Annotated in this window: 59 protein-coding genes and 1 pseudogene (2 of these 60 running past the window's edge); 25 read left to right on the forward strand and 35 right to left on the reverse strand. The window is 66.0% G+C overall.

Annotated features, from left to right (window positions below):
* Positions 1–28 (reverse strand): annotated as a pseudogene (locus tag ACZY0B_RS12970) (citrate/2-methylcitrate synthase) (its annotated part extends 470 nt beyond the left edge of the window); the annotation flags it as partial.
* A 199-nt stretch (positions 29–227) separates the two neighbouring features.
* On the opposite strand from ACZY0B_RS12970, the gene ACZY0B_RS12975 reads away from it, so the two are divergent.
* Entirely contained in the window at positions 228–1,592 is a 1,365-nt protein-coding gene (locus tag ACZY0B_RS12975; protein WP_463764517.1) for a flavin monoamine oxidase family protein, read from the forward strand.
* Between the two features lie 106 nt (positions 1,593–1,698).
* Positions 1,699–2,757, forward strand: coding sequence for a GGDEF domain-containing protein (locus ACZY0B_RS12980; protein ID WP_463764518.1), 1,059 nt, complete (start codon positions 1,699–1,701; stop codon positions 2,755–2,757).
* Here the strand turns inward: ACZY0B_RS12980 and ACZY0B_RS12985 are convergent.
* Positions 2,754–3,266: a DoxX family protein gene (locus tag ACZY0B_RS12985; RefSeq protein WP_463764519.1), complete on the reverse strand. Its 513-nt coding sequence runs from the start codon at positions 3,264–3,266 to the stop codon at positions 2,754–2,756. The two genes, ACZY0B_RS12980 and ACZY0B_RS12985, sit on opposite strands and share 4 nt — an antisense overlap.
* A 176-nt stretch (positions 3,267–3,442) precedes the next feature.
* Between ACZY0B_RS12985 and ACZY0B_RS12990 the strand changes: the two genes are divergently transcribed.
* Both ACZY0B_RS12990 and ACZY0B_RS12995 read left to right on the forward strand, forming a co-directional pair.
* The gene (locus tag ACZY0B_RS12990) at positions 3,443–5,047 is read left to right on the forward strand and encodes a pyruvate, phosphate dikinase (RefSeq protein WP_463764606.1); all 1,605 of its coding nucleotides are present in this window, start codon (positions 3,443–3,445) and stop codon (positions 5,045–5,047) included.
* Positions 5,044–5,649 (forward strand): MarR family transcriptional regulator, encoded by a 606-nt coding sequence (locus ACZY0B_RS12995; protein ID WP_463764520.1) that lies wholly within the window; start codon positions 5,044–5,046, stop codon positions 5,647–5,649. Before ACZY0B_RS12990 ends, ACZY0B_RS12995 begins: the two co-directional genes overlap by 4 nt.
* 6 nt (positions 5,650–5,655) lie before the next feature.
* On the opposite strand, the gene ACZY0B_RS13000 is transcribed toward ACZY0B_RS12995, so the two are convergent.
* The 3 genes from ACZY0B_RS13000 to ACZY0B_RS13010 form a co-directional block, all read right to left on the reverse strand.
* On the reverse strand, positions 5,656–6,897 hold the full coding sequence (locus tag ACZY0B_RS13000; protein WP_463764521.1) for a WS/DGAT/MGAT family O-acyltransferase: 1,242 nt from the start codon (positions 6,895–6,897) through the stop codon (positions 5,656–5,658).
* A gap of 4 nt (positions 6,898–6,901) precedes the next feature.
* Positions 6,902–7,804, reverse strand: a complete 903-nt coding sequence (locus tag ACZY0B_RS13005; protein WP_463764522.1) for an alpha/beta fold hydrolase — start codon at positions 7,802–7,804, stop codon at positions 6,902–6,904.
* Between the two features lie 114 nt (positions 7,805–7,918).
* The gene (locus ACZY0B_RS13010) at positions 7,919–8,404 is read right to left on the reverse strand and encodes a VOC family protein (protein ID WP_463764523.1); all 486 of its coding nucleotides are present in this window, start codon (positions 8,402–8,404) and stop codon (positions 7,919–7,921) included.
* A 133-nt stretch (positions 8,405–8,537) separates the two neighbouring features.
* Here ACZY0B_RS13010 and ACZY0B_RS13015 point away from each other — a divergent pair, with 133 nt between their 5' ends.
* On the forward strand, positions 8,538–9,407 hold the full coding sequence (locus tag ACZY0B_RS13015; protein ID WP_463764524.1) for an alpha/beta fold hydrolase: 870 nt from the start codon (positions 8,538–8,540) through the stop codon (positions 9,405–9,407).
* On the opposite strand, the gene gnd is transcribed toward ACZY0B_RS13015, so the two are convergent.
* Together gnd and ACZY0B_RS13025 are read right to left on the reverse strand one after the other, a co-directional pair.
* Positions 9,408–10,484 carry a phosphogluconate dehydrogenase (NAD(+)-dependent, decarboxylating) gene (gnd, locus tag ACZY0B_RS13020; protein ID WP_463764525.1) on the reverse strand — a complete coding sequence of 359 codons (1,077 nt, stop codon included), beginning with the start codon at positions 10,482–10,484 and terminating at the stop codon, positions 9,408–9,410. It lies immediately after the preceding gene.
* Positions 10,451–11,860 carry a glucose-6-phosphate dehydrogenase gene (locus tag ACZY0B_RS13025; RefSeq protein ID WP_463764526.1) on the reverse strand — a complete coding sequence of 470 codons (1,410 nt, stop codon included), beginning with the start codon at positions 11,858–11,860 and terminating at the stop codon, positions 10,451–10,453. The genes gnd and ACZY0B_RS13025 overlap by 34 nt, the downstream gene beginning before the upstream one ends.
* 123 nt (positions 11,861–11,983) lie before the next feature.
* On the opposite strand from ACZY0B_RS13025, the gene ACZY0B_RS13030 reads away from it, so the two are divergent.
* On the forward strand, positions 11,984–12,835 hold the full coding sequence (locus ACZY0B_RS13030; protein ID WP_463764528.1) for an adenylate/guanylate cyclase domain-containing protein: 852 nt from the start codon (positions 11,984–11,986) through the stop codon (positions 12,833–12,835).
* On the opposite strand, the gene ACZY0B_RS13035 is transcribed toward ACZY0B_RS13030, so the two are convergent.
* Positions 12,769–12,963, reverse strand: coding sequence for a hypothetical protein (locus tag ACZY0B_RS13035; RefSeq protein WP_463764529.1), 195 nt, complete (start codon positions 12,961–12,963; stop codon positions 12,769–12,771). The genes ACZY0B_RS13030 and ACZY0B_RS13035 overlap by 67 nt on opposite strands.
* 21 nt (positions 12,964–12,984) lie before the next feature.
* On the opposite strand from ACZY0B_RS13035, the gene ACZY0B_RS13040 reads away from it, so the two are divergent.
* Genes ACZY0B_RS13040 through ACZY0B_RS13050 form a run of 3 tightly spaced genes read left to right on the forward strand, consistent with a single transcriptional unit; the run spans position 12,985 to position 14,854 of the window.
* Complete coding sequence (locus ACZY0B_RS13040; protein ID WP_463764530.1) at positions 12,985–13,785, forward strand: SDR family oxidoreductase; 801 nt, start codon at positions 12,985–12,987, stop codon at positions 13,783–13,785.
* A 13-nt stretch (positions 13,786–13,798) separates the two neighbouring features.
* Positions 13,799–14,170 carry a carboxymuconolactone decarboxylase family protein gene (locus tag ACZY0B_RS13045; protein ID WP_463764531.1) on the forward strand — a complete coding sequence of 124 codons (372 nt, stop codon included), beginning with the start codon at positions 13,799–13,801 and terminating at the stop codon, positions 14,168–14,170.
* 3 nt (positions 14,171–14,173) lie between these two features.
* Positions 14,174–14,854, forward strand: a complete 681-nt coding sequence (locus tag ACZY0B_RS13050; RefSeq protein WP_463764532.1) for a guanylate cyclase — start codon at positions 14,174–14,176, stop codon at positions 14,852–14,854.
* On the opposite strand, the gene ACZY0B_RS13055 is transcribed toward ACZY0B_RS13050, so the two are convergent.
* From ACZY0B_RS13055 to ACZY0B_RS13075, 5 genes are all read right to left on the reverse strand, one after another.
* Positions 14,851–15,174, reverse strand: coding sequence for a putative quinol monooxygenase (locus ACZY0B_RS13055; RefSeq protein ID WP_463764533.1), 324 nt, complete (start codon positions 15,172–15,174; stop codon positions 14,851–14,853). The two genes, ACZY0B_RS13050 and ACZY0B_RS13055, sit on opposite strands and share 4 nt — an antisense overlap.
* 378 nt (positions 15,175–15,552) lie before the next feature.
* Positions 15,553–16,152, reverse strand: coding sequence for a peptidoglycan endopeptidase (locus ACZY0B_RS13060; RefSeq protein ID WP_463764534.1), 600 nt, complete (start codon positions 16,150–16,152; stop codon positions 15,553–15,555).
* Between the two features lie 98 nt (positions 16,153–16,250).
* A complete protein-coding gene (locus ACZY0B_RS13065; protein ID WP_463764535.1) occupies positions 16,251–16,760 on the reverse strand; it encodes a nitroreductase/quinone reductase family protein in 510 nt (169 codons plus the stop codon).
* An 87-nt stretch (positions 16,761–16,847) separates the two neighbouring features.
* A complete protein-coding gene (locus tag ACZY0B_RS13070; protein ID WP_463764536.1) occupies positions 16,848–17,210 on the reverse strand; it encodes a hypothetical protein in 363 nt (120 codons plus the stop codon).
* Between the two features lie 32 nt (positions 17,211–17,242).
* Positions 17,243–17,617: a nuclear transport factor 2 family protein gene (locus tag ACZY0B_RS13075; protein WP_463764537.1), complete on the reverse strand. Its 375-nt coding sequence runs from the start codon at positions 17,615–17,617 to the stop codon at positions 17,243–17,245.
* Between the two features lie 190 nt (positions 17,618–17,807).
* Between ACZY0B_RS13075 and ACZY0B_RS13080 the strand changes: the two genes are divergently transcribed.
* Complete coding sequence (locus ACZY0B_RS13080) at positions 17,808–18,308, forward strand: nitroreductase/quinone reductase family protein (RefSeq protein WP_463764538.1); 501 nt, start codon at positions 17,808–17,810, stop codon at positions 18,306–18,308.
* A 3-nt stretch (positions 18,309–18,311) separates the two neighbouring features.
* On the opposite strand, the gene ACZY0B_RS13085 is transcribed toward ACZY0B_RS13080, so the two are convergent.
* Entirely contained in the window at positions 18,312–18,710 is a 399-nt protein-coding gene (locus tag ACZY0B_RS13085; protein ID WP_463764539.1) for a VOC family protein, read from the reverse strand.
* Between the two features lie 157 nt (positions 18,711–18,867).
* Here ACZY0B_RS13085 and ACZY0B_RS13090 point away from each other — a divergent pair, with 157 nt between their 5' ends.
* Positions 18,868–19,287 carry a VOC family protein gene (locus ACZY0B_RS13090; protein WP_463764540.1) on the forward strand — a complete coding sequence of 140 codons (420 nt, stop codon included), beginning with the start codon at positions 18,868–18,870 and terminating at the stop codon, positions 19,285–19,287.
* Positions 19,288–19,574: 287 nt separating this feature from the next.
* On the opposite strand, the gene ACZY0B_RS13095 is transcribed toward ACZY0B_RS13090, so the two are convergent.
* Together ACZY0B_RS13095 and ychF are read right to left on the reverse strand one after the other, a co-directional pair.
* On the reverse strand, positions 19,575–19,748 hold the full coding sequence (locus ACZY0B_RS13095; protein ID WP_463764542.1) for a hypothetical protein: 174 nt from the start codon (positions 19,746–19,748) through the stop codon (positions 19,575–19,577).
* Between the two features lie 1,673 nt (positions 19,749–21,421).
* Complete coding sequence (gene ychF / locus ACZY0B_RS13100; RefSeq protein WP_463764543.1) at positions 21,422–22,495, reverse strand: redox-regulated ATPase YchF; 1,074 nt, start codon at positions 22,493–22,495, stop codon at positions 21,422–21,424.
* Between the two features lie 132 nt (positions 22,496–22,627).
* Between ychF and ACZY0B_RS13105 the strand changes: the two genes are divergently transcribed.
* The gene (locus ACZY0B_RS13105) at positions 22,628–23,842 is read left to right on the forward strand and encodes a DUF6542 domain-containing protein (protein WP_463764544.1); all 1,215 of its coding nucleotides are present in this window, start codon (positions 22,628–22,630) and stop codon (positions 23,840–23,842) included.
* Positions 23,843–23,871: 29 nt separating this feature from the next.
* Here ACZY0B_RS13105 and ACZY0B_RS13110 read toward each other — a convergent pair whose 3' ends face one another.
* Positions 23,872–24,870: a 4-hydroxy-3-methylbut-2-enyl diphosphate reductase gene (locus tag ACZY0B_RS13110; RefSeq protein WP_463764545.1), complete on the reverse strand. Its 999-nt coding sequence runs from the start codon at positions 24,868–24,870 to the stop codon at positions 23,872–23,874.
* Between the two features lie 89 nt (positions 24,871–24,959).
* On the opposite strand from ACZY0B_RS13110, the gene ACZY0B_RS13115 reads away from it, so the two are divergent.
* From ACZY0B_RS13115 to ACZY0B_RS13135, 5 genes are all read left to right on the forward strand, one after another.
* Positions 24,960–25,544: a lipid droplet-associated protein gene (locus ACZY0B_RS13115; RefSeq protein WP_463764546.1), complete on the forward strand. Its 585-nt coding sequence runs from the start codon at positions 24,960–24,962 to the stop codon at positions 25,542–25,544.
* Positions 25,541–26,800 carry an exodeoxyribonuclease VII large subunit gene (gene xseA / locus ACZY0B_RS13120; RefSeq protein WP_463764547.1) on the forward strand — a complete coding sequence of 420 codons (1,260 nt, stop codon included), beginning with the start codon at positions 25,541–25,543 and terminating at the stop codon, positions 26,798–26,800. The genes ACZY0B_RS13115 and xseA overlap by 4 nt, the downstream gene beginning before the upstream one ends.
* On the forward strand, positions 26,790–27,035 hold the full coding sequence (locus tag ACZY0B_RS13125; protein ID WP_463764548.1) for an exodeoxyribonuclease VII small subunit: 246 nt from the start codon (positions 26,790–26,792) through the stop codon (positions 27,033–27,035). Before xseA ends, ACZY0B_RS13125 begins: the two co-directional genes overlap by 11 nt.
* A gap of 61 nt (positions 27,036–27,096) precedes the next feature.
* Positions 27,097–28,191: a 3-beta-hydroxysteroid dehydrogenase gene (locus ACZY0B_RS13130; RefSeq protein WP_463764549.1), complete on the forward strand. Its 1,095-nt coding sequence runs from the start codon at positions 27,097–27,099 to the stop codon at positions 28,189–28,191.
* A gap of 75 nt (positions 28,192–28,266) precedes the next feature.
* Positions 28,267–29,415, forward strand: a complete 1,149-nt coding sequence (locus tag ACZY0B_RS13135; protein WP_463764550.1) for an AI-2E family transporter — start codon at positions 28,267–28,269, stop codon at positions 29,413–29,415.
* Here the strand turns inward: ACZY0B_RS13135 and ACZY0B_RS13140 are convergent.
* Both ACZY0B_RS13140 and ACZY0B_RS13145 read right to left on the reverse strand, forming a co-directional pair.
* Positions 29,396–30,193: a dienelactone hydrolase family protein gene (locus ACZY0B_RS13140; protein WP_463764551.1), complete on the reverse strand. Its 798-nt coding sequence runs from the start codon at positions 30,191–30,193 to the stop codon at positions 29,396–29,398. The genes ACZY0B_RS13135 and ACZY0B_RS13140 overlap by 20 nt on opposite strands.
* 11 nt (positions 30,194–30,204) lie before the next feature.
* A complete protein-coding gene (locus ACZY0B_RS13145) occupies positions 30,205–30,876 on the reverse strand; it encodes a DUF4245 domain-containing protein (protein ID WP_463764552.1) in 672 nt (223 codons plus the stop codon).
* Between the two features lie 80 nt (positions 30,877–30,956).
* On the opposite strand from ACZY0B_RS13145, the gene glpX reads away from it, so the two are divergent.
* From glpX to ACZY0B_RS13160, 3 genes are read left to right on the forward strand one after another with little or no spacing between them, the layout of a single operon-like run.
* Positions 30,957–32,042 carry a class II fructose-bisphosphatase gene (gene glpX / locus ACZY0B_RS13150; protein ID WP_463764553.1) on the forward strand — a complete coding sequence of 362 codons (1,086 nt, stop codon included), beginning with the start codon at positions 30,957–30,959 and terminating at the stop codon, positions 32,040–32,042.
* A 35-nt stretch (positions 32,043–32,077) separates the two neighbouring features.
* On the forward strand, positions 32,078–33,481 hold the full coding sequence (locus ACZY0B_RS13155; protein WP_463764554.1) for a class II fumarate hydratase: 1,404 nt from the start codon (positions 32,078–32,080) through the stop codon (positions 33,479–33,481).
* 17 nt (positions 33,482–33,498) lie between these two features.
* Entirely contained in the window at positions 33,499–34,536 is a 1,038-nt protein-coding gene (locus tag ACZY0B_RS13160) for a hypothetical protein (protein WP_463764555.1), read from the forward strand.
* A 10-nt stretch (positions 34,537–34,546) separates the two neighbouring features.
* Here the strand turns inward: ACZY0B_RS13160 and ACZY0B_RS13165 are convergent, their stop codons facing one another.
* From ACZY0B_RS13165 to ACZY0B_RS13175, 3 genes are all read right to left on the reverse strand, one after another.
* The gene (locus tag ACZY0B_RS13165) at positions 34,547–36,013 is read right to left on the reverse strand and encodes an adenylate/guanylate cyclase domain-containing protein (protein WP_463764607.1); all 1,467 of its coding nucleotides are present in this window, start codon (positions 36,011–36,013) and stop codon (positions 34,547–34,549) included.
* Positions 36,014–36,115: 102 nt separating this feature from the next.
* On the reverse strand, positions 36,116–36,991 hold the full coding sequence (locus ACZY0B_RS13170; RefSeq protein WP_463764556.1) for a polysaccharide deacetylase family protein: 876 nt from the start codon (positions 36,989–36,991) through the stop codon (positions 36,116–36,118).
* Between the two features lie 105 nt (positions 36,992–37,096).
* On the reverse strand, positions 37,097–38,398 hold the full coding sequence (locus ACZY0B_RS13175) for a PhoH family protein (RefSeq protein WP_463764557.1): 1,302 nt from the start codon (positions 38,396–38,398) through the stop codon (positions 37,097–37,099).
* A gap of 126 nt (positions 38,399–38,524) precedes the next feature.
* On the opposite strand from ACZY0B_RS13175, the gene ACZY0B_RS13180 reads away from it, so the two are divergent.
* Positions 38,525–38,653, forward strand: a complete 129-nt coding sequence (locus ACZY0B_RS13180) for a hypothetical protein (RefSeq protein WP_463764558.1) — start codon at positions 38,525–38,527, stop codon at positions 38,651–38,653.
* Here ACZY0B_RS13180 and ACZY0B_RS13185 read toward each other — a convergent pair.
* Positions 38,650–39,477, reverse strand: a complete 828-nt coding sequence (locus ACZY0B_RS13185; protein ID WP_463764559.1) for an acyl-ACP desaturase — start codon at positions 39,475–39,477, stop codon at positions 38,650–38,652. The genes ACZY0B_RS13180 and ACZY0B_RS13185 overlap by 4 nt on opposite strands.
* Before the next feature lie 69 nt (positions 39,478–39,546).
* The gene (gene glyA, locus ACZY0B_RS13190) at positions 39,547–40,827 is read right to left on the reverse strand and encodes a serine hydroxymethyltransferase (RefSeq protein ID WP_463764608.1); all 1,281 of its coding nucleotides are present in this window, start codon (positions 40,825–40,827) and stop codon (positions 39,547–39,549) included.
* A gap of 115 nt (positions 40,828–40,942) precedes the next feature.
* Between glyA and coaA the strand changes: the two genes are divergently transcribed.
* Complete coding sequence (coaA, locus tag ACZY0B_RS13195; RefSeq protein ID WP_463764560.1) at positions 40,943–41,881, forward strand: type I pantothenate kinase; 939 nt, start codon at positions 40,943–40,945, stop codon at positions 41,879–41,881.
* Positions 41,882–41,905: 24 nt separating this feature from the next.
* Here coaA and ACZY0B_RS13200 read toward each other — a convergent pair whose 3' ends face one another.
* The 4 genes from ACZY0B_RS13200 to ACZY0B_RS13215 form a co-directional block, all read right to left on the reverse strand.
* Positions 41,906–42,322: a hypothetical protein gene (locus ACZY0B_RS13200; RefSeq protein ID WP_463764561.1), complete on the reverse strand. Its 417-nt coding sequence runs from the start codon at positions 42,320–42,322 to the stop codon at positions 41,906–41,908.
* A 150-nt stretch (positions 42,323–42,472) separates the two neighbouring features.
* Positions 42,473–43,561 carry a methyltransferase gene (locus ACZY0B_RS13205; protein WP_463764562.1) on the reverse strand — a complete coding sequence of 363 codons (1,089 nt, stop codon included), beginning with the start codon at positions 43,559–43,561 and terminating at the stop codon, positions 42,473–42,475.
* A 186-nt stretch (positions 43,562–43,747) separates the two neighbouring features.
* Positions 43,748–45,124, reverse strand: coding sequence for a hypothetical protein (locus ACZY0B_RS13210; protein WP_463764563.1), 1,377 nt, complete (start codon positions 45,122–45,124; stop codon positions 43,748–43,750).
* Positions 45,125–45,227: 103 nt separating this feature from the next.
* Positions 45,228–46,016, reverse strand: a complete 789-nt coding sequence (locus ACZY0B_RS13215) for a (2Z,6E)-farnesyl diphosphate synthase (protein ID WP_463764564.1) — start codon at positions 46,014–46,016, stop codon at positions 45,228–45,230.
* Between the two features lie 158 nt (positions 46,017–46,174).
* Here ACZY0B_RS13215 and trhA point away from each other — a divergent pair, with 158 nt between their 5' ends.
* A complete protein-coding gene (gene trhA / locus ACZY0B_RS13220) occupies positions 46,175–46,912 on the forward strand; it encodes a PAQR family membrane homeostasis protein TrhA (protein ID WP_463764565.1) in 738 nt (245 codons plus the stop codon).
* Between the two features lie 7 nt (positions 46,913–46,919).
* Here trhA and ACZY0B_RS13225 read toward each other — a convergent pair whose 3' ends face one another.
* From ACZY0B_RS13225 to mca, 3 genes are read right to left on the reverse strand one after another with little or no spacing between them, the layout of a single operon-like run.
* Positions 46,920–48,944, reverse strand: a complete 2,025-nt coding sequence (locus ACZY0B_RS13225) for a thioredoxin domain-containing protein (protein ID WP_463764566.1) — start codon at positions 48,942–48,944, stop codon at positions 46,920–46,922.
* The gene (locus ACZY0B_RS13230) at positions 48,931–49,233 is read right to left on the reverse strand and encodes a hypothetical protein (RefSeq protein ID WP_463764567.1); all 303 of its coding nucleotides are present in this window, start codon (positions 49,231–49,233) and stop codon (positions 48,931–48,933) included. Before ACZY0B_RS13230 ends, ACZY0B_RS13225 begins: the two co-directional genes overlap by 14 nt.
* A complete protein-coding gene (mca, locus tag ACZY0B_RS13235; protein WP_463764568.1) occupies positions 49,230–50,102 on the reverse strand; it encodes a mycothiol conjugate amidase Mca in 873 nt (290 codons plus the stop codon). Before mca ends, ACZY0B_RS13230 begins: the two co-directional genes overlap by 4 nt.
* 122 nt (positions 50,103–50,224) lie before the next feature.
* Between mca and ACZY0B_RS13240 the strand changes: the two genes are divergently transcribed.
* Entirely contained in the window at positions 50,225–50,659 is a 435-nt protein-coding gene (locus tag ACZY0B_RS13240) for a DUF4307 domain-containing protein (protein ID WP_463764569.1), read from the forward strand.
* 214 nt (positions 50,660–50,873) lie between these two features.
* Positions 50,874–51,368, forward strand: coding sequence for a transcription elongation factor GreA (gene greA, locus ACZY0B_RS13245; RefSeq protein ID WP_463764570.1), 495 nt, complete (start codon positions 50,874–50,876; stop codon positions 51,366–51,368).
* A 13-nt stretch (positions 51,369–51,381) separates the two neighbouring features.
* Here the strand turns inward: greA and ACZY0B_RS13250 are convergent, their stop codons facing one another.
* From ACZY0B_RS13250 to ACZY0B_RS13265, 4 genes are all read right to left on the reverse strand, one after another.
* Positions 51,382–52,548 (reverse strand): cystathionine gamma-synthase, encoded by a 1,167-nt coding sequence (locus tag ACZY0B_RS13250; protein ID WP_463764571.1) that lies wholly within the window; start codon positions 52,546–52,548, stop codon positions 51,382–51,384.
* A 53-nt stretch (positions 52,549–52,601) separates the two neighbouring features.
* Complete coding sequence (locus tag ACZY0B_RS13255; RefSeq protein WP_463764572.1) at positions 52,602–53,282, reverse strand: RDD family protein; 681 nt, start codon at positions 53,280–53,282, stop codon at positions 52,602–52,604.
* 97 nt (positions 53,283–53,379) lie between these two features.
* On the reverse strand, positions 53,380–54,786 hold the full coding sequence (locus ACZY0B_RS13260; protein ID WP_463764573.1) for a cystathionine beta-synthase: 1,407 nt from the start codon (positions 54,784–54,786) through the stop codon (positions 53,380–53,382).
* 87 nt (positions 54,787–54,873) lie between these two features.
* On the reverse strand, positions 54,874–55,218 hold the end of the coding sequence (locus ACZY0B_RS13265) for an alpha/beta hydrolase (protein ID WP_463764574.1). It continues 723 nt past the right edge of the window; 345 of the gene's 1,068 nt are visible here — the last part of the coding sequence; its start codon lies off the right edge, out of view; its stop codon occupies positions 54,874–54,876.

Here is a 55,218-nt window from a genome sequence, read left to right on the forward strand (position 1 = left end):
GCGCACCGATGGCCCCGGTGACCGCGCTCCTGCGAGACCGTCAAAACACCGGTCAGCCAACACTTTTAACAATTTGCGTCAGCGTCAAGCATCCAGGGCGCCCGGCCGGTTGGCTCGGCACGAGCAATCGGCCTGAACTCCGCGTGAAATCCGCGCGAACCCACTATTGCCACGCCGCGATCGGTGTAGTTTGCTGCTAGCACCCAACTGCAACCGAGGAGCCGATCGTGGCAGACGTCGATTATTGCGTTGTCGGAGCGGGTTTCGCGGGTCTGACAGCCGCGTTCCGGCTGAAGCAAGCGGGGCACTCGGTGGCCTTGCTGGAGGCTCGCGACCGGGTAGGTGGTCGCACATTCACCGTCACTCGCGACGACGGGACATGGATCGATCGCGGTGGCGCGTGGATCGGGCCGGGCCAGGACCGGATTTACGCGTTGATGAGCGAGTTCGGCGTACCGGAATACAAGCAACACAACGACGGCGACGCGATGATGATCGTCGGCGGCAAGAAGCACCGCTACGGCGGCACCATCCCGTGGACCGTGAGCCCGTGGGCCGTCGCCAACCTCGGGCTCGGACTGGCCAGCATCGAGAAGATGACCAAGGCGATTCCGCGTGAGGCGCCGTGGGAGGCGAAGAAGGCCCAGGAGTGGGACCGAATCAGCATTGGGGAATGGATCCATAAGAACACCATGTCCAACGAGGCCGCCGAGATGCTGGACATGGCCTTTGCCGGTCTCTACACCTCGGCAGCGTCAGAGACGTCGTTGCTGTGGGGGCTGCTGCAGACGGCCTCCGCCGGCGGACTCACGTTCGCGATTTCGGGCAAGGGTGGTTCCCAAGACGCCCGCCCGGTCGGTGGGATGGGCGCCCTGCACCGCCCGATGGTGGCCGCACTGGGCGACGCACTGCACCTTTCGCAGCCGGTCCGGCAAATCGCCCAGGATGCCGACGGTGTGACAATCAGCGCGGCCGATATGACGGTGCGGGCGCGCCGAGTCATTGTCGCGATCCCGCTGGCGATCGCCACCTCGATCCTCTACGAGCCAATGCTCCCGGTGGACCGAGCATTTCTGCACCAGCGCATTCCCAGCGGCGCGGTCATCAAGATCTCGATCTTCTACGACGAGCCGTTCTGGCGTGCCGACGGACTGTCCGGCCAGTCCGCCGCGCCGAACTCCCCGGCTACCCTGACCATCGATGCCTGCACCGACACCGCGGACCCGGGCATCATGTGCGTCATCACCGAGGGATCCGCCGCGCGCCGGCTGACCTCCCTCGACGAGGCCGAGCGCAAGTCGGTGGTCATCGGCGAGCTCGTCGACCGGTTCGGCAGCAAGGCCAAAGCGCCGCTGGAATATCACGAGCAGAACTGGACTGTGGACCGCTATTCCGGTGGCGGAATGATCGGCCACGCCCCCACCGGCGTGCTGACCGAATACGGCTATACCTTGCGCGAACCCTGCGGTCGTATCCATTGGGCAGGCACCGAGAGCTCGGCGGTCATGTGCGGGTGGATCGATGGAGCGATTCGTTCCGGGGAGCGCGCCGCTGCCGAGGTGACAGCGGCCGAAACCGCCGCGGTCGCCTAGCCGGGATACGCCAGCCTGGTCATCCCGGGCGTGCCCGCCCAACGGTTCGGTGCCAGAATGAGCCGAATGTCGGCATCACGGGGGCCTGACCAAGAGAGTTGGCGGGATGGGTGTAAACCTCCCAGGCCTTGTCGGTCGTCGCGCAACTCGGCGATATCGGCTCCGCCTAAGCGCTAGGGCCGGCAGTGGTTTCTATGCCCGGGAACAGGTTCGGCTGCTCCGAATCTATCTGGGCGCCACCACCTTTCTGTACCTCTACGGCGTGGTGTTCACTCTCTTCCCGATTCGCCACGGCCTGACGTACGCGAATCCGGCGGGCGGTATCGTCGCGATCTGCCTCGGCGTCGCGGCGTTGGCCTGGCTGGGCGTCCGTCCCGACAGGACCGCGCCGGCGACGGCCGCGGCGATCGCGGCCACCCCGATCGTGATGGCCTTCCACGTGGCGATGATCGCCGAGTTCGTCTGCCTGATCGCGCCGATCTTCCTGGCGATGTACCTGCGCGCCTTCCACTCCCCGCGCCGCGGCGCGACCCTGGTGGCCGTGCTGACCGGGGCGTCGGTGCTGGCTCTTGCGGTCGCGCCGGCCCCGAAGTTGGTGATCGACTACTTCATCTTCGCGATCGCGATCGTCGGGGCCGCCGAGTCGTTCGGGCTGCTGATGCGAGCCCTGGTCGACGCGGCGTGCACCGATCCACTGACCCGCCTGCTCAATCGAGCGGGCTGGGAGATCGCCACCGCTGACCTGTTGGCCCGATCCCGTTCGGCAGCTGTCACTGTCACCGTCATCGTGCTCGACATCGACAACTTCAAACAGATCAACGACACCCAGGGTCATCTTGCCGGCGATGAACATCTGATCAGCCGCGCGGAGCGCTGGCGAAAGCTGGCGCCCGCCAACGCCGTTCTGGCCAGGCTAGGTGGCGACGAGTTCGCGGTGTGTATCGCCGACGGCGAGGGCCCGACGCAGGGCAATTGGGAGCAGTTCGTCGCCGACGTCCGCCTGCACACGCCGGGCACCAGCATCGGCACCGCATCTCACAACGGTGCAAGCGCCGACATCGCCTTGCTGTACGCGGCCGCAGACGCCGAGCTGTACGACGCCAAGCGGAAGAAACTTCCGGGCGCCGCGGACGCCGACCTGCGCCGCGGAGCGCTGGGAAGCTAGCCGGTCTGCTTAGCCGGCGGCCGGTAGAAGATCAGCAACTGGCCGATGGCTCCGGCGAGGCCGAGCCCCACCGAGATCAGCAACCCGTTCCAGCCGATCAGCGGGTCGTTGATCCCGAAGATCGCCCAGTCCAGGCTGAGCCGGCCGGGTCCCAGTGTGGCCACGGCGATCGCGGACAGCGCCAGGACCAGGTTGTACTCCCAGCCCTCTTTGACGATGAAGAACCCGTTGTGGCGATGCACGGTCCACGCCGCGACCAGCATCAGCGAGACAAAGCCCGCGGCCGGAATCGGCGTGAGCAGCCCAAGGGCCATGCCCAGTCCCGCGGCGATTTCGGTGGCGGCGGCCACGGTGGCGTGGAACTTGCCCGGCTTCATACCGATGCTCTCGAACCATCGCGCGGTGCCCGGTATCCGGCCGCCGCCAAAGAACTTGTTGTAGCCATGCGCGGCCAATGTCACGCCCAGCACCAGCCGCAGGATCAGTAATCCGACGTCATAGGGAGTCATACGTGCCAACCTAGATCATCGGGCGGATCGGATAACAGCAGCGGTGAGCGGCTGTGTCTGGCGATTCGTGTGGGAACATAGCGGGCGTTCCCGCGATTGCCACAACTAGCTGAACCAGGAGGGGGTGCACCACGGCTCGTATCGCACGAGGCAACAGCACCCCCGAAAGCAGATCGATCGGGCATGCGGCCACCTCCACCGACCACACCGTGGTGTTGCTGAACGGCGACGCGGAGCATCCGCGGGAGATCCTGGGCAACAAGGGCCACGGCATCGAAGTCATGCGCCGGCACGACTTGCCGGTGCCGCCCGCGTTCTGCATCACCACCGAGGTGGGTCTGCGGTGTCTGACCGAGCCCGCGGCCACGCTGGACGCGATCTGGGACGACGTGCTCGACCGAATGAAGTGGCTGGAGCGCGAAACCTCACGCACGTTCGGCCGGGGCCCGCGTCCGCTGCTGGTCAGCGTTCGCTCGGGGGCCACGCTCTCGATGCCCGGCATGATGGACACAATCCTGAACCTGGGCCTCAACGATGCCGTCGAACATGCGCTGGCCGCATCGGGAACCGAGAACTTCGCCCGCGACACCCGGCTGCGGTTCACCGGCATGTACCAGCGCATCGTCGGCGGCGAATCGCAATCCGTCCCGGACGACCCGTACGCGCAGCTACGGGCGGGCATCGAGGCCGTGTTCGCGTCGTGGAACTCGCCGCGTGCGGTTGCCTACCGCGACCACTACGGCCTCGACGATCGTGGCGGCACCGCGGTGGTCGTGCAGGCCATGGTGTTCGGCAACCTCGGCCCCAATTCCGGTGCCGGAGCGCTCTTCTCACGCAACCCGATCACCGGCGCCAACGAGCCTTTCGGGGAATGGCTCCCCGGCGGCCAAGGCGACGACGTGGTCTCGGGATTGGTCGACGTGGAACCGATCGCCGCCCTGCGCGACGAGCAACCGGCGGTCTACGACGAGCTGATGGATGTCGCCCGCACCTTGGAGCGGCTCGGGTCCGACGTGCAAGAGATCGAGTTCACCGTCGAAGACGGCAGACTCTGGCTGTTGCAGACCCGGGCGGCCGAACGCTCGGCGCAGGCGGCGGTCCGATTGGCGCTGCAACTGCACCACGAGGGGCTCATCGACGCCACCGAGACACTGCGCCGGGTGACCCCGACACACGTCAAGGCATTGCTGCTGCCCGCACTGCAACCCGAAATACGTTTGGCCGCACCGCTTTTGGCCAAAGGACTGCCCGCCTGCCCGGGCGTAGTCTCGGGTAAGGCATACACGCAGGTGGACGAGGCGCTCGATGCCGCCGACCGCGGCGAGCAGGTCATCCTGGTGCGCGACCACACCCGCCCCGAAGATGTCCTGGGCATGCTGGCCGCGCAAGGCATCGTCACCGAGGTCGGCGGGGCCGCCAGCCACGCCGCGGTGGTCAGCCGCGAACTCGGCAGGGTGGCGGTGGTGGGCTGCGGCAACGGAGTCGCCGCAACGCTGGCCGGTAGACAGATCACCGTCGACGGCTACGAAGGCGAAGTGCGCGAAGGCAATCTGGCCCCGTCCTCGTGGTCGGAGAACGATACGCCCGAACTACGCGAACTCGCCGAGATCGCGCGGCGGCTCAGCCCGCTGCGTGCACACGCCGACGGCGACCACCCGAGGCTGGACGACACCTCCGACGCCGCGGTGCGCACCGCCCTGGAAAACGGGCGTACCGATGTGGTTTCGGCCTCCCCGCTGATCGTCATGCTGGCCGCGCTGCGACTGACGGGCCCGGCGTGACCGAATTGGCCGTGCTGCAAACGATCCGGCTCAAGGGCCGGGTCACCCCGGCCGACCTGGCCGCCACCCTGGGCGAAAACGTTGACGACGTCACCGAACGGCTGACCGCGGCGGGCTTGCTGGTCGGCGGGGCGACGTTGCGGATCAGCCCCAGCGGTCGCGACCGGCTGGACGCGCTGCTCGCCGAGGAGCGCGAGGGCATCGACTCGGCCGCGATGACCGCCGCGTATGACGACTTCCGAAGCGTGAACAATGATTTGAAATCCTTGGTCACCGACTGGCAGCTCAAGGGCGGCCCCGAGGGCCCGCCCAACGCACACGACGACGCCGAATACGACGCCGCGGTGTTGGCCCGCCTCGACCAGGTGCACGCCAGGGTGTTGCCGATCATCGCCGCGGTCGGCGCCCAACTGCCACGGCTGAACACCTATTCGGCGAAACTGGTTGCGGCACTTGGCAAAGTAAAGTCCGGCGACAGCGCCTGGCTGACCCGCCCGCTCATCGACTCGTACCACACCGTGTGGTTCGAATGGCACGAGGAGCTGATCGGCGCCGTCGGCCTCACCCGCGAGGAAGCGGCCAGATCCGGTGATGCGCAGTAGGCCTTCTTACAGCGTGGCATCCAGCAACTCCAGGTAGGCGTCGACGTCGGTGACGGCCGACTCCGCCGCGTGGACGCTGATCGCGATGGTCTCGCCGATGCCGTGCACTCCGTGCGTCAGACCCATCGACGGGGACAATCCCGGATAGCCGGCCGTCAGCACCACGCGCGCAGCCCCGAAGCGCAGATCGGCGGGCCCGCGGTTGACGCTGGACACCACGGTGTTGCCGAGCACTTGCGTGGGCCGCACGTCGGTGTCGAAATGGGAGACGCCCCAACGCAGTAGCGAGGCAGGTACCGCTGCGAATGCCCGGTCGCCCGAACGAGTCGCCGGATGTTCGAAGCGGCGCCGGCCGTTGGCCAGGTCGGCGGCAATGCGCTCGAGTCGTGCATCAAGCTCGAGCTGCGGGTACAGCCCGACGACGACGTTGCCGAAGTGATTGTTCGCCTGGGGTACACCGGGTTTGACCATCGGCACCTCCGCGCCCAGCGAAGCGGCCGCATCGCCGAGTAGACGCGACAACGCGGTGGACACGGCAGCGAGTACGGCAACGGTGACGGTGGGCCCGCGCAGCTGCGAGCGGTGGCGTATCAGCGTTCGCATCGAACGGGCACCGTCGGGGCGGGCATTAGTCGAAAGCGGTGGCCGAAAGCCGACCCCGGGCGACAGCCGTCCCGCTCGGGTGTCGCGAACCAGCCCGCGGTGGGCACGCGCCGCTTCGGCTGCCCGCCAACAGAAGATGCCCGGCGACGGCCGTTGCACCGCGGGCACCGGGGTCGCCCGGCCGAAGAGCCAGGCCGCCAGCGCCGCACCGCGGGCGCCGTCGGCCAGCGCGTGCGGTGCCTGCAGCACCGCAACGAGGCCCCGACCGTCGACGCCAGGAATGCCGAGCACCGGCGTGAACACGTGCAGCCGCCACGGCATCCGGCGAAGGTCCAGCTGGTTGTCGGCCAGGCCGGCCACCGCCGCCAGGGCGCCGTGCCAGCTGCGGTCGGCCAGATCGTGACAGACCACCTGCTCGGGCGCCACTGTCATCGGAACCCACCGCGGATACGTCAGCGAACATCCGTCGTCGAGCCGCAACCCCAGTTCGGGACATGCCCGCGCCCGACGCAGCACCTGTTCGACGGCACCGCGCACGTCGGCGGGTTCGCCGTCGAATGCGTAGAGCAGGAGCTCGTCGCTGGGGATTTTGGCCGACATCCAGTAGAACTGCGCATCGACGGCCGCCATTCGGCGCGCAGCCATGGCGTCAGCCCGGTGAGCCGACGAACGCCAGCACCCGCTCGGCAACCTTCTCGGGCTGTTCAAGCTGCAGGAAATGCCCGGCATGGTCGACGATCGCGACTTCGCTGCCGGCGGGGAGCACCTTTTCCGTCCAGTGCGCGAAAGCCGGAGTCATACAACCGTCGTCACGACCATGCAGATACAAGGTCGGCAAGATGGGCGCCTCGGTCCACAGCTGGTTGAGTTCGGCGTACCGCTGCGGCGGCTTGGTATTGCGAAGCGTGGCCCGATAGGTCCCCAGCGCCGCCCGCCAACTTTCCGGTGTTCCGATCGCGGCGTCGACGTGGCGCAGATCCTCGTCGGCGCCGCGATAGCCCGGAGACCATCGTCGCCACAACAGCGGCAGTATCCAGGGCCCGGAACGCTCTGGCAGCACAGGCAATTGGAAGTAGAACATGTACCAGCTGCGCAGCAGCTGACGCGGCAGCTGGCGGGCCAGCCGGCCTCGCTCGCTCACCTGGCCGCGGAATGCGGCCGACACCGGCACCGACATGATCACGGCTTTGGTGAACGGGCTGTTGGGCATCGCGGCCAGGCCGGTGGCCGCCAGTGCACCCCAGTCGTGACCGATCACCACGTCGCGGTCGGTGCCGCCGGCGGCCGCGCGCACGCGCAGCGCGTCGTCCATGATCGCGCCGACGTGATAGCTGCCGTCGTCGGGAATTGACGAGGGGGCGTACCCACGCATGAACGGTGCGATAACCCGCCAACCCGATGCGGCAAGCAGCGGGGCCATCTTGCGCCAGCCATAGGCCGTGTCGGGGAAGCCGTGCAGACACAAGGCGATCGGGGCGTCGGGCGGGCCCCAGGTCAGCGCCTTGAGGTCGCCGGGAGGGCCCGGCACGTCGATCCACCGCGGCTCGGTCATCTCGGGTAGTCCGCCATCTTCACTCCTCTTCGGCGCGTCCGCACGGACCAACCTAACGCGTGCGGATCCAGACCGCACCGACCGGAGCGAAAGAATCTCTAAAACGTCACCGCATCAAGGGTTTTCGCTCAACGCATCCGCTGCCCGCTCGAGCTCGGCGATGACGATCTTGCGCATGCCGTACATCGCCTGGGTAGCGGCCGCCGCGCGGGCCGGATCGGGATGGCTCACCAGGTCGTAGAGCCGCTCCGGGATGACTTGCCAACTCAGCCCGTAGCGATCCTTGCACCAGCCGCATTGCGATTCCTCGCCACCGTCGGTCAGCCGGTTCCAGTAGTAATCGACCTCGTCTTGGTCCTTGCAGTCGATCGTGAACGACACCGCCTCGCTGAACTTGAAATGCGGACCGCCGTTGATCCCGATGAACCGGTTGCCGTCCAGCACAAACGTGCCCGAGAGCACCGAGCCGGGCTCGCCGGGACCGGCGTCGGTGCTGCGGTTGAGATCCTCGACTCGCGAGTTCGGGAACACCGAGGCGTAGTACGTCACCGCCTCTTCCATGTTGTGGTCGAACCACAGCGAGGGCGTGATCGATGGCACGGGAATCTCCTACTCTGTTGGGTTTTCCTAATAGACCTCGGCGGGCGCCGGAACTCACCGCCGCACCCCCTCGCACGCAAATGTGTAGACGACCTCGGTAACGTCGAGGGACGATCTAGGTGAGAGGACGCCCGTGAGCGCCGTGAACAGCAGTCCCCAGACGGTCAAGTTCGCTGGTGTGGGCGGTATCGGGCTGATCGCCGACGAATGGAACCGCGATGACGCCGTCGCGGGCCGACCGTCGATTCTGATGTTGCACGGCGGCGGCCAAAACCGGTTCTCGTGGAAGAACACCGGACAGTTTCTGGCCGACGAGGGCCATCACGTCGTCGCGCTCGACAGCCGCGGCCACGGCGACAGCGACCGGGCGCCGGGGGCGGACTACGCCGTCGAAACCTTGATGGCCGACGTCTTGCACATTCTCGACGCTATCGGCCGCCCAGTCGTGCTGATCGGGGCCAGCATGGGCGGGCTGACCGGCATCCTGGTCGCCGACAGCGCGGGCCCGGCGAAGGTGACCGGATTGGTGCTGGTCGACGTGGTGCCGCGGTACGAGAAGACCGGCAGCGCGCGCATCCGGGATTTCATGCTGACCAACCTGCAGGGTTTCGGCTCGCTCGAAGAGGCCGCCGACGCGGTCGCCGCCTATTTGCCGTACCGGGAAAAGCCACGCAGCCCCGAAGGGCTGAAAAAGAACCTCCGGCTGCGCGATGGACGCTGGTACTGGCACTGGGATCCCGCGTTCATGACCGCACCCGGGGACGACCCGGAGCTGCGCACCGAGCACTTCGAGCAGGCCGCGGCGGATCTGAAGATCCCGGTCCTGTTGATCCGCGGCAAGCTCTCCGATGTCGTCAGCCCCGAAGGCGTCAAGCACTTCCTGGCCACGGTTCCGCGCGCGGAGTTCGTTGAGCTGTCCGACGCCGGACACACCGCGGCCGGTGACGACAACGACGCCTTCAGCGACGTCGTAGTGGAGTTCGTCAAGCGGCTGACAGGTTAGTCAGCCGCCCACTCCCGGTTTCTCCGCGTGTCCGCCGAACTGCTTGCGCATCGCCGACAGCGCCTTGTTTGCGAAGTCGTCGAGGCTGCGCGAGGCGAAGCGGGACTGCAGCGCGGTCGTGAGCACCGGCGCGGGCACTCCCTCGTCGATCGCCGCGATGGCGGTCCACCGGCCCTCTCCGGAGTCGGACACCCGCCCGGAGAACTCGTGCAGGTCGGGCGACTCGTGCAGCGCGATCGCGGTCAGGTCCAGCAGCCAGGAGCCGACGACGCTGCCTCGGCGCCACACCTCAGCGACGTCCGCGATGTCGAAGTTGTACTGGTAGCACTCAGGATTGGACAGCGGCGCGGTTTCGGCGTCGCCCTTTTCGACGCGCTTGCCGATATCGGCATTGCGCAGGATATTCAGCCCCTCGGCGAGCGAGGCCATCATCCCGTACTCGATGCCGTTGTGCACCATCTTCACGAAGTGCCCGGCCCCCGACGGACCACAGTGCAGGTAGCCCTTCTCCGGTTGCGCGACCTCGCCGTCGCGGCCCGGGGTGCGCGGCGCGGCGTCGACTCCGGGCGCGATGGTGGCGAATAACGGCTCGGCGTGCTCGAAGGCGTAGTCGTCGCCGCCGATCATCAGGCAGTAACCACGCTCGCGGCCCCAGACACCACCACTGGTGCCACAGTCAATGAGGTGAATCCCCTTCTCGGACAATAGTTTTGCGTGCTTCAAGTCGTCCCGGTAGTAGGAGTTGCCGCCATCGATCACGATGTCCCCGGACTCCAGCGTCTTGGCCAGCTCCTCGATCACCGAGGTGGTGACGTCGCCCGCGGGCACCATCACCCAGACGACCCGCGGCGTGGACATCTTCTCGGCCAGCTCGCTCAGCGAGAACACTCCAGTCGTACGTTCCTCGTCGGCCATCGCCTTGACGACGTCGGGACTGTGGTCGTACACCACGCATTCGTGCCCGTTGTCGGCAACACGACGAGCGATGTTGGCGCCCATCCGGCCCAGGCCGATCATTCCCAGCTGCATTTTCTCCGGTCTCCTTACTGTCCCGACTGAGTACTTGGAGGGAACCACGGGTCCTGCCAATGGCGGTGCCCCCGTACTAGCGACTGTGCGGCCTCGGGTCCCCACGACCCGGGTTCGTAGGGGTGGATTTCGGCCGGCTTGTCCAGCAGCGGCTGGACGATCCGCCACGTCTGTTCGATGCTGTCCTCCCGCGCGAAAAGCTGGCGATCGCCGATGAGCGCGGCGTGCAGCAGCAGTTCATAGGGCCCCTCCGCTTCACCCAGATCGCGGGCGAATAGCGAGTCCAGGTGGACGTCGTGCCACTCACCACCGACTTGGGCAGACAACTGCATTCGCATGCCCGGCTCGGGGTCAATGCGCAGCACGATCTGGTTCGGCTCGGCCGACCTGCGGTGGGGCAGGAAGGACAATTGCGGAACCCGGCGCAGAAACAGGCGCACCTCGGTGACCTTCTCCGGCAGCTCCTTGCCGGCCCGCAGGAAGATCGGCACCCCGGACCAGCGCCAATTGTCGATCTCGGTGCGCAGCGCGATAAAAGTCTCGGTCTGTGAATCCTTTGCCACCCCGGAGACGTCGGTGTAGCCGTGGTACTGACCCCGGACGCAGTGGTCGGGATCCAGCGCCGGCATTGCGCGGAACACCTCGGACTTCTTGTCGTTGAGGTCATCGGCACTGTCGCCGACCGGCGGTTCCATCGCCACCATCGCAAGCACCTGCAGCAGATGGTTCTGCACCACGTCGCGCAGAGTGCCGACCTTGTCGTAGAACCTGCCCCGGTCTTCGACGCCGAAGTTCTCCGCCATCGTGATGTGAATCTCCGAGATGCTCTGGCGATCCCACAGCGCGGCCAGCGCCTGGTTGGCGAACCGGAGGCATTCGAGTTCCACCACGGGCTGCTTGCCCAAGAAGTGATCCACTCGCAGTATCTGGTCTTCGTCGAGCACCGCGTGCAACCGCTCGTTGAGTTCGCACGCGGACTCCAGGTCGTGGCCGAATGGTTTTTCCACCGCGACGCGGGCGTGCTGCACCAGGCCCTCGCGCGCGAGGTTTTCGACTATCGGCGCGAACAGCGCGGGCGGCATTTCGAGGTAGTACAGCGGGTGGTAATCCGAACCGATCATCTCCGCCAGCCGGTGGTAGAGCTCGCCGTCGGTGACGTCGCCGTGCACGTAGTCCAGCCGACTCGCCAGCCGATCGAACACCTCGTCGTCGATCTTCTCCCCGGCGTCGTTGATGGCGGCCCGCGCCCGGTCGATTAACTTCTCGACACTGATGTCGTCGCTAGCCACACCCAGAATCGGGCAGTCCAGCAGGTTGCGGCGCTCGAGCCGATACAACGCCCGAAATGTCATCTTGCGGGCCAGATCGCCGGTAATCCCGAAAATCACCAGCAGGTTGGACGAGCCACCACCGTCGTCGGCCAAGACCGAACCTCCCAAAAGTCACCTGCGCGGAGCACTTGAGATGCACTACCCGGGGGTGTTCGCTTCAACCCTAGACACAGCTTATGGGGCCGACAACCGGAAGCCATCGGGCGCTTTGCAAGGATGCGTGACGTGGGTGATGCACTGCATATCGCGGTCTACGTCCTAGCCGGGGTTGCCGCCATCGAAGCCTGCGCACTCGCCGTGTTGTGGAGGCTGCTCGGCCGTAGCCGCGAGGAGGCCGAGGAGTTAAGGCAGCGTGTCGACACCCGCAATTGGCTGATCTCCGGTGGGCGTGAGGCGGTCAAGACGGTGTGGAACACCGCCAGCGTGATGCGCAAGGAGGGCTTTGGCGCGGCCGTGCGCAGCTCCATCGAAGACCTCGCCGACTGGGCCGAGGTCGAGCGCCCCGACCTGGCCCGGGTCACGCCGGACGGCCGGGTGGTGATTCTGTTCTCCGATATCGAGGAGTCCACCGCCCTCAACGAGCGGATCGGCGACCGTGCGTGGGTCAGGCTGATCAGCTCGCACGACAAGCTCGTTTCCGGCCTGGTGAAGCGCCGATCCGGGCATGTGGTCAAGAGTCAGGGCGACGGCTTCATGATTGCCTTTGCTCGGGCCGAGCAGGCGGTGCGCTGTGGCATTGACCTTCAGTACGAACTGCACAAGGACGCAAAACGCAAGCGGCACGACGAGATTCGGGTGCGGATCGGCATCCACATGGGCCGCTCGGTGCGCCGCGGCGATGATCTGTTCGGCCGCAATGTCGCCATGGCGGCGCGGGTCGCGGCGCAAGCCGTCGGCGGAGAGATCCTGGTGAGCCAACCGGTGCGAGACGCGCTGAGCGACTGTGACGACCTCCGGTTCGACGAAGGCCGCGACGTCGAATTGAAAGGCTTTTCGGGCAGCTATCGCTTGTTCGCGGTGGAGTTCGAACCCGAGTTGGAGGCGGCGTCGGATTCCGCCAGCCGCTGATGGAGTCGGGAACGGATCTCGTCGGCGGTATAGGCGCGCCGTTTCCGTTGATCACGCACGACCAGCGCGCCCCCGGCGACGACGCCCGCGGCGCCGGCCAGGCCGATCCACTTCCAAATGTTGCGCATAATTGACACGCTATTACCGCCATGGACACCCTTCACGACAAGGTCGCCGTAATCACCGGGGCGGCCAGCGGCATCGGCCGCGCCATCGCCTACACGTTGGCCCACCGGGGCGCCCATCTCGTGGCGGTCGACCTCGACGGCCAGGGAGTTCAACTTCTCGCCGATGACCTCAGTGACCGAGGATCGGCGGTGCTACCGCATCGCGCCGACGTCTCGGATCCCGAAGCGTTCGACGGGATTCGCAGCGCGACGCTGCAGCGGTTCGGGCGGGTCGACATCGTGGTCAACAATGTCGGCGTGCTGACAAACGGTCTGCCACAAGATATTCCCGTCACGGAGTGGCAACGCATCCTCGACATCAACCTGATGTCGGTGGTGCGCAGCAACGCCGCGTTTCTGCCGCTGCTGCTGGATCAGGGCAGCGGACATCTGGTCAACACCGCGTCCTTCGCCGGGCTTTTCACCTATTCCTATGACCGAATGCCGTATGCGGCCAGCAAGGCGGCCATCGTGCAAATCAGCGAGGCGTTGGCAATCTACCTGCGGCCCAAGAACATTGGCGTCACCCTGCTGTGCCCGGGGCCGGTGTTGACGAACATCGCGGCCGAAGTGCCGACGTTCGGCGACGGCACCCAACTGCGCATTCCCGGCGAGCAGTTCGAGTTGCTCGACCCGGCGACCGTCGGCGACCTGGTCGCCGATGCGATCCTGCACAATCGATTCTTCGTGCCCACTCATCCCCGCGTCGTCGAGGAGTTGCGCCGTCGAGTCGAGGACTGGGACGGCTATATCGACTACCAGATCTCCCGAAAACCCCTATGAAAGGCGGATACCGATGACTGATGTGCGCGCTCAGGGACTGGAAGTGTTCAAGGAGATGCTGCCCGGCCTGATCCCGGACGACGCCACCAGCCTGCGCGACGACGGCGTTGCCGGCGAACTCCTCGAGCTGGGCCTCGATCATGTCTTCGGATCGCTATGGACGCGGCCCGGATTGGACCGCCGCTCCCGCAGCCTGGTCACCCTGGGTGCGCTGATCGCGCTGCGAGCCTCGGACGAGCTGAAGGCGCATTTCGCCATCGCGGTGCGCAACGGGCTGACCGTCGAGGAAATCGGCGAGGTCATCTATCACATGACCGGCTACGCGGGTTATCCGGCAGCCGCCAGTGCACGCGCTGTCGCGCGTGAAGTGCTGGCGAACTCCTGAGCCATGCTCACCCTCGACCAGGCGCTGAACGAGACTCGGACGGGCGATCTTTGGCTCTTCCGCGGCAGAACGGGACCCGACCGTGCGATCCAGACGTTAACGAACGCGCCGGTGAATCACGTTGGCATGACGGTGGCCATCGACGACCTGCCACCGCTGATCTGGCATGCCGAGCTGGGCGACAAGCTGGTTGACCTGTGGACCGGAACCAACCACCGCGGCGTGCAGCTCAACGATCTGCGCCAGGCGGTGATGCAGTGGACAGGCCGGTATGAACAGCGGTGCTGGCTGCGCCAGCTGACTCCGCACGCCACCCGCGAGCAGGAGAACGAGCTACTCAAGGTGATCGCTCGGATGGACGGCACCGCCTTCCCCACCACCGCACGGCTGACCGCACGCTGGTTCCGCGGCCGGCTGCCGACCGCCTATGACTGGGTGCGCGGGATCCCGGTGGTGGACAAGAAAGTTCGCGAGCAGACCCGGCGGCGTCGGGAAGAGCGCAAGATAAGCGTGGCCACCGCCTACTGCGCGGAGACGGTGGCGATCACCTACGAGCAGATGGGATTGCTTGTCACAGACAAGGACGCGAATTGGTTCGACCCGGGCAAGTTCTGGAGCGGTGACACGCTGCCCTTGGCACCGGGATATCGGCTGGGCGAAGAAATCCAGGTGACTGTCGGCTAGTCGACCGACATCTCCCCCATATCCGACCAGCCTGTCGCGTCGATCGTCTGACTGATGATCTTGGGCGTGGACTTCAGCGCCTGCGGAAGCTCCTGCATCGCCCGCTTGAAGTGATCGCTGTTGACGTGGACGCCGCCGGCGTCACCGTCGCGGAATGCCTCGACCAAGACATATTCCGCCGGGTTGTCCAGACTGCGCGACCATTCGAACCACAGGTTGCCCGCTTCGGCGCGGGTGGCCGCGGTGAACGAGGCGACCAGGTCCGGCCAGCGATCGGTCCAGTCGGGTTTGGTTTCGAACTTGACGACGATGAAGATCATTGCGGTCCCCGCTTGTGCTCGCAGCTCCGGAGTGCGCTTGCCTGCCCGATCATCGACGGGCAGCGCCAGGATATACGGCCCGCCTGGAATGCCCAGGGCGCACGTTGTGACAGGAGTGGCATTTCGGGTGGATGTGACCCCTGTTTCACCGCGCTACAGCAAAGTCCGCCTAGGTGTCGCAATTGACGCCTAGGCGGACTTTGCATTGGTACTGCGTTTATTGGATTTGCGCCAGTACTCAGCTGAATGTGATGTAGCCCACAACGAGATGGTTTCTCCGACTACTTCACTGTTGCCAAGCGCGCAATGCTATCAGTGTGATCCACGTCGCAATTCTATCCGCGAAATTAGATATCACTTACGCAATCCAATTCTTTATCAATTTGGAATTCCGGGATCGCCGGGCGGCGGCAATTCCGGAGCGGGCGGGGGCGGCGGTGCTGGCGCCACGGCGCCAACCAAGACGGGCGCGGGGTCCGCAGGCGGGGGCGGCGCGTCCGGCGGCGGAGGCGGCGCATCCGGAAGCGGAAGCGGCAGACCTTCACCGTCCGGCGGCATCGGCAAGAACATGTGGTGCGTGAATCCGGGCTGGTAAGCGCCGGCACCACCGACATGCACCCCGCCACGCTCGCCGCTGGACACCGGAGTGCCGTCCGGCAGCGTCACTGCCGTGTGGCCACCGTTCCAGCCGACAACCAACGCATTGGGAGCCGTTCCATATTGGAAGCCCCGCGCCAATAGCGCGCCTTCTTCATTTCCAGTATTAAATCGGTTTCCGTAAACCGGCCTGTCGGTTGCCGCATTGACAACCCACGAGACAAGCCCCGAACAATCGGTACCCGCGGGAGAATCTCCACCCACAATATAGGGCGTCCCCGAGACCTGATTGATCAGCGACATCAACGATGCAAGAACAATCATGGGCAGGGACACTAGCAACAAGTTAGTTAGCGAGCCAAAATTTGTGGCGCGCATCACGTGTCAATTAAATAATGGCGTGCGCCGCACCTACAGCAAATAAGTCACGAGAATGCATATTTCGCGAAACGGAAGTGCTGAGGGGTGGTGGCCAGCCGTTATCTCGCCGACACGGGCCGGAGGCGAATTACCGGAATCCGCCGCCCGACTGCGGCGGCCTTGACACGGTAGTCGCCGTAGTTGACGCAGACATGCTCAGCAAGCGCATACAGGCGCTCGTAGTCGTCGGGATCGGTGACCTCCACCGCGACGAAGTCCTCGTCGCCGAGTTGGCATGGCGGATGCGCCTTCAGATTGTGGTACCACTGCGGATTCTTGGGTTCGCCCAAATACGAGGCAACCAAGATCGCGTCGGACCCATCGTGGAAGTACGCGAGTTGATGCTCTCGCGGCTGGCCCGATTTGGCACCCGTACTGATCAACGGGGCCGAGGAAAGCCCGCCAAGGATGGATGGGTAGCGCCCGCGCGTTGCGCGGTACAGCCACGGATCGATGTGCCAGAAGAGATGTCGGGCCATGAACCCTCCCGCACGCGAGCGGCCGAAGCGCTCCAGGGCCCGATACCAACGGCCGTACTCCTCGGTCGGGTCGACGTAGTGCAGCGGCATGCGGCGACCCTACCGTCTGATTTACGGCTGACCTCCTGGCGGTTGGGAGCACCACTGAAGTCCGCATCCCTTCGTGCCGGCGCTCGGTTAGATCGGGGTCCAAATTCCGTTGTTGAAGAATCCCCACGCTCCGGTGGTCGGGTTCCACATCAGGTGCGCCTGAGGCGCCCACGCCGGTGGAGGGGGCTGCGGCGGCGCCCACGGCGGCGGGGGTCCCCAGGGCCCCCAGCCCGCCGGTGCCGGACCTTGCCAGTCGTGACACTGATTCCAGTCCCAGTGGTAGTTGGTGCCCCAGGCCGGATCCCATTGCTGACCGGGGCACCAGTGGTTGCCGGGCGCGGGAGCCGGGGCCGCATGGGCGACGCCGCCGGCCAGCCCCAACGCGGACAATGCCAGCCCGCCACCCGCCAATAGCCGAACCCACGGTCTCCCGTGCTTTTCCGTCGCCATCTTCTAAGAATGGTCGGCCCGCGACGGCACCGCTAGTGTTCGACAAACTGAGCGCGGGATGGACCCGGCTCGAACGCTTCACCGAAGTACTGGGTCTCGCGGACCACTTCACCGTCTTCGAATTCCATGACGCTCACGACGTAGAACGGTTGCTCGTCGTAGCTGAGGACGAGTTCGCTGACCCAAAGATCGCCGCCACCCAGCAGGCGTCGCACGCTGAATCGCTTCAAGTTCGGCTGCGCGGCGCGCGACGCCTGAATGTTGTGCCGGCCACGGATGCGCTCGCCCGATTGCGGATATTCGAGCACCGCATCATGCCGATAGATTTCGTGCTCAGCGTCGAAGTCGTTGGCGTCGGATGCCTCCCAGTGGCGCCGTAGCGCGTCCCGCACGTCGTCGTCATGCATCGCGACTCTCACTTTCCGGTAGATGTATCAGTCTGCGCCGCCAGACGTTGAAGCGAAACTCCACCACGTCGCCGTCTGCCGCCGCCCTCACCGACTGGATGGGCGCATGGTTATATGGTTCAGCCTGGCGAAGTCAGCGACGCAGGTTCGGTCCAATCGCCTTCGCCCCGTCTACGTTCAGGAGTCATCCATGGGCGACGCCGATGCCGCGGCGATCCGAGCAGCGCGAGCCGACTGGATCAGCGAGCACCTCGAGACATATCTGACCTCCGGTGGCACGCGGGGCCACATCATGGACCTGAGCGCGCTCGGGGGCCGCGCGGTGACCACGCACTGCTTGATCAAATGTGTGGGTCGCAAGTCGGCGAAGGTTTATGTCAGGCCGTTGATCTACGGCAACTTCGGTGGCGAGATCGTGATCGTCGCATCGAAGGGCGGTGCCGACACGCATCCGGCGTGGTACTTGAATATCTTGGCGAGCAACACGATCGGTGTGCAGATCGCCACCCAGGCGTTCGAGGCAACATGGCGGGAACCCGAACGCGAGGAACGCCACCAGGTGTGGGCGTATATGGCCCACCTGTACCCGCCGTACCTCACTTATCAGAAGTCGACCAGCCGTCAAATCCCGTTGGTGATGTTGACGCTCGGTCGGCCGATCGACGTCTTCGCTCCGGAAGAGTCGCGATAATCCTCACAGCCCGAACTTCGCGCGCGCCTCGTCCGTCACCGGAGTGAATAGATTGACCAGGTTTCCATCCGGGTCGCGGAACAGCAGCGCACGGTTACCCCACGGCATTGTCGTTGGCTCGGTGACGATCTCGCCGACGCTGCCCCTGAGTCGCTCATACTCAGCGTCCACATCCTCGACGATGAACTCCAGGATCGCGCTCCGATTGGCGCCGGGCTCAGCGGACCCGGCCCCGAACAGCGGTACGGTTTTGTCACTGCCGATCGCCAGCGTTCCGACTGAGGTCGGAATCTCGGCGAATAGTTCGTTGCCCCAAACCGGGGCGGTCTCGGTGACCATCTCGTAGAAAGCAACGAGCCGATTGACATCCGCCGTGATGAGGCGGGTCGAAATGAACTTCACGAAGTCTCCTCGAACACTCGGGTGGCGCGGCCTGCGGACAGCGTCTTGCAACGAGGACGCTAGCCGCCCCCTCTGACACCCAGTAGACGTTGAACGGAACTCCACCCGTTTGCACCACCACGTCGCTGCGGTAGGCGCTCGACAAGGAGGTAGTCAAATGAATCTCATGACAGTCAAGCCGTTTCTCACTTTCGAGGGTTCAGTCGAAGCCGCCATGAACTTCTATGTCTCACTTTGTCCCGACGGCGACGTGTTGTCCGTGACTCGGCACAGCAGTGCAGACCCGGATATCGACGGAAAGGTCATGCTCGCCGAGTTCACCGTCGCCCGACAGCGAATGCTCTGCAGCGACAGCCCAATTCATCATCAGCACACGTTCACACCCTCGTTGTCACTGCATGCGGACTCCGACGACGCCGGCGAGATCGAGCGCCTCTTCAACGCGCTCGCGGTCGATGGCAACGTGTTGATGCCACTCGCTGACTACGGATTCAGCCGCCGCTTCGGCTGGGTCGACGACCGATTCGGAGTGTCCTGGCAACTCGCGCTGTCGTCTACGTCGCCGCCTTCCTGCTAGACGTTGAAAGGCCATAGCCGCTTCGCGTTCGGACCGGTCAACCTCGGCGTTTAGGTTGACTTCCCACTTCGAGCGAACACCGAACTGTAAAATAAATTTCGCTTGCGGGACAAACCCTCGGCGGGTCAGCCGCCGTATTGAGGGCCGTAAAGCGGTGGTGGACGTTTGGTGACGCAGTAAGGGGCATCATCGACGCCGACCAATAATCAACATCCGATGGTCGAACAACTATCCGTTGCACAAACATTGCTAACCCATTTACCGGTTCGACCCACCCCGCTGGCTCCTCATTCAAATAAGGTGGACATCCTGCTCTCTCCATCCTTCGGAGAGTCGCAACTGCCGCATTGCATGCCGGTGCCGTTGCCGTAACACTCGCTGATGCATTCAGCCTTTCCCAAGCCGATGATCAGCAGGAATGCCGCAATCGAGGTCGCAAATAATGACACAATAGTGTTCATTTTTGATATCCTTTTAACTTCAGTAATTAGATATTTCGCTGATGGAATACCCATAAGCGAAAAGCGCACCGAACCCGGCAATTATCCGACGAATACCGTCGCCATGCCCTCGGGCATATTGCGTATTCGCAATCGATTTCAACGATGCTCGATAAATGCCTGAATGGCGGAAAACTCTGGAATCAAGTCACCCAACGATCCTCGGGCCCAAATAATGGTTCATGACTTGTAACTTTTGAGCCTAGCACTAGTTTGCCTTTAGCGATAGCGCATCCGCGGGGCAATTAAAAGCGAGGGCGTCCATGATAATTTCGGCTGCCTGCCGCGGCCGTCTGCACCGATCTGTGCGGCGGGCACGACCCGTACCGAGTCAACACGAAAGTGGTTGAACTGTAAGGCGATTGAGCGAAAAGCTCCGCCGTAATTCTGCTGCTGCCTAGACGTTGAAACGGAAATCGACCACGTCGCCGTCAATCCTGGGAGCTCTGCGGGCCTGCCAGGTACATCGCGAGGTTCGACAATGACGATGTCATCCCCGCCACGTGCGACACGATCGTCGGGTGCGATCTCGACGAAGCGACCCTCCACGACATCGGTGTCGACACCTGACTTGCCAAGCGGTCGGCGGACCAACGAGAACGGCGGCGGCATGGCCAACGCCAACATCATCGAGCGACGGGGCTAGACGGCTGAGGGCCATCGAGTCAGTCGGCCAGCTCTTCGGGGGTGCGCGGAACGAGTCCATCGCGGAGTCCGCGCCGGCAGTGTTCTACAGACTGCTGATCGCCACAGCTTTGGAGTCAGCAGAAATGAGGTATCAAGACGGGACACAGGACTACGTCGGGGTTCGAGGCGAGTTGGGGGACTTACGTTCAGGCACAGCGAATTTAATTCTGGTGGTAGACACACTGTTATCGAGGATGCAGACTCATCGTTATCCAGGCACGCGCTGCCAGTGCCGAAGCCCGAAGGCGTTTACAGGAAAGAGCTGTTGAGCAAGGGAATTAGATTACTTGTGGCACTGGGGGTTACGTTGTGGGCAATCCTCAACTCCCCCGCGGCCCGGGCCGGGCCGGGTGGCAACATTCCAGGCCCCGGCGTGTGCGACTATCCCGGTATTGGCGGAAGTAATTTCGAGGCGGGGGCCACCTCGTACTACTGCGATTTTCCTATCGAAGAGAACAGCACGCACTGGCACTGCGAATATGGCGGATGGAACCTCGGTGGTCCAGGTGGCAACGCCCCCATCGGTGGAAGTTTCATGGGTTTTGGGTTAACCATTCCTGCAGGCGATTTCGGGGGTGCTATCGGTGGTTGTTCATGGCGCTGGCCGGATAACACTATCGGCCCTGCACCGAACCCACCGGGCGCGTGGAAGAACTACTTGGTGCCCACGCCGCCGCCGCCCGAACATCGGGCGCACCCGACTCCACCGGCTGAGCCAGCGTCGGGACCACCACCAGTAGAGAGCCCTGATCTCGGCGATCAGCCACAGTCACCGGCCTACACGAATCCGGCGTTTCCGAATCCCGGCAGGACTCAGAACCCGCCAAGTTAGCGCTTTACCGCCATCATTGAGTACCGATGTCACAGCGGCCAGGCACTTGTGGCGCAAGGCCAGGGCAGCAGGTGTGGAGTACGTGTAGCGGCTAGACCAGGGCTGACCTGCGCCTCTAGACGTTGAAACGGAACTCCACCACGTCGCCGTCGGCCATCACGTAGTCCTTGCCTTCCATCCGGACCTTGCCGGCCGCCTTGGCCGCCGCCATCGACCCGGCCTCGATCAAGTCGGCGTACGACACGATTTCGGCTTTGATGAAGCCCTTCTCGAAGTCGGTGTGGATCATCCCGGCGGCCTTGGGTGCGGTATCACCCTGATGAATTACCCACGCCCGCGCCTCTTTTGGGCCCGCCGTCAGGTAGGTCTGCAGCGCCAGCGTATGAAAACCGGCCCGCGCCAACGCATCCAGTCCACGTTCGGTCTGCCCGATGGACTCCAGCAATTCCGCGGCAGACTCGTCGTCCAGCTCTTGCAGTTCGGCCTCGATCTTCGCGTCGAGGAACACCGCGTCGGCAGGTGCGACCATCGCGCACAGCTCGGCCTTGCGGGCATCGTCGGTCAGCACGGCCTCGTCGGCGTTGAACACGTACAGAAACGGCTTGGTGGTCATCAGGTTCAGCTCGCGCAGCAGTGACGCGTCGACGCCGGCCGCGAAGAGCGTCTTGCCCGAATCCAGCACAGCCTCCGCAGCGACGGCCGCCTCGTGCACGGGCTTGCGTTCCTTGCTGTTACGGGCTTCCTTCTCCAGCCGCGGGACGGCCTTCTCCAGTGTCTGCATGTCAGCGAGGATCAACTCGGTCTCGATCACCTCGATGTCGGACCTCGGATCGACCTTGCCGTCGACGTGCACGACGTCGTCGTCGGCGAACACCCGCACCACCTGGCAGATGGCGTCACACTCGCGGATGTTGGCCAGGAACTTGTTGCCGAGGCCCGCGCCCTCGGAGGCGCCCTTCACGATTCCGGCGATGTCGACGAACGTCACCGGCGCCGGCACGATCTTCTCGGAATCGAACATCTCCGCCAGCTTGTCGAGTCGCGGATCGGGCAACGGCACCACGCCCTCGTTCGGTTCGATCGTCGCGAACGGATAGTTGGCTGCAACCACGTTGTTCCGGGTCAGCGCATTAAACAGGGTCGACTTACCCACGTTGGGCAGGCCCACGATTCCCAGGCTCAGGCTCACGGAGAACCAAGTTTAGGGCTCCGCGCCCGGCTCGGGCACCGCGGATCATTTCGTGCGCGAACCCGTGGCACGCCCGGCAGCCCTAACAAGGTATTTACGGCCGTTTTCACCCATTGCCGGTACGGTCTACATGTGTCAGCGCAGCGGGGAACCTCGGCAGTAGAAGCTGCCCATCGCTCGATCCACCCCGGCATTCCGGGTGTGCCCTCGTGGATAGCCCTGCTCATCGCCGTTACCGCTACCGCCATCGGGTATGGAATCGACTCCGGATCCGGCCACAAGGAGCTGACCGGCATCTTCGCCTGCCTCTATATAGCGGGCTGCGTGGCGGGGGTGCTGGCGGTACGCCAAGAGGGCCTGTTCACCGCGGTCATCCAGCCGCCGCTGATACTTTTCTGCGCGGTGCCGGGTGCCTATTGGTTGTTCCACGGAGGCAAGCTCGGCAGCCTCAAAGACCTGCTGATCAACTGCGGCTATCCGCTCATCGAGCGTTTCCCGCTGATGCTGGGCACCGCCGGCGGCGTCTTGCTGATCGGCCTGATCAGGTGGTACTTGGCGATGTCGCAGCGCACGGCTCGGGCGTCGGGCGCGACTGCCGAGGCCGCGACCGCCACCACGGCGGCACGGTCGTCCTTCGTCGGGGCAATCAGCGCGAAGCTGAACTCGCTCCTGGGCGTCGCGTCGTCCGAGGACGACGAAGAGGACGACGAAGAAACGTCCACGGGCTCGCAGCGAAGCTCCGCGAGAGCCGGCGCCAGAACCGGCCGGGCGGCCCGCAGTGGCAGGTCCGCGGCGAGTTCGGCCCGGAGCCGATCCCGGCACGCCCGCCCGTCGCCGGAAGACGAGTACGACCCCGCGGACGAGCGGCCGCGCCGTCGGCGCCCCGCCCCGCCCCGTGACTACGACCCCGCTGACCCGCCGCGCCGGTCACGGCGGCCGGGGCCGCAGAGCGATCCCGACCCGCGCGGCCAGTCGCAGCGGGAAGGCCGTCGGGATCCGCGCAGCCGCCGCAATCCCTACGAGCGCTCGGCGCCGCGCGGCGGCCGCTACGACGGCTACGACCGGTACGAACCGCCCGTCTCGTCGGAGCCGTTCAATCGATACCCGTCCTACGAGCCGCACGAGTCCTACCAGCCCGCCTCGGAGCCCCGCCGGCGTCAGTCCGCGGCGAACTCGGCGAACGGCTCCAACCCGACGCACCACCCGATCTCGCAGGTCCGCTACCGAGGATCGGGCCCGTCGGACGAGCACCGAGGTGAGCAGCGCGGGGATCGCCGCGGTCGACCACGGGCAAATGGCCGATCGCAGGGGCGACCGCCTGCCGAATCCTGGGAGTACGACGTCTAGGTCCCTCGCGGACCGAGCACCGGGGCCCCTCAGAGCAGCGAGCGGATCTCCCGGGGCAGCGCAAACACCAGGGTCTCCTGCGCCGTCGACACCGGTTGCACCACGTCGAAGCCGCAATCGGCGAGCCGCTCGAGCACTCCTCGCACCAGAACCTCGGGGACCGACGCACCGGAGGTGACCCCTACCGTGGTGACACCTTCCAGCCACGCCGGGTCGATGTCGGCGGCCCAGTCGACCAGGTGAGCGGCTGCCGCGCCGCCACCGAGCGCCACCTCGACCAGCCGCACCGAATTCGACGAATTGCGGGACCCGACCACGATCACCAGCTCGCATTCCGGTGCCATCGCCTTGACCGCGACCTGCCGATTCTGGGTCGCATAGCAGATGTCATCGCTGGGCGGATCCTGCAGCTTGGGGAACCGCAGCCGTAGCCGTTCGACGATCTCCATGGTCTCGTCGACCGAAAGCGTGGTCTGCGAGAGCCACACCACCTTGTCCTCGTCGCGGACCGTCACGTTGTCCACGGAGGCGACCCCGTCGACCAGCTGCACATGGTCGGGCGCCTCCCCGGCGGTCCCGATGACCTCCTCGTGGCCCTCGTGGCCGATCAGCAGGATGTCGTAGTCGTTGCGGGCGAATCGCCGGGCCTCGTTGTGCACCTTGGTCACCAACGGGCAGGTGGCGTCGATCGTGTGCAGGTTACGTTCGGCGGCCGCCGCGTGCACCGTTGGCGCGACCCCGTGCGCGGAGAACACCACGATGGCGCCCTCGGGGACCTGATCGGTCTCCTGGACGAACACCGCGCCGGCCTTTTCCAGGGTGTCGACGACGTGCCGGTTGTGCACGATCTCGTGGCGTACGTAGACGGGAGCACCGTGCTTCTCCAGCGCGCGTTCGACCGTTTCAACGGCCCGGTCCACACCCGCGCAGTAGCCACGCGGCTCGGCCAGCAGCACTCGCTTGCGGGCCGGATCGTTGGCTACCGTGCTCGCTGCACCAGGAATCCCCATGTCGACAGTCGGCGGCATGACATCAAGGGTACGTTCTGCCGACACAGGCTTGCCAGCTCGCGGCGCTGGGCTTGGAGTTAGCGGTTGCTTAAGGCAATCTTGGACCCATGGCTACTGCACCGTACGGAGTTCGGCTGTTGGTCGGCGCGGCGACGGTCGCCGTCGAGGAGACCATGAAACTGCCGAAGACAATCCTGATGTACCCGATGACGATAGCCAGTCAGGCGGCGCACATCGTGATGCGATTTCAGCAGAATCTGGCGGAGCTGGTGATCAAGGGAGACTCGACCCTGGAATCCATTTTCCCGCCCAAGGACGAAAACCCGGAATGGGCAACGTTCGACGAGGACTCGGTTGATGCCCTCGACGGAGCCTTCGCCGAATTGCCGGACGGCGCCGGGGGTGATCGTCGGGCCGAGGGGCGGTTCGCGTTGTATTCGGTGGCCGACGCTGCGCTGGACGCGGGTGGCCCGAGTAAGCCGTCGAAGCAATCGAAGAAGTCGATTCCGGAGCCGCCGGTAGCAGCCGAACTCGACTACCCGACACTGACACTGGCGCAGCTGCGGGCCCGGGTGCAATCGCTGGGCGTCGACGAGCTCGAAGCCCTGCTGGCCTACGAACAGGCCACCAAGGCCCGGGCACCGTTTGAGACGTTGCTGGCCAACAGGATCACCCGCGCGACCGCGAAGTGACCCGAGCGGCGAATTCGGAGGCGAACACAGCCGAGAACCCGTTCCCGGTTCGCGCGGTCGCGATCAGGGTCGCCGGCTGGATCGACAAGCTGGGAACCGTATGGGTCGAAGGACAATTGGCCCAGATCAACATTCGAGCCGACTCCAAGACCGTGTTCATGGTGTTGCGCGACCCGGCCGCCGACATGTCGCTGACCGTGACGTGTCCGCGCGACCTGGTGCACAACGCGCCGGTGAAATTGGTCGAGGGCACGCAGGTGGTCGTCTGCGGTAAGCCCTCGTTCTACACCGGACGCGGTACATTCTCGTTGCGGATCAGCGAGATTCGAGCCGTCGGTGTCGGCGAGCTATTGGCCCGCATCGACCGGCTGCGCCGGCTGCTGGACGCCGAAGGCCTCTTCGACCCGAGGCTCAAGCGACCAATCCCCTTCCTGCCGAACATGATCGGGTTGATCACCGGCCGGGCGAGTGCCGCCGAGCGTGACGTGACCACAGTGGCCGGCACCCGCTGGCCCGCGGTGCGCTTCGCGGTGCGCAACACCGCCGTGCAGGGACCCAACGCGGTCGCCCAGATCGTCGAGGCGTTACGCGAACTCGACCGCGACCAGGCCGTAGACGTGATCGTGCTGGCCCGCGGCGGCGGCAGCGTCGAGGACCTGCTGCCGTTCTCCGACGAGACGCTCTGCCGCGCGATCGCGGCCTGCCGCACGCCGGTGATCAGTGCGGTCGGCCACGAACCCGACAATCCGCTGTGCGATCTGGTCGCCGATCTGCGCGCGGCCACCCCCACCGACGCGGCCAAGAGGATGGTTCCGGACACCGCCGCGGAGCTGCGGGGAATCCAGGACCTGCGCCGGCGCAGCGCGCAGGCACTGCGCAATTGGGTGTCTCGCGAACAGCGCGCCCTGGCCCAGCTGCGCAGCCGCCCGGTGCTGGCCGAGCCGCTGACCGCGTTGACGGCTCGCGCCGAGGAAATCCACCGCGCTCGATCGGCGGCGCGCCGCGACATCACCCGGCTGGTCGCCGCGGAATCCGAACGCGTGGGCCACCTGGGCGCACGACTGGCGACACTGGGTCCGGCGGCGACCTTGGCCCGCGGCTACGCGGTAGTGCAGACACTTCCCGATGCCGGGTCCTCCGACGCCATGCGCGTCCTACGCTCTGTGGGCGAGGCGCCGGCAGGCGCCCGGCTGCGGGTGCGGGTTTCCGACGGCGCCCTAGCGGCGGTGAGTGAGGGGCTGACCGATGGTCACTGACGAAGGCGGCGGCGCCCAGCAGATGACGCCCATTAGTCAACTGGGCTACGAAGCCTGCCGAGACGAGCTGATCGAGGTTGTGCGGCTTTTGGAACAGGGCGGGCTCGACCTAGATGCATCGCTACAGCTGTGGGAAAGGGGCGAACAGCTGGCAAGACGGTGCGAAGAGCACTTAGCTGGCGCTCGTAAGCGAGTCGAGGATGCGCTCGCTGCCGGGCAGGCCGAGGACAGCTGAACCGGCCCGGAAGTGGAAGGCATTTTGTCGAATTGGAACACGTTTCAGTTATGCTCACGAGATGGGTGATTCAACGTTGACCACTGAATTGGGCCGCGTCCTGGTCACCGGCGGCTCTGGGTTTGTCGGTGCCAACCTGGTGACGACCTTGCTCGACCGCGGGTACTCGGTGCGGTCCTTTGACCGTGCCCCGTCGCCGCTCGCTGCGCATCCGCAGCTGCAGGTGTTGCAGGGCGACATCACCGACAAAGCCGTCTGCGCGCAGGCGGTGGACGGCATCGACACCGTGTTCCACACCGCGGCGATCATCGAGCTGATGGGCGGCGCGTCGGTGACCGACGAATACCGGCAGCGCAGCTTCGGGATCAACGTCGGCGGTACCCAGAATCTGGTGGAGGCGGGGCGCGCCGCGGGCGTGCAGCGATTCGTCTATACGTCATCCAACAGCGTGGTGATGGGCGGCCAGAACATCGCCGGCGGCGACGAGACCCTGCCGTACACGACTCGATTCAACGACCTCTACACCGAGACCAAGGTCGTCGCCGAACGATTCGTGTTGTCCCAGAACGGCGTTGACGGCATGCTGACGTGCGCGATCCGGCCGAGCGGCATCTGGGGCCGCGGCGACCAAACGATGTTCCGGAAGTTGTTCGAGAGCGTGATCGCCGGCCACGTCAAGGTGCTGATCGGCCGCAAGTCGGCCCGGCTGGATAACTCGTACGTGCACAACCTGATTCACGGTTTCATCCTGGCCGCCCAGCATCTGGTGCCGGGCGGCACCGCGCCCGGTCAGGCATACTTCATCAACGACGCCGAGCCGATCAACATGTTCGAGTTCGCGCGGCCGGTGGTAGAGGCCTGCGGGCAGCCGTGGCCGCGAATCCGGGTCAACGGGCCCGTCGTGCGCGCAGCGATGACCGGCTGGCAGCGGATTCACTTCCGGTTCGGAATTCCCGCGCCGCTGCTGGAGCCGCTGGCGGTTGAGCGGCTGTACCTGGACAACTTCTTCTCGGTCGCCAAGGCTTCCCGTGACCTGGGGTACCAGCCACTGTTCACCACCGAGAAGGCGTTGACCGAGTGCCTGTCGTACTACGTGGACCTGTACCAGCAGATGGAGCGCGAGGACTCGGCTGCCAAAGCCGCCGCCAAACGGTAGCGCGCACTCTGCCCAAGACCATCGCCTCGGGCTAAGGTTCAGCTCAACGGCGAGGTGGAGGGCGGCACGGTTCGTATGAACACCGAATTCACGCTCACTCAGAAGCGCGCCCTCGCGGTTTTGACCCTGATAGCACTGCTGTTCGGTGCGTACTTCCTGCGCGACTACTTCGTGCTGATCGTGGTCGCCGCGGTCGGGGCGTATCTGTTCACGCCGCTGTTCAATCGGTTCAACCGGCACCTGGGCACCGGCCTTTCGGCCACCTGCACGCTGCTGTCGGCGCTGGCCATGGTCATCGTGCCGGTCGGAATTTTGGTGGCCCTGGCCGTCGTCCAGATTTCCCGAATGCTCGACAGCGTTTCCGGGTGGGTCAAGAACACAGACCTGAGCGGGCTGGGCGGCAAAGTGCTGCAGCTGGTCAATGACGTGCTGGCCCGAATCCCCTTCCTGCACATCACGGTAACCCCCGAGATGCTGCGCAAGGCGATGGTCAGCGCAGCGCAGAATGCCGGACAATGGCTGCTGCATTTCCTGCAGGGCGCCGCGGGAGGCATCGCCGGCGCGGTCACCTACGCGATCATCTTCTTGTACGTGTTCATGGCACTGCTGGTGCACCGCGAGAAGTTGCGCACCCTGCTCGGTCAGCTCAACCCGCTCGGCGAGGAAGTCACGGATCTATATGTGAAGAAGACGGGTGCGATGGTGCGCGGCACCGTGTTCGGCCAGTTCGTCATCGCGTTATGCCAAGGTGTCGCGGGCGCCGGGTCGATCTATATCGCCGGATTCCACCACGGCTTCTTCATTTTCGCGATCCTGCTGACGGCACTGTCGATCATTCCACTGGGCGGTGGCATCGTCACGATTCCGTTCGGCATCGGAATGATCTTCTACGGCAACATCTTCGGCGGCGCATTCGTGATCCTGTGGCATCTGCTGGCGGTCACCAACATCGACAACTTCTTACGCCCGATCCTGGTGCCGCGTGACGCCCGGCTGAATTCGGCGCTGATGCTGCTGTCGGTGTTCGCCGGTATCGCCATGTTCGGCCCCTGGGGCATCGTCATCGGGCCGGTGCTGATGATCCTGATCGTCACGACCATCGACGTCTACTTGGCGGTCTATAAGGGTGTCGAGTTGGTGAACCCGGACGACGAAGCGCCCGAGCGCCGCAGCTGGCTGCCACGCCGGAAGTCAAAAGCCGACGTTAAGTCAGCCGCGCAGTAAGGAATTCGACAACCCGCTTGCGCGCCTCGTAAGCGGGCTGACCGTCGATTTCACGCACCTCGTCGGTGAGCACCGAGTGCGCCATCTTGGAAAAACCGTGTTGGTTGCCCGGGCGGGAATCGATCTCGATCACCTCGAACGCGTCACCGAGGCGCTCCTTGAGGGCGGTGAATCGATCCCGCGGAGACATCCAGTCCTCACTGAATCGCAAACCCATGGCGCACAAGCCGTCGTTGGCTGCGCGATCGGCGATGGTGGTCATCTCGGATTCGCTGAGCCCGGTGTCGCTGCGACGTGTCAGGCCGAGCGGCAACGGCACCGAGGGCTGGCTGAGCACCGGAGCCAGCACGCTGTCGTCGACCGCGGCGGCCAGCGCGAAACCGCCAGTGAAACACTGACCGATCACGCCGACGCCCTTGCCTCCCGTCGACGCCTTGAGGTCACGGGCCAGCGCCCGCAGGAATAGCGACACCGGCCGCTGCTTGTTCGTCGCAAAGGCCGCGAATTCCTTTGCCACACAGGCCCGCCCGATGGTCGCCGTCGTGTAGCCGACCGTCTTCGGGTGGCCCGCAGCCCCGAACAGCGACGGGATGGCAACGGTGAACCCGTTGTCCACCAGGTGATTACCCAGGCCCAGCACCCCGGGATGGATCCCGGGTAGCTCGGGAATCAGCACCACCCCGGGTCCGGCGCCCTTGCGGTAGACGTCATGGGTGTAGCCGCCACCGGTGAACGGTTGCGCGACCCATCCGGAAAGGTCTGCTTCGGGTGCTGTCACGCGAGTCGCTCCTATCGGCTTGTCGGCAGCGGCGCCTGTGACTGCGTCGCCGCCGCCAGCGTACGAAACTCCTCGGTGCTTCCGGCACCCGTGATCGCGATCTGTGCGGCGCCGCCCGGGCTGGTCAACTTCGTGGTCCATACCGGTTCGGCGTCGGCGCCACTTTGGCCGGAACCGCGATAGATGATCCAGTTCGTTCCCGAGACGTCGACCGTTCCGGTCGGATACGCCGACGGATGAATCGAGCCGACCAGCTTGTCCTCATCGGCGTTGCTCTGAGTCAGGCTCAAATACATCCCGGTCGGGCCGATGAATCCCACCGTCGAGGTGGCCGCATTCAGCCGCTGACCACCCGAGGTCCGCCCACTCTCGATACCGCCGCGGCCGCCGGAGTTGGGCTGCCAGCCCGCGGGTAGGGCGGGCGACCGGATGGGAAACCCCAGTGTCTGAGCGTCCGCGCGCAGGGCCGTCGCCGCGTCGTAGGACGGAATTGCCCCCTTGTTCGCCCCGGTCGGCTGGAAAGAACACATCCCGACCATGGCGGCCAGCAGGATGCATCCGATCACCAGCGGTGCCAGCGACCAGAACATGTCGCGACCGTCTTGGAGCAGCCGCGGTTTGGCCGGCCTGGGCGCCGGCGACGGCTCACCGGCCAGGTCGGCGTCGGGCTGTTCGTCGGTCATCCCTGCAGTATCCCAGCCCGCTGTCAACAGCCACAGCCCAGATCCAGCTGACCGATCTGCTTCTGGGAGAATCAGCAACCATGACAGCATCGGGCAGCTCCGGTTCGCCTTCGACCGCAACCGCGGGCCCCGACCCGCAGGTACGCGCACGTGGCGAAGCGCCAGACCGCAACCTGGCCATGGAACTGGTCCGGGTCACCGAGGCCGGCGCGATGGCCGCCGGCCGGTGGGTGGGCCGCGGCGACAAGGAGGGCGGCGACGGAGCGGCCGTCGACGCGATCCGCGAGCTGGTCAACTCGGTATCCATGCGCGGGGTCGTCGTCATCGGAGAGGGCGAAAAAGACGAAGCACCGATGCTGTTCAACGGCGAAGAGGTCGGCAACGGCGACGGGCCCGAATGCGATTTCGCCGTCGACCCGGTCGACGGCACCACCCTGATGAGCAAGGGCATGCCCAACGCCATCTCGGTCCTGGCGGTGGCCGACCGGGGTTCGATGTTCGACCCGTCAGCGGTGTTCTACATGAACAAGATCGCCGTCGGGCCCGATGCCGCGCACGTGCTGGACATCACCGCGCCCATCGCCGACAACATCCGCGCGGTCGCGAAGGTCAAGGGCCTCTCGGTGCGGGACATGACCGTGTGCATCCTGGACCGCCCCCGGCACGCTCAGCTGATTCAGGACGTGCGCGACACCGGGGCGCGTATCCGGCTGATCACCGACGGCGACGTCGCCGGCGCGATATCCACCTGTCGGCCGGGCTCGGGCACCGACATGCTCGCCGGTATCGGCGGCACCCCGGAGGGCATCATCGCCGCAGCTGCGATCCGCTGCATGGGCGGCGCCATCCAGGCGCAACTGGCGCCCAAGGACGACGCCGAGCGTCGCAAGGCACTGGACGCCGGCTACAACCTGGACCAGATCCTGAGCACCAGGGATCTGGTGTCCGGCGACAACGTCTTCTTCTGCGCGACCGGGGTGACCGACGGTGACCTGCTGCAGGGTGTGCACTACTCCCCCGGCGGTGCCACCACCCAGTCGATCGTGATGCGTTCGAAGTCGGGCACCGTCCGGATGATCGAGGCCTACCACCGGCTTTCGAAGCTCAACGAATACTCCGCCATCGACTTCACCGGCGACAGCACCGCCGCCTATCCCTTGCCTTAACCCCGATAGCACCCCCGACGAAGAGGAACTAATTGATGGCCGAGGACGCCGAGTATCGGATCGAGCACGACACCATGGGCGAGGTACGTGTACCCGCAAAAGCGTTGTGGCGAGCGCAAACCCAGCGCGCGGTGGAGAACTTTCCGATCTCGGGCCGGGGGCTGGAACGTACTCAGATCCGGGCGTTGGGACTGCTCAAGGGCGCCTGCGCGCAGGTGAACTCCGATCTCGGGCTGCTGGCACCAGAGAAAGCCGACGCGATCATCGCGGCCGCAGCAGAGATCGCCGACGGCCAACACGACGACCAGTTCCCGATCGACGTCTTCCAGACCGGCTCGGGCACCAGCTCCAACATGAACACCAACGAGGTCATCGCGTCCATCGCGGCCGCCAACGGCGTCACGGTGCACCCCAACGACGACGTCAACATGTCGCAGTCGTCCAACGACACCTTCCCGACCGCCACCCACATCGCGGCCACCGAAGCCGCTGTGCGCCATCTCATCCCGGCGCTCGAAATACTGCACGATGCCCTGCAAACCAAAGCCCGCGAGTGGCACACCGTGGTCAAGTCGGGCCGCACCCACCTGATGGACGCCGTCCCGGTGACGCTCGGCCAGGAATTCAGCGGATACGCCCGCCAAATCGAGGCCGGGATCGAGCGGGTGCGTGCCACGCTGCCGCGGCTGGGTGAGTTGGCGATCGGCGGAACCGCGGTGGGCACCGGGCTCAACGCTCCCGACGGCTTCGGCGCCAAGGTTGTCGAGGCACTGGTTACTTCCACGGGATTGGCCGAATTACGCACGGCGGCAAACTCTTTCGAGGCGCAGGCGGCGCGCGATGGCCTGGTTGAAGCGTCCGGCGCGCTGCGCACCATCGCCGTGTCGCTGACCAAGATCGCCAACGACATCCGCTGGATGGGGTCCGGGCCGCTGACCGGTCTGGCCGAGATCCAGCTGCCGGACCTGCAGCCGGGCAGCTCGATCATGCCCGGGAAGGTCAATCCGGTTCTGCCAGAGGCGGTTACCCAGGTCGCCGCGCAGGTGATCGGCAACGACGCCGCGGTGGCCGTCGGCGGCTTGTCCGGCGCGTTCGAACTCAACGTCTACATCCCGATGATGGCCCGCAACATCTTGGAGTCGTTCAAGCTGCTGACCAACGTGTCGAAGCTGTTCGCCGAGCGCTGCATCACCGGGCTGTCGGCCAATGTCGAGCACCTGCGCGAGTTGGCCGAGTCGTCGCCGTCAATCGTGACACCCTTGAATTCGGCCATCGGCTACGAGGAAGCGGCCGCCGTGGCCAAGCAAGCACTCAAGGAAAAGAAAACGATTCGCCAGACCGTCATCGACCGCGGCCTGATCGGCGACAAGTTGTCGATCGAGGAATTGGACCGCCGGCTTGACGTGCTGGCGATGGCCAAGGTCAAACCAGCGAACTAAGTGGGGGTGTTTCTGTAATGACGGCTCCTCCGGGCGGTCCCTACGGTCAGGATCCATATGGAGCGAATCCGTATGGGCAGGGCCCCTATTGGGGTGGTCCGCCGCAAGGTGGTCCGCCCCAGGGTCCACCGCAAGGCGGCCCGCCCCCGTATCCGCAGGGCGGCCCCTACTCGCAGCCGCAGAGCGGTTCGTACCCCTACCCGCCGACCGGTCCGTTCACCAATCCCGCGGGCGGTGTGGATCCGTCCGCGCCGGGCTACCCCGGGCAGCCGTACCCGCAGCCCGGCCAGCAGTTCCCGCCCGGCTGGCCGCCCGGGTCCTACCCTCCCGGGCCGCCGCCCAATGGGCCGCGGTCGAACATGCCATGGCTGATCGTCGCCGGTATCGCGGTGCTGGGCGTCATCGCGCTGGTGGTGATCCTGGTGCTCAGCCTGGGCAACGAACCCAAGTCCCCCAAGGCAAATCCCTCGACAACGACGGTCGCGCCGACGTCGCAGCCGAGCGGTTCCGGACAGACGGCAACCGATTGCACGCCCAATGTGTCCGGTGGCGACAAGCCCCCGGGCGGCGCCCCGATCAAGGCGGGCAAGTTGTCGTTCCCGGCCAACGCGGCACCCGGATGGATGCCGTTCTCGGACGATCAGACTCCGAATCTCATTGGCGCAGTGGGCCTCGCGCAAGAGGTGCAGGGCGCCAACCAGTGGGTGATGCAGGCCGAGGTCGCGGTGAGCAATTTCGTCTCCAGCATGGATGTCACCGCGCAGGCGGCGAAGTTGATGAATTGCGTGGCCGAAGGTCCCGGCTATTCGAACGCCTCACCGACGCTGGGCCCGATCAGGAAATCGTCGATGACGGTTGACGGGATCAAGGCCGCCCGGGTGGACGCTGACGTCACGATTGCCGATCCCGCCCGAAATGTGAAGGGCGACTCGGTGACCATCATCGCGGTCGACACCAAGCCGGTCACCATCTTCCTGGGCGCAACGCCCATCGGCGATGCCGCCTCGGCGGGCATCCTCAACCAGGTGATCGGATCGCTGAAGGTCTCGAAGTAAGGCGATAGGCCTAAGGGGGACCTGCGGGCGCCGAGACGTGTGTGGCTTCGGAGCGTCCGCGCAGCACGGTGGAATAGCATTCCGCCCAGTGACCCCGTTCGGTGTCGTCGGCCCGCTCGATGGCCGCCGCCGAGCACAGGATCCGCCGATCCGAGGTCTTGGCGAGATCCGCCAGGCGTGCGGCCTCGTTGACCGCATCACCGATTACCGTGTATTCATAGCGGTTTTCGGCACCGATGTTGCCCGCAAAAACGCGGCCCGCCGAGACACCGATACCGAAATCGACCACGGGTAGCCGGCGCAGTTGAATGCCCAGCGTGCGCGCCGTGGCCAGCGCCGCCGACGCCGGCTCGCTGGTCCGCAGTGGCACCCCGAAGATCGCGAGCGCGGCGTCGCCCGCGAATTTGTTGATCAATCCGTGGTGTTCGTCGACGGCTTCGACGACAATCCGGAAGAAGTCATTGAGCACATCGGCAACCTCTTGGGGCGGACGGCTTTCCGCGAGCTGCGTCGAGCCCACCAGATCGATGAACAGGACCGCCGCCTCGACCACGTCTCCGGACAGCGATGCGCCCTCTTCGATGGCGCGCTGGGCGACGTCGGCCCCGACGTGGCGCCCGAACAGGTCGCGTAACCGGTCGCGCTCGGCAAGCCCGGCTACCATTCGGTTGAAACCCGTTTGCAGACGCCCGATTTGGGATCGCTCGTAGGCGCCGACGGTGGTGTCGATGTGGCCGCGTTCGACCTGGGCCATCGCGTCCACCACTTCACCGATCGGGTCCGAAATCGATCGCGACGTCAGGATCATCGTGGGCAGCCCGAGCAGCAGAGCGGCCAGCGAAACCACCAGAACAGGCACGTCCAACGAGGCGGACCGCTGAATCAGCCAGCCGTAGGAACGCAGCACCACCAGGGTCGCAACGACACCGATCGGAAGCGCACTGACCAGAAACCACAGCATGACCAGTCGCGCGAACACTCCCGGCACCGCCAACCGGGGCTCGAGCCCCTGCGTCGCGGCACCCATGATGGGCCGCAGCGTGCGTTGCGCGAGCAGCATTCCCGTGCCCGCGGCGGCAGGCGCACCGAGCAGCACGCCGAGCGCCATCGGCAACAGCAGCGCGGCACCGCCGTCGAGGTTGATCAGTATCAGGATGGTGCCGGCAAGGCCCCAGGCCACCAGCAGGATCACCGTTTGGCGGCCGGCGAGCCGCATCGCGGCTTCCCGTTGCTCCGTCGTGGGCTCGTCGCCCGCGGCATACCACCGCAGTGTGGGAGCAAGGCTGAACAAACCGGCCACCGCCACACCGACGATCCCGAGCACCACCAGCACCACGACCGTCGGCGTGTTCTTGTCCGCGAAATCGACGTCGGTGTTGAGAAATGTGTGGCCCCGCAGCGGAATCAGGATGGCGGCGGCGTCGATGACGGCAATGATGTAGGACAGGGCAAGATCGACCGCATATTCAATGGACAGCCGGCGAGCTGACTTGCGCTGCGCTGTCTCGGATGTCGCCCCGCGCGATTCTCGCGCACCCCGGCCCGCCTTGATCACCCTCTAAAGGTAGCCGCGCGGCGCTCACGCACCGTTACTTGGCCCGCCCGAGTTCTGGCCCGGGATGTCGGTGATCGGGAAGTTCGGCATCGGCTTGGGCGAGGGCGTGTTGGGCAGCGTCGGGATGTCACCGGGCGGGATGTCGTGGAGCTCGTTGGCGGGCGGCCCGTTGTCCCGGCTGCCGTAGCTGCTGCCAGGCGCCCGCGGCCCCAGCAGTTCGCTGACCGTCACCAGGCGGTAGCCGTTGGCCTTGAGCACCGGAATGAATTGGTACACCAGGTCAACGGTGCTCGAATAGGTGTTGTGGAACAACACCACCGAGCCCGGCTTGATGTACGTCATCAGCATGTACCGCGTCGCCGCGGTGTTCGAGTCGTTGGCCCAATCGAAAGGGATGACATCCCAAAGGATTTCGGCTAGTCCGTAGCGAGCGGCGGTCTGGCGCACCTCGGGCGTGGACAGTCCGCCGGCGGGACGATACAGCGTCGGGGTCCGCCCGGTCGCGGCGTTGATCGCGTCGTTGGCCCTGGCGAACTGTCCGGCGATGTCGTCTGGTGGGATCGTCGCCATGTTGGGGTGTTCCCAGGTGTGATTACCGATCTCCATGCCGGCGTCGGCGATGCGCTTGGCTCCGGCCGGGTTGGCGGCCACCTTGTTGCCGATCAGGAAGAAGGTGGCCTTGGCGTCATTGTCCTTCAGGATTTGCAGCAGCCGCTCGTCGAACGGGCCCGGCCCGTCGTCGAACGTCAGCGCGACACACTTGACCACCGAGCAGCTCAGGTTGTCGGCGCGTGTCACGTGACCGGTCAGGCCACCGATCACCAACACCGCACCGGCGGCCACGACACCGAACACGGTCCGCCAATAGCGCCAGGCTTGGCTGTCGGGTCGTTTCGGCACCCTGGCAGCTTACTCGCCCTCGAGTGCGCAACCTGGGCGTCGAGTGTGCGCACAGGGCGCCGTCAGCGCACACTCATAGCCCGGGACACACAGGCAAAGCCCAGGTCAGTGCGGGCCGGCGATTTCCTCGAGCATCTCGGTGACCAGCGCGGCAATCGGCGACCGCTCACTGCGCAGCAGGGTGATGTGTGCGAACAGCGGGTGTCCCTTGAGCTTTTCGATGACGGCCGCGACGCCGTCATGGCGGCCCACCCGCAGGTTGTCGCGCTGGGCGATGTCGTGCGTGAGCACCACCCGCGAGCCGGTACCCAGCCTGGACAGCACGGTCAGCAACACGTTGCGCTCCAGCGACTGCGCCTCGTCGACGATGACGAACGAGTCATGCAGCGAGCGCCCCCGGATGTGGGTCAGCGGCAGCACTTCGAGCATGCCGCGGGCCAGCACTTCCTCTAGCACGGCCGGGCTGGCCAAACCTTCCAGGGTGTCGAAGACCGCCTGCGCCCAGGGGCCCATCTTTTCGCTCTCGCTGCCGGGCAGGTAGCCCAGCTCCTGGCCGCCGACGGCGTACAGCGGGCGGAACACCACGACTTTGCGCTGGGTCCGCCGTTCCAGCACCGCCTCGAGACCGGCGCACAGCGCCAGCGCCGACTTGCCGGTACCGGCCTTGCCGCCCAGCGACACAATGCCCACCGACTCGTCGAGCAGCAGGTCGAGCGCGACGCGCTGCTCGGCGGAGCGACCGCGCAGGCCGAACACCTCGCGGTCACCGCGAACCAGCTGGACACGTTTGTCTGCGTTGACCCGGCCCAGCGCATGAGAGCTACCACCGAGCAGCCGAATTCCGGTGTGACACGGCAGGTCTCGAGCTTCGGCCAGGTCGATCTCGCCGTCGGCGAACAGCGCGCCGATGTCCTCGGCGGCGGTCTCGATCTCCTGCATCCCCGACCAGCCGGAGACCACCACGTCTTGCGCGTGGTACTCGTCGGCGGCCAGGCCCACCGCGGCGGCCTTGACACGCAGCGGAATGTCCTTGCTGACCAACGTAACCCGCTTGCCTTCGGCGGCGAGGTTGGCGGCGCAACTCAGGATCCGGCAGTCGTTGTTGTCGCTGCGGAAACCGGCCGGCAACACTGCCGGGTCGGTGTGGTTGAGCTCAACATGCAGCGTACCGCCTTGCGCACCAACGGGAATGGGCTGATCCAGCCGTCCGTGCTCGAGCCGCAGATCGTCGAACAATCGCAACGCCTGTCTGGCGAACCATCCCAGCTCATGATGGTGGCGTTTAGCCTCCAGTTCGCTGATCACCACCAGCGGGACCACCACCTCGTGTTCGGCGAACCGACTACATGCCCATGGGTCGGACAGCAGCACGGAAGTGTCGATCACGTAGGTCCGGAGTTCGGTCACGTAGCGCTCCTCGAGCGGGATGAGCCCGCGCGGACCCGCGCAGGCATGTCGGCGGGAACTGCGACACCAGGACCGGGGCCGGTCCTTCCGTTGTGGTGACGGGAGGTGCCGCCCTGGCAGCTAAGCATGACGCTGACCATCGAGAATGACGCTACTCTCGTCGCCGCTTTGCAGCAGCGCAGGCGCGCCGACGCCGGGGTGACGATGAGCGATGAAGACAGCGAGCGCGGTGATCGCTCTCGACGGCCGGCTTAGCCGACGACGAACTGCCGCAGTTGGGCTTCGTCCGCGAGGCCCCACTCGGTAATGCGATCGGAGATCGCCTGGCGCAGCTCGGCGGGACCGAAAATCCCCGCGTCGGCGACGTTTTGCACCTTGTCCTGATACGCCTGGATGTCGCCACCGACGACCCGGAGGTCGGCGGCGCGCTTGGCGATCGCGGCGATCGTCTCGTCGCGGGTGTACGTGAGGCAGTGCGCGACGAGGTTGGAGAAGAACAGTTCGTGGCGCGCGTCGTCCCTGGCGATCCGGTCGACCAGGCCTGCCAAAATCGGCTCCTCGAGCTTGGCGGCCAGATTGCTGCAGAAGACGGCATAGGTGCGCTCGGTCAACGCCATGTACACCAGGGTTTCCACTTGCGTATACGTGTCGGCGCGGTAGCCCTGCATCAGGTATTGGACGCGGGCCTCTTCGTTGGCGGTCGGGTCGACCTCGCGGGTCACCACAAGATATTCGCGCAGCGCGATGGCGTGCAGATGCTCCTCCGCGGTCCACCGGCCCAGCCAGCGACCCCACCAGTCCTCAAGAATGAAGTGCTCGACGAGCTCGCGGTGATGAGCGGCCAGGTCGTCCTTGAGCAACAACAGGATCTCGCAGGCATCGGTGAATTCTCGCGGCAGCGTCATGCTGGATGAGTCCCAGTCGCGTCCGCCGAGGAAAGCGAAGTTCTCACCCCGGTCGAACGGCACGTAGTCGTGGGCGAACCAGATGTCGTCGGTGGACAAGTGGCGGTCCATTTCCGCCTCGACGACCGGCTCGAGTTCCAGGGTCAGCGCATTAGCGACAGGTCTCTGTGCCATGAAAGTAACTGTAACCTGTAGACACAGGTGTTATGAAATCAACCGCCGGTGTCGCGGCCATTCCGTGACCTACCGACCGACCAGCGCCCAGTCCTCGAGTCCCTCGTACAACGGGAACTCCCTGGCAAGCCGGGTCACCCGGTCTCGCAGCGCCGCGATATCGGCCGAGGTGCCGGCCGCCAACGCGGTGGCGACGACGTCGGCGACCTCGGTGAACTCGGCGTCCCCGAAGCCGCGGGTGGCCAGCGCAGGGGTGCCGATCCGGAGGCCGGACGTCACCATCGGTGGCCGCGGGTCGTTGGGGACGGCATTGCGGTTGACCGTGATACCGACCTCGTGCAGCAAGTCCTCGGCGGCCTGGCCGTCGAGCGGGGAGTTGCGCAGGTCAACCAGCACCAGGTGGACGTCAGTGCCACCGCTGACCACCGATACGCCGGCCTTGGCGACGTCGGCGGCCAACAGCCGGTCGGCGAGGATCCGGGCGCCGGACAGCGTGCGCTGCTGGCGCTCCGCGAATTCGGGGGTGCCGGCGATCTTCAGCGCGACGGCCTTGCCCGCTATCACGTGCATCAGCGGTCCGCCCTGCTGGCCGGGGAACACCGCCGAGTTGACGGCCTTGGCGTACTCCTGCTTCCCCAGGATCATCCCGGAGCGCCCGCCACCCAGCGTCTTGTGAATGGTGGTGGACACGACATCCGAGTGCGGAACCGGAGAGGGGTGTAGTCCGGCCGCGACCAGGCCCGCGAAGTGGGCCATGTCCACCCAGAGCTTCGCGTCGACCTCGTCGGCGATCGACCGGAACGCCGCGAAGTCGAGAATTCGCGGGTAGGCCGACCAGCCGGCGATGATCACCTTCGGGCGGAATTCGAGCGCCCGAGCGCGCACCACGTCCATGTCGACGAGATGGGTCGTCGGGTCGACGCCGTAGAAGCCGTTTTCGTAGAGCTTGCCGGAGAAGTTGAGCTTCATGCCGTGCGTCAGGTGCCCACCATTGGCCAGGTCCAGACCCAGCAACCGCTCGCCCGGTGACATCAGGGCGTGCAGCACCGCGGCGTTTGCCTGGGCGCCGGAGTGCGGCTGCACATTCGCGAAGTCGGCACCGAACAGCGCCTTGGCGCGATCGCGGGCGATGTTCTCCACCACGTCGACGTGCTCGCAGCCGCCGTAGTAGCGCCGGCCGGGCAACCCCTCGGCGTACTTGTTGGTCAGCACGCTGCCCTGGGCTTGCAGCACAGAGCGCGGCACGAAGTTCTCCGACGCGATCATCTCGAGGGTGTCGCGTTGCCGGCCCAGCTCTTTGCCGAGCAGCTCGGCGATATCCGGGTCGACTTCGGCAAGCGGGGCAGACATCACGGAGGAGGAAACACGGGCATCAGGTGCGGCGGTCACAGGCGCCAGTCTAACGAGCGGTGCTTTTAGCCAGCCCAGCCGTCCGGCGTGCAATCGCCCCTGCCACACTTGCACCATGCCCCGGCTGAGCGAGCCGAGCCCTTATGTGGAGTTCGACCGAAAGCAGTGGCGCGCGTTGCGCATGTCGACGCCGCTGGCCCTCACTGAAGAGGAACTTGTCGGCCTGCGTGGTCTGGGCGAGCAGATCGACCTGCTCGAGGTCGAAGAGGTTTACCTGCCGCTGGCCCGGCTCATTCATCTTCAGGTCGCGGCCCGGCAGCGATTGTTCGCTGCCACTTCGGAATTCCTCGGTGAGCCGCAGCAGAACCCGGACCGGCCGGTGCCGTTCATCATCGGCGTGGCCGGCAGTGTGGCGGTCGGGAAGTCGACCACCGCTCGTGTGCTGCAGGCGCTGCTGGCGCGCTGGGATCACCACCCGCGGGTCGACCTGGTGACCACCGATGGATTCCTCTACCCGAACGCCGAGCTGGATCGACGAAACCTGATGCACCGCAAAGGTTTTCCGGAGAGCTACAACCGCCGGGCGCTGATGCGGTTCGTCACGTCGGTCAAATCGGGTTCCGACTACGCGTGTGCGCCGGTGTACTCACATCTGCGCTACGACACCATCTCCGGGGCCAAACAGGTGGTCCGGCATCCAGACATCCTGATCCTGGAGGGCCTCAACGTGTTACAGACCGGTCCGACGCTGATGGTGTCGGACCTGTTCGACTTCTCCCTGTATGTCGACGCCCGGATCGAAGACATCGAACAGTGGTACGTCTCGCGGTTTCTGGCCATGCGCGGCACGGCCTTCGCCGACCCAGAATCGCACTTCCACCACTACTCGGCCCTCAACGACACTAAGGCCGTCGCCGCCGCGCGTGAGATCTGGCGGTCGATCAACCGGCCCAATCTGGTCGAGAACATTCTGCCGACGCGTCCCCGCGCAACGCTGGTGCTGCGCAAGGACGCCGACCACTCCATCAACCGGTTGCGGCTGCGCAAGCTGTAAAGGCCCAGCCGCCCGGAAAGCGAGTTACACGGTCGGCAGGCGACGCACTCCCAGGTATTGCAGTCCTGCGAAGGCCGCGGTGTAGATGCCACTGGCCAGCGTGGCGGCCACCCCGGTCGCGGTCATCGGCACTGCCTCGGCGGCCACGACGGCGCCCAGCGTGAACACGATGTTGGCCGCGACGACACCCATCCCGGCGCGACGCAAGTTCAATGACGCCGCCACGCTGAACACGACCAGGCCATACAGCACGAAAAAGGCGCCCAGGGCGTATTCCAGATTGGAACTCAGGCCGGTCAGCGACGAGAGCGGGTCTGCGACGGCGGCGACGGCCAGACCGCACAGCCCCGTCAACGTGGCATCTGCACGCATTGCGAAACGCAACAACGAGTCGGTCGAGTCGTACAGGTACAAGTTCGGTATGCCAGTTACTGCGGACATGTGATTACTCCTCGCGATGGCGGTTTTGTCGAACTGGTTTGAGCGTGCCGCCAGAGCACTGCCATATCGACCCGTGGCACTGCCAACTGCTGCCACGGACTAAATGACCAGGGATTGCTGACGAATATTCCCGTAGCGACGGATTTGGGATTAGATCGCGATCGCTTCGACGACGCTGATCGGTGAGGCCGTTTGGACCACCCGCGTGAGCCGGAAACCCGCACGGCTCAGTAGCCGGCCGTATTGGCCGGCGGTGCGCTCGCGAGCACCGGCCGCGACGAGCATCCCCAGGTCCATCCAGTGCCCGGGGAATTCGCGGTGGTGCCGCGGAATGACGAATTCCACGATCAACACGTGCTTGCCGGCTCCGGCGGCTTTCCGGATGTTGGCAAGGATCTGCACGGCCTCGTCATCGGGCCAGTCGTGGATGATGTGTTTGAGGATGTACGCGTCGCCACCGTCGGCCACGGACGCGAAGAAGGAACCTCCGACCAGTTTGACCCGGTCGGCCACCCGATGTTCCTCGAGCAATGGCGAGGCGCCCGCAATCACGTGCGGCTGGTCGAACAGGATGCCCCGGGCTTGTGGCGTGGCGTTCAAGACCGCGGCCAGCAGCCGGCCGTGGCCACCGGCGACGTCGACGATCGTCGAATAGCGGCTGAAATCGTAGGCGGTGATGACGGGCGGGATCGCCAGCTCGGAGATGTCGGTCATGGCGTCGTTGAAAATCTCGTCGAGTTCCGGTTGCTCTGCCAGGTACTCGAAGTAGGACTTGCCGCGCAGCTCGGCGACCGCCGCCCGGCCGGTGCGAATCGAGTCGGTGATGTGGCTCCAGTGCTCCCGATCCTGGGGTGACCCCAGAAATCTTGCGAACGCGCGCAGCGAGACATCGCTGTCACTGCGCAGCGTGTCCCCCAGGGGGGTGAGGTCGTAACGCCCGTCCCGATGACGACGAAAAACGCCCCGCGAGATCAAGCCCCGCATCAGCCGACTGACGGTATCGGCGTCCGCATCGACCGCGGTAGCCAATTCGTCAGCGTCCATCGGCTGCTTGGCCAGCGCGTCGGCAATGCCGAGCTCTGCCGCAGCGGTAATCGCCTGCGCGGCCCAAGCATTGATGATCATTTCCATCATCGCGGCCGGCGGCGGCACCATTCGTTGGTGCAGCTGACCGACATGGTGCCGGGCGATCTCGACAGCCCGCGCGAATTGGGCGGGCGGAAGGGTCGGTGAAAACATAAGTCCCCCTAGCGGACTCGGGATGGCACGTGCAGGCCGGTCGGCCGCACATCCCGTATTCGTTGCCAGTTCACCCGAAGATGGGGCGCGGGGCCACTACAACCAGCGTTGTCAGCCGAATAACGCTGATGGCAGTACAGAAGGCACGGTGTTCACGGGCGTTACCGCGCCCGCGGCGGCGCCGAGCTACTCGGTGTGTACGGCGACGCGGCCGCGTAGATCCGCCGCGATCAGCCTGGCCGCCGCGTTCTGCCAGTTGTGCAGCGAGCGCTGGGGGACCTCCGTGACGAACCACTGCCAGGCCTGCCGCGCGGTCGGATCCAGTCCCGAGGCGGTGGCGTTCTGCGCGTAGGCGCGCACACCGACGACGTACGGGAAATACAGCGAGTTGTAGTAACGCCATTCTTCGGTGGTTCCGAAGTCGCCGCCGTCGCGCGGCTTCAGCCGCGAAATGCCGTCGGCGAGCACGGCCTTGAGTTCGTTGGCCCGCTCAACGGGGTGATCGGGTGCTCCCCGCGCGGCCAGCCGTTCGCCGATGACGGGCAACGCGGTCAGCGGGCTGGCGACCAGCTTGCTCAGGTCGCCGTAGTGGCCCAGCGCCCGTCGGGTGAGCCTGACGAAGGTGACGTCGTCGACGTCCGCGAGCGGGTGTTCCTGGCGCAGCGGCAACGCCGCACCGGTGTGCCGCAACGCGGCCCGATCCGCCCGCAGCGCAGGCGATTTCGAGAACGCCAGCCGGTCGAGGACCCCGGCGAGCGGATCCGCGAGCACCTGCACGGTGATCGCGACCGCCAAGCTGGTGAACAGCAGCACGGTGAGGGCGGTCTGCGCGGCGGGGTCGTCACGGGTCACCGCCAGCCCGATCAGCGCCTGGCCGCCGAACAGCACCGCCACCGCCACGGAACCGGCGAACGAGCGCAGCATGTCGGCCCGCAGTGCCTGGCCCTCATCGAACGCGTCCCACAGCGCGACGGCGACCCCGAGCCCGAGGACGTCGCAACTCGTCGACGCCAGCGCAACCCAGCTGGGCACCAGGCCCAGCGGAATGATCAGGATCGCATTGGCCAGCGCGAAGAACAGGGTCGCCGTAATGGCCAGTCCCACAGCCGGCCTGGGCCGCCGCGGGCGGCGCAACGCGACGGCCATCGCGCCCAGGGTCGACACCGAGATCACCGCGATCATCAGCCAGTGACCCGGCCGCAGCGGCCCCTCGACGCTGCCGGCCAGCATCGCCCCGAACAGGGTCAGCGCGGCAACCCCGGCCACCAGCAACAGCTCGCGGGTGCGCGCCCGCTCGCCGTCGCTGGGCCGGCACAGCTCGACGAGCACCGCGAACCACGCCACGCCGGGGATGGTCGCCAGGTAGATCTCGACGCGGCTGAGCAGCCCGGCGTGCGCGGGCAGCGGGGCGGCGGTGCGCACCGCGTCCAGCGCCACCACCAGCGCGAAGCCGCACAGTCCAATCGCCGCCAGCGCGAGGACGGGTTTGCGCGGATCGCGGGCCGCCAGATACAAGCCCAGCCAGGCGCTCAGCGTGAACACCACCGCCGACAGCGCAGCCATCTACCCAGTGTGGCACGCGCGTGACGTGCCGCTGGAGAGCCGTCGCTGACTACTTGTGCCGACCCGCTGCGCTCGGCTCCGCCGCGCTTGCGATCGGCACGGACTACTTGCCGTGGCGGCGATCCCGCCGGCTGTAGTCACGCAATGCACGCAGGAAGTCGACGCGGCGGAACGCGGGCCAGTGCGTTTCGCAGAACCACATCTCCGAATAGGCGCTCTGCCACAACAGGAACCCGGACAGCCGTTGCTCGCCCGACGTGCGGATCACCAGCTCGGGGTCCGGCTGGCCGGAGGTGTAGAGGTTCTCGGAGATGGCGTCGACGGTCACCGCGTCGACCAGCTCCTCGCCCGTGGCGCCGTTGGCGAGTTCCTTGCTCAACAACGCGCGCACCGCGCCGACGATCTCCTGCCGGCCGCCGTAGCCGACCGCGACGTTGACGTGAAACGGCGCGACGCTGGGCGTGGACTCGACCGCACCGCGGAGCCGGCGGGCCGGCTCGTCGCCGAGCAGTTCCAGGTCCCCCACCGTGCGCACACTCCAGCGATTGGCGGGCGCGCAGATCTCCTCGACGACGTCGGTGATGACCTCGATCAGCCCGGCCAGCTCGTCGGGATCGCGTTGCAGGTTTTCGGTGGACAGCAGATAGACGGTGGTCATTTCGACGCCGGCTTCCTGGCACCAGCGCAGCATCTCGGCGATCTTGGACGCGCCCATCCGGTAGCCATAGCTGACGTCGTCGTATCCCGCGTCGCGGGCCCACCGCCGGTTCCCGTCGCACAGCACGGCGATATGCCGCGGAAGTTGGGACTTCGAGGCGGCCAGGCCCTGCCTCAGCCGCAGCTCGTAGACGCGATAGAGCGGGTCTTTGAGCCGCGGCGGGATTATCTCCACGAGGATCCACACTACTGTGAGTGGCAACGAATTCTCGGGCGGATTTTTCGAGGGTGTAACCGCCGCCGAAAGGGCCGTCACCCGCCTGGCGCGGACTAGTGTTTATCGATGTCAGGCACTGGCACCTTGACCGCCATCCGAAGAAGGCAACAGGAGACATGAGCGGCCCGACCAGCACTGCCACCGACCCGGAACCCGATTCGCAGGGGATCGCGGCCAATGCCGCGCAGCACCTCGTCGACGGTGTCGCCCGGGTACTGGCCAAACCGCGGTTCCGCGGCTGGATCCACGTCTATTCCGCCGGTATCGCCGTGTTCGCGGGTGCCTCGCTGGTCGCGGTGTCGTGGGCGGTGGCGTCCACCCGCGCCGGGCTGGCGACGCTGTTGTACACCGCGGCGACGATCGTGATGTTCACCGTCAGCGCGACCTATCACCGCGTGCACTGGAAATCCGAGACCGCCCGCAAATGGATGAAGCGGGCCGACCACTCGATGATCTTCGTGTTCATCGCCGGCAGCTACACCCCGTTCGCCTTGCTGGCCTTGCCACCCGACGCAGGCCACCTGGTGTTGTGGGTCGTGTGGGGTGGGGCGGCGGCCGGCGTTCTGCTGAAAATGCTCTGGCCGTCGGCGCCGCGCTGGGTGGGCGTGCCGCTCTACCTGCTGTTGGGGTGGGTAGCCGTCTGGTTCACTGCAGCGATCCTGCACAACGCCGGCGTTGCCGCGATGGTGCTGCTGTTCGTGGGCGGTGCGCTGTACAGCATCGGCGGCATTCTCTACGCCCTGCGCTGGCCCGACCCCTGGCCGTCGACATTTGGCTACCACGAGTTCTTCCATGCCTGCACCGCGGTAGCGGCGATCTGCCACTACATCGCGATGTGGTTCGTGGTCTTCTGAATCGGCGCTACTGCGCGGGTACGCCCAGGGCGGCGGCCAGGTCGGACGATCGCGTGACCGGCAGGTCGCAGAGACGTCCGCGGCACACGTAGGCGGCGTCGGCACTGCGCACCCGGTCCCGGCCGACCAGCAGGGCCGACGAGTCCATCTTGCCGCCCATCACGATCGCCCCGCCCGGCGCGAACCGGCGGGCGTCGATCAGCAGCGGTGACCGCGGCGAGGTGCAGGCGACCGCGATCTGCAGCGGCCCGCGGATCGCGGCTTCCGCCACGGCCAGCCAATGTCCGGCCGACCTCGGGGCCCGTGCCAGCAGTACCGAATGCGCGGTCAGGGCTTCGGTCGCCGCTTGCAGGTATCGCGGCGCTTTGACGCTGTCGACCAGGTGCGCCGCGGTCAGCAGCGCTTCGGTGATCGTCGACGCGCCCGAGGGGGTGGCCCCGTCCAGCGGGTCTGACGGCCGGAGCATCAGCTGCTCGGCATCATCGGCGGTGTCGTACCAGCGGCCGGGTAGCTGCGGATCGGCGAAGTGCGCCAGGGCGGTGTCGAGCAGCCCGCACGCCGCGGTCAGCCAGACGTCTTCGACGTTGAGTTGATAGAGCGCCAGCAGCCCGGTGGCCAGCATCGCGTGGTCCTCCAGGATGGCGGCGCTGTCGCCGACGACTCCGCCGAGGCTGGCCCGGCGCAACCGGCCGTCGACGACGTGGGTGTCCAGCAGCACCGTCGCGCAGCGTCGCGCCGCGCGGGCGAGCTCGGGTTCCTCCAGGGCCACACCGGCCTCGGCCAGCGCGGTGATCGCCAGGCCGTTCCACGACGTGACGACCTTGTCGTCGCGTCCCGGCTGCGTCCGGGTGACCCGGGCGGCCAGCAGCGCGGTCCGCACCCGATCCAGCCGTTGCGCATCGTCCGGGTCGACGGGCAACTGCAGGACCGACGTCCCGTGTTCGAAGGTGCCGGATCCGGTGACCGCGAAAACCTCAGCGGCAAGGCGGCCGTCGTCGGGGCCAAGCGCCTCGGTCAACTGTTCCGGCGTCCAGACGTAGGTCGAACCCTCGCGGCCGTCGGCGTCGGCGTCCAGCGACGACGTGAACATGGCGCCGTCGGCCAGGTCGTCGAGCAGAAATTGTGCGGTCTGCGCGGTGACCCGGCGGGCCAACGGATCTCCGGTACGTCGGGCCCAGTGCGCGTAGGCGCGCAGCAGCAGCGCGTTGTCGTACAGCATCTTCTCGAAATGCGGTACGACCCAAGCGTTGTCGACGCTGTAGCGGGCGAAGCCGCCGGCGAGCTGGTCGTAGATGCCGCCCCGGGCCATCGCGTTGCCGGTGCGCTCGACGGCCTGTAGCGCTGCCGGCGATCCGGTGCGTTCGTAGTTGCGCAGCAGCGCTTCGAGAATCGCCGACGGCGGGAATTTGGGCGCACCGCCGAACCCGCCGTGCACCGTGTCCTGGTCGGCCAGCACCGCGGCGACAGCATGATCGCACAGCTCCGGCGTGATATCCGGACCGCCGGCCCGGTGTCCTCCAAAAGAAGAAGCCATCTTGCGCAACTCGCCGGCGATGTGGTCCGACGCCTCCTCAACCTCACCCCGGCGCTGCCGCCAGGTTTCGCTTACAGCCGAAAGAAGTTGCAGGAAACCGGCTTTCGGATAGTAGGTGCCGCAGAAGAAAGGCCGGCCGTCCGGCGTCAGGAAACACGTCATCGGCCAGCCACCTTGTCCGGTGAGCGCGACGGTGGCGTTCATGTAGACCGCGTCGATGTCCGGCCGTTCCTCGCGGTCGACCTTGACGCAGACGAATCCCGCGTTCATCGCGGCGGCCACCTCGTCGTCCTCGAACGATTCGTGGGCCATCACGTGGCACCAGTGGCACGCGGCATAACCGATCGAGAGCAAGATCGGCACATCACGCGCCGCCGCGTCGGCCCTTGCCTGCGGCGTCCACTGCTGCCAGTGCACCGGATTGTCTGCGTGTTGACGCAAATAGGGGCTGGTAGCCAGCCCCAGGGTGTTGACCGAAGAAGACTCAGCCGGGCTCATCGCCGGGCCCTGACGGCCGGGGTGATCCGTTCGCGGGCCCGGGAGCTTCGTCATGGGGTGGGCCGAGCGTATCGGTGCCCTCGTCGGCGGCCTGATCGGGCTCGGGGTGCGTGGGGTCGAACGAGTCGGGCACCTTCTTCAGTTGCCGGTTCATCGAACGCAGCAGGAACAAGGTGGCGATCAACAGCAGCACGATGACCAACAGCCCGAGCGGGCTGGCCTTCCCGAAATCCGGCCCGGTGTGCTGTGGTGTCCCATCCGCGATCACGGTGAGTAAAAGGTGGCTCACCTGTGGTTCTCGATTCCGGCGAACAAGTCGGTCTCCGGGAGCTGGGCCGGGATCCGCGAGCGGGCCAACTCGAACTCCTCGGTCGGCCAAAGCCGCTCCTGCCACGCGATGGGAGCGGCGAAGAAGTCGTGGTTCGGGTCGATCTGGCTGGCGTGCGCCCGCAGCGCATCGTCGCGTTGGCCGAAATACGCCGCGCACTCCACGCGCGTGGTCACCCGGTTTGCGAACGGGTCATGCTCGGGATCCCAGTGCTCGAGCCACTTCTTGAACGGGGCCTCTTGACCATGTTTGACGGCCTCATCGTGCAGCAGCTGCATACGCGCCCGCAGGAAGCCGTGGTTGTAGTAGAGCTTGGACACCGTCCAGGGCTCACCGGCGTCCGGGAAGCGGGCATAGTCGCCGGCCGCTTCGTAGGCACCGACCGAAACCTGGTGGCAGCGAATGTGATCCGGATGCGGGTAGCCGCCGTTCTCGTCGTACGTGGTGATCACGTGTGGCCGGAACTCGCGGACCACACGCACCAGCGCCTCGATGGACTCCTCCAGCGGCGCCAGCGCGAAGCAGCCCTCGGGCAGCGGCGGCGGCGGATCGCCCTGGGGCAGACCGGAATCGACGAAGCCGAGCCAGGTGTGCTCGACGCCGAGAATTTCGGCCGCCTTGGCCATCTCGTCCCGGCGAATCTCGGCGATGTGCTGTTGCACATCGGGCAGATCCATCGCCGGGTTGAGGATCTCGCCGCGCTCGCCCCCGGTCAAAGTCACGACCAGCACGCGGTGTCCCTCGTCGGCATACCGGGCCAGTGTGGCCGCACCCTTGCTGGACTCGTCGTCGGGGTGGGCGTGCACCGCCATCAATCGCAGTTCGCTCACGTGTCCCCTTGTCGGTCCGCTGGTCTCCCTTCGAGCCTATAAGGACCCTATAATTCCAGTTCTCCCATGTTGCATGCCGGCGGCCATGGCTCGGCAGCAGACAACCCACCCGTGAAACTCCCATGACTTCGACTTCCATTCCGCGTCCCGAGGCCCGCTACGGGCGTTCGCGACTGTCCCGCGTCACGCGACGCCGGGTGGCCATCACGCTCGGCGTGCTGGTCCTAGCCGCCGGGGTCGCCATCGCGATCGTCGGCTACCTACGGCTGGGCACCAGTGAGGTCTCGGGGTCGCTGGCCGGCTATCAGGTGATCGACAACGAAACAGCGTCGGTCACGATCAGCGTGACGCGATCTGACCCGGCACGGCCGGTGGACTGCATCGTGCGGGTCCGCGCGAAAGACGGCAGCGAGACGGGCAGACGAGAGGTACTGGTCCCGCCATCCGCGCAGCCAACGGTGCAGGTCACGACGACGGTGAAGTCTTCGCAACCGCCGGTGATGGCGGACATTTACGGATGCGGCACCGACGTACCCGGCTACCTGCGCTCAGCCTGACTGGTCACAAAGGCGAATCCCGAATGACGTCATCGGCTGTTTCCACAGTGGTAACATGGATGAATGCACGGTTCCTGCTGGGACCGTGTATTGCTGCATTAGCGGCCGTGAGCACGCCGGAACGGCAGCACGGGGCGGGACCCAGACACTCCCTTCAGCGGGATGCAGAGGCTGACGCGGATACGCGGAACGACACGACGAGGAGCACGACAAGATGACGGACACTCAGGTGACCTGGCTGACCCAGGAGTCACATGACCGGCTCAAGACGGAGCTCGATCAGCTGATCGCAAATCGTCCGGTCATCGCCGCGGAAATCAACGATCGTCGCGAAGAGGGCGACCTGCGGGAGAACGGCGGCTACCACGCCGCCCGCGACGAGCAGGGCCAGCAGGAGGCGCGCATCCGCCAGCTGCAGGACTTGCTCAACAACGCCAAGGTCGGCGAGGCACCCAAGCAGTCCGGCGTGGCGCTGCCCGGATCGGTCGTCAAGGTCTACTACGACGGCGACAAGTCGGACACCGAGACCTTCCTGATCGCCACCCGCCAGGAGGGCGTCAACGAAGGAAAGCTTGAGGTGTATTCACCCAAGTCGCCTCTGGGTGAGGCCCTGATCGACGCCAAGGTCGGCGAGACCCGCAGCTACACCGTGCCCAACGGGAACACCGTCAAGGTCACGCTGCTCAGCGCGGAGCCGTATCACTCGTAGTTCGCCTCGCGAACTAGCCCAGGGCTTGTTCGAGATCGGCCAGCAGGTCGGCGATGTCCTCGATTCCCACCGAAAGCCGCACCAGGTCGTCGGGTACTTCCAATTGCGAACCGGCGGTCGACGCGTGCGTCATCGCGCTGGGGTGTTCGATCAGCGACTCGACCCCACCCAGCGATTCGGCCAGGATGAACACCGAGGTGGCGGCACACAGCTTTTCGGCGGCCGCGCGGCCACCGCGCATGCGCACCGAGACCATGCCGCCGAAGCCCGCCATCTGCCTCGCGGCGACGTCGTGGCCCGGATGAGTGGCCAGACCCGGATATAGCACCGTGCTCACCGAGGGATGCCCGGCCAGGAATTCCGATACGGCCAAAGCGTTTTCGCTGTGCCGCTGCATTCGCAACACCAAGGTCTTCAGGCCGCGCATCGTCAGGTAGGCGTCGAACGGGCCCGGCACGGCGCCGGCGCCGTTCTGCAGAAAACCGAAGGCATCGTCGAGTGCTTTGTCGTTGGTGACCAACGCGCCACCCACCACGTCGGAGTGGCCACCGATGTACTTGGTGGTCGAATGCAGCACGACGTCGGCGCCCAGCGTCAACGCCTGCTGCAGCGCGGGTGAGGCAAAGGTGCTGTCCACCAACACCTTTGCGGAATGCTGCTGGCCCAGTTCAGCGATGGCCGCGATATCGGCGATGGACAGCAGTGGATTCGTCGGTGTTTCGACCCAAATCAGCCGGGTCTGCGGCGTTATCGCGGCCTGTACCGCGTCGAGGTCGGACAGCGCCGCCGGCGTATACCCGACGTTCCACTGGCTGAAGACCTTGTCGATCAGGCGGAATGTGCCACCGTAGGCGTCATTTGGGATGACCAGGTGGTCGCCGGGCCGCAGCATCGCCCGCAGGGCACAGTCGGTTGCGGCCATGCCGGAACTGAACGCACGCCCGTAAGCGCCGCCTTCGACGGCCGCCAGCGAGGCCTCCAGCGCGGCCCGGGTGGGGTTGCCGGTGCGCGCGTATTCGAATCCGCCGCGCAGGCCCCCGACGCCGTCTTGGGCGAACGTGCTGCTGGCGTAGATCGGCGCGTTCACCGCTCCGGTTGCCGGGTCCGGGTGGTAGCCGGCGTGGATGGCCTTGGTGGCCAGCCCGGCGATTGCGTGGCGTCCGTTACGGTTTTCGCTCATCGACGATCAGCCTAGTGAGCGGCGCACGATCGCGTCAGGCGCACTCGGAGCAGTCAGATCGGCAGGACGACCGTTGTCATGATCTTGTCGGCGAGAGTCTGCCGTTTGGCGTCCCACAGCGGAAACAGGAAACCGATCAGGCAGATGACCGCGTCGACGAAGTGGGCGAGGTCGCGCACGACGGACAACCCGAAACCGATCGGCTGTCCGGTGGTCTCGCTGACCACCTTGATCTTCATCACCGTCTTGCCGAGGCTCGAACCGGTGGTGCCCTGGCGGTAGCCGCGGTTCCAGATCCAGTAGGCCAAGCCCACCAGCGTCGCGAGCCATTGCACCAATTGGCCGATCGTCGAGGGCTGGCTGGCGCAGTACTGGCTGACGTCGTACTGCGTGATGTCGGTGACGCAGGACGACGTCTGGGTGGCGTACATGATCCCGGTGCCGATGCCCTGCACGATCGCGTAGGGCAGGTAGTCGATGATCAGCGCGATCACCCGCGTGAGCCATGGCGTGTAGGAGTCCGTGGGCTGCGCACGGACCGCCGGTCCGGGCGGCGGCGGCGCGTATCCACCGGCGGCCGGCGGAGGCGGGGGGTAACCGCCGCCGGGCGGCGGAGGCGGCGGTGGCGGGTACGAGGCGCCCGGCGCGGAAGGAGTGGGTTCATACCCGCCGGAGGGGGGTTCATAGCCGCCAGGCGGTTCGGGCGGCGAGGAGGGCGGCGGTTGATCGGTCATGGTGCAACCTTCCACTGCGGGTTAGCGGAACTAGCCGCATTAACATACCTGAGAGCCGCCTTCCGTGGCGGCTCCGTGCCAGGTCCAGGCCGCGTCGCTAGCGCCGCCCTGCGGGTCCACGAGGCCCGTCCGACAGAAAGCCCAACAGGTCGTATCGGGTGATGACGCCGACGGGCTTTCCTTCCTCGACGACCATCAACGCGTCCCAGTCGCGCAATGCCTTTCCGGCGGCGCTGACCACCTCGCCGGCACCGATGATCGGTAGCGGCGGGCTCATGTGCACGGAGACGGCGTCGGCCAATTTGGCGCGGCCCTCGAAGACGGCCGAGAGCAGTTCGCGCTCGGAGACACTGCCGGCGACCTCACCGGCCATCACCGGTGGCTCGGCGCCCACGACGGGCATCTGAGACACCCCGTACTCCCGCAGAATGCCGATGGCGTCGCGCACCGTCTCCGAGGGGTGGGTGTGTACCAGGTCGGGCAGCGCACCCGACTTCCCGCGCAGCACGTCACCGACCGTGGGCTGCTCGGTCGAGCCGTCGAGGCGGGTACGCAGGAAGCCGTACGACGACATCCACCCGTCGTTGAAGATCTTCGACATGTAGCCGCGGCCGCCGTCGGGGAGCAACACGACGACCAGCGCGTCGGGCCCGGCTTCCTCGGCCACCTTCGCCGCGGCCACCACAGCCATCCCGCACGAGCCGCCGACCAGCATGGCTTCTTCACGAGCCAGCCGCCGGGTCATGTCGAACGAGTCGGAGTCGGACACCGCGATGATCTGGTCGGGCACTCCCGGGTCATAAGCGGCGGGCCAGAAGTCCTCGCCTACTCCCTCGACCAGATAGGGCCGGCCACTGCCGCCCGAATACACCGACCCTTCAGGGTCGGCGCCGATGACGCGCACCGCGCCGCCGGACACCTCCTTGAGGTAGCGGCCCGCGCCGGTGATCGTCCCGCCGGTGCCGATGCCCGCGACGAAGTGGGTGACCTTGCCGTCGGTGTCGGCCCAGATCTCGGGCCCGGTGGTCTCGTAGTGGCTGGCCGGTCCCTGCGGGTTGGCGTATTGATCGGGCTTCCAGGCGCCGTCGATCTCTGCGACCAGCCGGTCGGAGACGCTGTAGTAGCTCTCCGGGTGCTCGGGCGGCACCGCCGTCGGGCACACCACCACCTCCGCGCCGTACGCGATCAGCACGTTGCGCTTGTCCTCGCTGACCTTGTCCGGGCAGACGAACACGCACTTGTAGCCGCGATGCTGGGCAACCAGAGCCAGACCGACACCGGTGTTGCCCGAGGTGGGTTCGACGATGGTGCCGCCCGGCTTGAGCAGCCCGCTGGCCTCGGCGTCGTCGATCATCTTCACCGCGATGCGGTCCTTGGAGCTGCCGCCCGGGTTGAGGTATTCGACCTTTGCCGCAACAGTGCCAGCGCCGGCGGGGATGACGGAGTTCAGGCGAACCAGTGGCGTGCCGCCGATGATGTCACTGATGTGCTGCGCAATTCGCATGCGTTCATCGTCTCAGGCCATTTGTGGCCGGCGCACACCCACTCTCGGTGCGATCGAGATCGGACGCGCGGCGAAGGACCGATGCGGCTAGCCGGTGGCTTCGCGGATGTACTCCCCGATTTGGCGCAGCGAACGGACGGCTTCGGGCACCACCGGCGCCGCCAGCTGGAAGTCGTGCACCTGGCCGGGCCAGACCCGAACTTCGGCCGGCACCCCAACGGCGGCAAGCCTGCTCGCCGCCAACTGCGCGTCATGCAGCAGCACCTCGGATCCCGAAACGTGGATCAGCGTGCGCGGAAGCCCGGGCTTGATGTGCTCCAGGGGTTCGTAAATCTCCTCGGCCTTGCCGTCGACGATGTTCTTCTCGGCCGCGCCAGCAACCAATTCGACGAGCGCATCAAAAGCCTTGGCGGTAAACATTGCATCCGTCTT

The sequence above is a fragment of the Mycobacterium sp. IDUB_19 genome (assembly GCF_055419445.1).

Excerpts from the sequence above, each read along its gene's own strand:
- ACZY0B_RS12980 (WP_463764518.1), top strand. The coding sequence starts at position 1,699 with ATGGGTGTAAACCTCCCAGGCCTTGTCGGTCGTCGCGCAACTCGGCGA.
- ACZY0B_RS12985 (WP_463764519.1), bottom strand. The coding sequence starts at position 3,266 with ATGACTCCCTATGACGTCGGATTACTGATCCTGCGGCTGGTGCTGGGC.
- ACZY0B_RS13000 (WP_463764521.1), bottom strand. The coding sequence starts at position 6,897 with ATGGCTGCGCGCCGAATGGCGGCCGTCGATGCGCAGTTCTACTGGATG.
- ACZY0B_RS13005 (WP_463764522.1), bottom strand. The coding sequence starts at position 7,804 with ATGACCGAGCCGCGGTGGATCGACGTGCCGGGCCCTCCCGGCGACCTC.
- ACZY0B_RS13030 (WP_463764528.1), top strand. The coding sequence starts at position 11,984 with ATGCGTGACGTGGGTGATGCACTGCATATCGCGGTCTACGTCCTAGCC.
- ACZY0B_RS13035 (WP_463764529.1), bottom strand. The coding sequence starts at position 12,963 with ATGCGCAACATTTGGAAGTGGATCGGCCTGGCCGGCGCCGCGGGCGTC.
- ACZY0B_RS13040 (WP_463764530.1), top strand. The coding sequence starts at position 12,985 with ATGGACACCCTTCACGACAAGGTCGCCGTAATCACCGGGGCGGCCAGC.
- ACZY0B_RS13045 (WP_463764531.1), top strand. The coding sequence starts at position 13,799 with ATGACTGATGTGCGCGCTCAGGGACTGGAAGTGTTCAAGGAGATGCTG.
- ACZY0B_RS13050 (WP_463764532.1), top strand. The coding sequence starts at position 14,174 with ATGCTCACCCTCGACCAGGCGCTGAACGAGACTCGGACGGGCGATCTT.
- ACZY0B_RS13055 (WP_463764533.1), bottom strand. The coding sequence starts at position 15,174 with ATGATCTTCATCGTCGTCAAGTTCGAAACCAAACCCGACTGGACCGAT.
- ACZY0B_RS13065 (WP_463764535.1), bottom strand. The coding sequence starts at position 16,760 with ATGCCGCTGCACTACGTCGACCCGACCGAGGAGTACGGCCGTTGGTAT.
- ACZY0B_RS13070 (WP_463764536.1), bottom strand. The coding sequence starts at position 17,210 with ATGGCGACGGAAAAGCACGGGAGACCGTGGGTTCGGCTATTGGCGGGT.
- ACZY0B_RS13075 (WP_463764537.1), bottom strand. The coding sequence starts at position 17,617 with ATGCATGACGACGACGTGCGGGACGCGCTACGGCGCCACTGGGAGGCA.
- ACZY0B_RS13080 (WP_463764538.1), top strand. The coding sequence starts at position 17,808 with ATGGGCGACGCCGATGCCGCGGCGATCCGAGCAGCGCGAGCCGACTGG.
- ACZY0B_RS13090 (WP_463764540.1), top strand. The coding sequence starts at position 18,868 with ATGAATCTCATGACAGTCAAGCCGTTTCTCACTTTCGAGGGTTCAGTC.
- ACZY0B_RS13095 (WP_463764542.1), bottom strand. The coding sequence starts at position 19,748 with ATGAACACTATTGTGTCATTATTTGCGACCTCGATTGCGGCATTCCTG.
- ACZY0B_RS13110 (WP_463764545.1), bottom strand. The coding sequence starts at position 24,870 with ATGCCGCCGACTGTCGACATGGGGATTCCTGGTGCAGCGAGCACGGTA.
- ACZY0B_RS13115 (WP_463764546.1), top strand. The coding sequence starts at position 24,960 with ATGGCTACTGCACCGTACGGAGTTCGGCTGTTGGTCGGCGCGGCGACG.
- ACZY0B_RS13125 (WP_463764548.1), top strand. The coding sequence starts at position 26,790 with ATGGTCACTGACGAAGGCGGCGGCGCCCAGCAGATGACGCCCATTAGT.
- ACZY0B_RS13130 (WP_463764549.1), top strand. The coding sequence starts at position 27,097 with ATGGGTGATTCAACGTTGACCACTGAATTGGGCCGCGTCCTGGTCACC.
- ACZY0B_RS13135 (WP_463764550.1), top strand. The coding sequence starts at position 28,267 with ATGAACACCGAATTCACGCTCACTCAGAAGCGCGCCCTCGCGGTTTTG.
- ACZY0B_RS13145 (WP_463764552.1), bottom strand. The coding sequence starts at position 30,876 with ATGACCGACGAACAGCCCGACGCCGACCTGGCCGGTGAGCCGTCGCCG.
- glpX (WP_463764553.1), top strand. The coding sequence starts at position 30,957 with ATGACAGCATCGGGCAGCTCCGGTTCGCCTTCGACCGCAACCGCGGGC.
- ACZY0B_RS13155 (WP_463764554.1), top strand. The coding sequence starts at position 32,078 with ATGGCCGAGGACGCCGAGTATCGGATCGAGCACGACACCATGGGCGAG.
- ACZY0B_RS13160 (WP_463764555.1), top strand. The coding sequence starts at position 33,499 with ATGACGGCTCCTCCGGGCGGTCCCTACGGTCAGGATCCATATGGAGCG.
- ACZY0B_RS13180 (WP_463764558.1), top strand. The coding sequence starts at position 38,525 with ATGACGCTGACCATCGAGAATGACGCTACTCTCGTCGCCGCTTTGCAG.
- ACZY0B_RS13185 (WP_463764559.1), bottom strand. The coding sequence starts at position 39,477 with ATGGCACAGAGACCTGTCGCTAATGCGCTGACCCTGGAACTCGAGCCG.
- glyA (WP_463764608.1), bottom strand. The coding sequence starts at position 40,827 with ATGTCTGCCCCGCTTGCCGAAGTCGACCCGGATATCGCCGAGCTGCTC.
- coaA (WP_463764560.1), top strand. The coding sequence starts at position 40,943 with ATGCCCCGGCTGAGCGAGCCGAGCCCTTATGTGGAGTTCGACCGAAAG.
- ACZY0B_RS13200 (WP_463764561.1), bottom strand. The coding sequence starts at position 42,322 with ATGTCCGCAGTAACTGGCATACCGAACTTGTACCTGTACGACTCGACC.
- ACZY0B_RS13205 (WP_463764562.1), bottom strand. The coding sequence starts at position 43,561 with ATGTTTTCACCGACCCTTCCGCCCGCCCAATTCGCGCGGGCTGTCGAG.
- ACZY0B_RS13210 (WP_463764563.1), bottom strand. The coding sequence starts at position 45,124 with ATGGCTGCGCTGTCGGCGGTGGTGTTCACGCTGAGCGCCTGGCTGGGC.
- trhA (WP_463764565.1), top strand. The coding sequence starts at position 46,175 with ATGAGCGGCCCGACCAGCACTGCCACCGACCCGGAACCCGATTCGCAG.
- ACZY0B_RS13225 (WP_463764566.1), bottom strand. The coding sequence starts at position 48,944 with ATGAGCCCGGCTGAGTCTTCTTCGGTCAACACCCTGGGGCTGGCTACC.
- ACZY0B_RS13240 (WP_463764569.1), top strand. The coding sequence starts at position 50,225 with ATGACTTCGACTTCCATTCCGCGTCCCGAGGCCCGCTACGGGCGTTCG.
- greA (WP_463764570.1), top strand. The coding sequence starts at position 50,874 with ATGACGGACACTCAGGTGACCTGGCTGACCCAGGAGTCACATGACCGG.
- ACZY0B_RS13250 (WP_463764571.1), bottom strand. The coding sequence starts at position 52,548 with ATGAGCGAAAACCGTAACGGACGCCACGCAATCGCCGGGCTGGCCACC.
- ACZY0B_RS13255 (WP_463764572.1), bottom strand. The coding sequence starts at position 53,282 with ATGACCGATCAACCGCCGCCCTCCTCGCCGCCCGAACCGCCTGGCGGC.
- ACZY0B_RS13260 (WP_463764573.1), bottom strand. The coding sequence starts at position 54,786 with ATGCGAATTGCGCAGCACATCAGTGACATCATCGGCGGCACGCCACTG.